This window comes from Streptomyces sp. NPDC019937 (assembly GCF_040631655.1).
GTDB lineage: Bacteria > Actinomycetota > Actinomycetes > Streptomycetales > Streptomycetaceae > Streptomyces.
Window position 1 is genome coordinate 112,963 of the sequence record NZ_JBEYAL010000021.1, and the last position, 51,302, is coordinate 164,264.

The following is a 51,302-nucleotide window of genomic DNA, read 5'->3' on the forward strand; positions in this document are numbered from 1 at the left end:
GCGGCCGTCCTTGAGGTCTTCCAGGTGCATCGCGATGCACTGGGTGTTCGGGTCCTCGCCGAACCAGGTCAGCAGATCGTCCTCGTCCACGTCCGACTTGTTGCCGAGCCCGACGATCGCCGAGACGCCGGTCTTCGTCGTCCGCGCGAAGCCCAGGATCGCCATCCCGATGCCACCGGACTGCGAGGTGAGCGCCACCGGGCCCTTGACGTCGTACGGGGTGCAGAACGTGGCGCACAGGTCCTGCCAGGTGGAGTAGTAGCCGTAGATGTTCGGCCCCAGCAGCCGCACGCCGTGCTCCTCGGCGATGGCCACGATCCGGTCCTGCAGCTCGTGCTCACCGGTCTCGGCGAAGCCGGACGGGATCAGCACCGCGTTCGGGATGCCCTTGCGGCCGACCTCCTCCAGCGCGGCCGGCACGAACTTCGCGGGGATCGCGAAGACCGCCACGTCCACCTCGCCCGGCACGTCCAGCACCGACGCGTACGCCTTGCGGCCCAGGATGTCGTCGGCCTTCGGATTGACCGGGTGGATCTCGCCGGGGAAGCCGCCGTCGATGAGGTTGCGCATCACCGAATTGCCGATCTTGCCCGGCTCGTTGGAGGCGCCCACCACCGTCACCGACCGCGGCCGCATCAGCCGCCCCATCGTGGCCAGGATCTCCTCGCGGGAGTAGCGGCGGCGGGCCGGTGGCCCGGCGTCGCCGATCAGCAGCCGTACATCGGCGGCGAGCACGCCGCTCCCGGTCGCGAACACCGGGTTGAGATCGACCTCGGTCAGTTCGGGAAAGTCCGTGACCAGGTTGGACACCCGGACGATCAGATCGGCGAGCGCGTCCCGGTCCACCGGCTCCCCGCCGCGCACCCCGCGCAGCACCTCGGCGGCCCGGATGCCGTCCAGCATCGACAGCGCGTCGTCCCGGCTCGCCGGGGCCAGCCGGAAGGTGATGTCCTTGAGCACCTCCACCAGCACCCCGCCGAGCCCGAACGCGACCACCTTCCCGAAGGTCGGATCGGTGACCGCGCCGACGATCACCTCCTGACCGCCGTCCGGGACCATCTGCTGCACCTGCACGCCCCGGATGCGGGCCGTCGGGTCGTACGCGCGGGCGTTCGTGACGATCGCGGTGTACGCGCCCCGCACCTCGGCCGCCGACGTCAGCCCCACCCGGACCCCGCCCGCGTCCGTCTTGTGGGAGATGTCCGGGGAGACGATCTTGAGGACGACGGGGAAGCCGATCCGGTCGGCGAGCGCCACCGCGTCGTCCGCGCACTCGGCCAGCCCCTCGGCCGGGGTCGGTATGCCGTACGCGTCGGTGATCCGCTTGCCCTCGGGCGCGGTCAGCGTGGAGCGCCCCTCGGCCCGTACGGCGTCCAGCACCGCGCGTACGGTCTGCGTGTCGTATGTGGTCACCGTCAGATCACCCCGTTCGTCTTGAGCAGCCGCATGTCCTCGTCGCCGAGCCCCAGCTCGCCGTATACGTCCGCGTTGTGCTCGCCCAGCAGGGGGGAGCGGTCGACCTGGACGGGGGAGTCGGAGAGCTTGAGCGGCGAGCCGACCGTGGTGAAGGTCCCGCGCTCCGGATGGTCGACGCGGACGACCATCTCGTTGGCCGCCAGCGACGCGTCCTCGACGATCTCCTTGGTGGACAGGATCGGCCCGCACGGGATGTTGTGGGCGTTCAGCTGCTCCAGCACCTCCCACTTGGGCAGCGTGCTGGACCACTCCTCGATCAGCTGGAACATCTTCGCCAGCTTCGGCAGCCGCGCCTCCGGAGTCGCCCACTCCGGGTCCTCGGCCAGCTCCGGGCGGCCGATCAACTGGGTGATCGGCTCCCAGCCGACCGGCTGCACGATCACGTACACGTAGTCGTTGGGGCCGCCGGGCGCGCACTTGACCGCCCAGCCCGGCTGTCCGCCGCCGCTCGCGTTGCCGCTGCGCGGCACCTCGTCGCCGAAGCTCTCGTTCGGGTACTCGGCGAGCGGTCCGTGGGTCAGCCGCTGCTGGTCGCGCAGCTTGACCCGGCACAGATTGAGCACCGCGTGCTGCATCGCCACGTTCACCCGCTGGCCGCGCCCGGTGCGGGTGCGCTGGTAGAGCGCGGCCAGGATGCCCGCCACACAGTGCACCCCGGTGCCCGAATCGCCGATCTGGGCGCCGGTCGCCAGCGGCGGCCCGTCCTCGAAGCCGGTCGTGGACATCGACCCGCCCATGGCCTGCGCGACCACCTCGTACGCCTTGAACTTGGTGTACGGGCCCTCGCCGAACCCCTTGATCGAGGCGTACACGATCCGCGGGTTGATCTCCTGGATGCGCTCCCAGGTGAAGCCCATCCGGTCCACCGCGCCCGGCCCGAAGTTCTCCACCATCACATCGCTGCGGCGGATCAGCTCGGTCAGGATCTCCTTGCCGCGCTCGGACTTGGTGTTGAGGGTGATGCTCCGCTTGTTGCAGTTGAGCATCGTGAAGTAGAGCGAGTCGACGTCCGGGATGTCGCGCAGCTGCTTGCGCGTGATGTCACCGGTCGGGGACTCCAGCTTGATGACGTCCGCGCCGAGCCAGGCCAGCAGCTGGGTGGCGGACGGACCGGACTGTACGTGCGTCATGTCGAGGACGCGGACGCCCTCCAGAGCCTTGGTCATGGTGGCGGGCCCCTTACTTGTACATGGTCTGGTTCATCGTTCCGGGGGCGTACGCGTCCGGGTCCACCCAGACGTTGATGAGCGACGGCTTGCCCGACTCGCGGGCGCGCCGCAACGCGGGCGCGATCCCGGCCGGGTCCCGTACCTCCTCGCCGTAGCCGCCGAGCATCCGCGCGAACTGGTCGTACGGAACGTCGCCGAGGGTGTTGCCGATCCGCTCCCGGGCGTCCCCGTACTTGGCCTTCTGGCCGTAACGGATCTGGTTCATCGAGGAGTTGTTGCCGACGATGCCGACGAACGGCAGATTGAAGCGGACCAGCGTCTCGAAGTCCCAGCCGGTCAGCGAGAACGCGCCGTCGCCGAAGAGCGCCACCACCTCCTTGTCGGGGCGCGCCTGCTTCGCCGCCATCACGAACGGCACCCCCACGCCGAGCGTCCCCAGCGGACCGGGGTCCATCCAGTGACCGGGCGTCCGGGGCTGCACGACCTGCCCGGAGAACGTGACGATGTCGCCGCCGTCGCCGATGTAGACCGAGTCCTCGGTCAGGAAGTCGTTGATCTCGCTGACCAGGCGGTACGGATGAATGGGGGAGGCGTCCGAGCGCAGCTGCGGCAGCCGCTTCTCGATGGCCGTCTGCTCGGCCGCGCGCAGCTCGTCCAGCCACTCCTTGCGCCGGCCCGCCCCGCCGTTGACGCGGCCGGACGCCGCCTGGGTGACGGCTGACAGAATCTGATGACTGTCACCCACTATCCCGAGATCAATATCCCGGTTCTTGCCGACCGTACGGTAATCCAGGTCGATCTGGACCACCGTCGCATCGGGGGACAGCCGCTTCCCGTACCCCATCCGGAAGTCGAAGGGCGTGCCGACGATCACAATCAGGTCGGCGCCTGCGAACGCGTACCGCCGGGACAGCTGGAAGTGGTGCGGATCCCCGGGCGGCAGCGTGCCGCGCCCCGCGCCGTTCATGTACGCGGGTACGTTGAGCGTCCGCACCAGCTCGATCGCGGCGTCGGTCGCCCGGCACGTCCACACCTGGCTGCCCAGCAGGATCGCCGGCTTCTCCGCGTGCACCAGCAGATCGGCCAGCTTCTCGACCGCCTCCGGATCACCCGCGTTGCGCGTCGACGCCCGATACGCGCCCGCCTTCGGCACCCGCGCCGTGCCGACCGGCACCTTGGCGTCCAGCACATCGCGCGGGATCTCCAGGAACGACGGCCCCGGCGCCCCGTGGAAGCACTCCCGGAACGCCATCGAGACCATGTCCGCGGCCCGCGCGGTGTCCGGCACGGTGGCCGCGAACTTCGTGATCGGCGCCATCATCTCGACGTGCGGAAGGTCCTGGAGGGACCCCATCTTGTGCTGCGTATGAGCCCCCTGCCCGCCGATCAGCAGCATGGGCGACTCGGCCCGGAAGGCATTGGCCACCCCGGTCACCGCGTCGGTGGTCCCCGGCCCGGCGGTGACCACCGCGCAGCCGGGCTTCCCGGTGATCCGGGCATAGCCGTCGGCGGCATGCGCGGCCACCTGCTCGTGGCGCACATCGATGACGTCGATGCCCTCGTCGACGCAGCCGTCGTAGATGTCGATGATGTGGCCGCCGCAGAGGGTGTAGATGACGTCAACGCCCTCCGCTTTGAGCGCCTTGGCGACCAAGTGCCCACCGGAGATGAGGTCCTGGCTGTCGTCGGGCATGGCGAATCGCGTCCCTTCGTAGGGGTCGGTGCGGTCTCGCGTTGGATTGCATACAGTCGACGTTATTCTGTATGAAGCCCGTTATCCCGCATCGGCGGATCGATGTCCAGGGGGCGTACGTCAATCGTTCGATCAAGTCCGCGCGCCCACCGCCGCGGCGACCCCGCCACCCTGTGTGACCCCCCCGTGCGCACGGCTCCGCCCGCCCCCGCGTCACCGCAGGTCGTCCCGGGCCCGGGCGCCACGCATACGGCGGTGAAACGCACTCCGAAACCTTGGTATCGTTGTCCATGTCGCCGCGGGCAACCGCGGGGCACACCTTGTCCGGGTGGCGGAATGGCAGACGCGCTAGCTTGAGGTGCTAGTGCCCTTTATCGGGCGTGGGGGTTCAAGTCCCCCCTCGGACACCAGCCAAGACCCCTGTCTATCAGGGGTTTTTCGCTTTTCTGGGCTGTGGCGTGACCAACCACGTGACCAACGGCCCAGCGAATCCCCAGGTCAGACCAGGGACGACAGGCCAAGTCGGCCCGCACCGGAGGCGGCCAGTCGGCGCGCTCCGTCCTTACGAGAGTGGCCGTACCGGGCCATGGTGTAGCCCGGCGAGTGATGCCGGACGTTGGCGGAGACCTCTACGGGGTTCTCCCCGGCCTCCAGATCGTTCGTGACCTTGCTGTGCCGCCAGTCGTGAATGCGGAAGTCCTCCGGCAGCCTTAAGCGACTGCGCAGGGTGCGCCAGCGTGCCGAGACCTTCTCGGGGTCCTGTGGTCCACCTGCCTCGCCCCGGTAGAGCTTGAAGCCGTCGCGGGCGAAGACAAGGTCATGGTCGACCCACCCGGCCCCGAGCCGTTCTCTCTCGGCGTCCTGGCGCTGCTTCTGCCACTTCAGGACGTTCATCACGGACTGGTCGACATAGATGACGGCGTTGTCGTCGCCGTCCTTGGTGAGCTTCCGCAGACGGTAGGTGTTGCCCTCCTCGATCACGACCCATCCCAGTTCGATGGCCCCTTCTTCCCAGCGGATGAGGGACCACTTCATGCCCAGAGCCTCACTGCGCCGGACACCCGTGGCCGCGTAGACGGTCCACAGTGGTGCGTCCCGAAGGCAGTGATGGGTCAGACCCCCGTCACAGGCCCGGTTGCCGCACGGCTCCCATACCGTCGCCAGGAACCGGCCGGTCTGGTCGTCGTCCAGCGTCGGGTACTTCTGTTCCTGGGCTCGTATCTGCCGGGCGGTGGGAGGGTGCGCGGTGGCTGCTGGGTTGGTGGGTATCAGCTTGGGCACCGCCGCCCCGAGAGCGCCGGACAGGATGTTGTGCACGTGCCGGACCGACTTCGCCCCCAAGGGCTCGCCCTTGTTGGTCGGGCAGGGGACGGATTCCAGGAGCCGGTACAGGTCGTCAAGGGTGTCGTCGGTGACCTCACACAGCTTGACACTGCCGATGTGCGGCTTGATGTGCAGGCGAACCTTCGTCTCGTACCCGGCCATGGTCGTTCCCTCCTTCCTGTGGTTCGCCAGCCACTTGTCCAGCCAGTCACCCAGCTTCATGTCCGACCGGGACGCGATCTTCCCGGCCTCGTGGTCGTTGTGCCACTGCCGCAGCGCCTTCTCTGCCTCGGTCTTGGTCTTGAACTCGCGGCCTATCCAGTAGCGCTCCTTCTTCCCGGTCGCCTTGTTGAAGTGGAGGGGCGTACGCACCCCCCACGTGTTGGGTCTGCCCTTGCGCGGGATCTCCACCGGAGTCCCCCCAAGTCCGTTACCGCGTTTCGCCACGTGTGTGGGTTGCCTCTCTAGTCGTTGCCCATGAGGTAGTCAGTGATCTTGTCGAGGTATTCGCCCGTGGTGATCTCCCTCCCCCTGGAGGTGAGTTGCCCTCCGGCCTTGCCGGGGACGGTGGTCAGCAGGTCCCGCTTCCGAGCCTCCTTCAAGTGGCCCCGGATCGTCTCGGGCCGCTTGTGGGTTAGTTCGGCCAGGTGTGCGGTGACGTTGGGCACGGCTTGAGCGACCGCCCGGACGTACGCCTCAGCCAGGAAGGCCAGGTAGGCGTCCGAGATGCCCTCAGCAGTCAGCAGCCACCGCAGAACCTCCCCTTCTGACTCCTGCGCTACGTCGTGTTCGGCGGCGGCCGGTCGGGCTGCCCGGAACTGCTCGCCCGCCTTCTTGAAGTCGATCTGCCGCAGCACCGTGGAAGCCACCCCGCCCTCCGTAGAGGCAGGGTCGGCGTTCGGGTGGGGAGTGATCAGTACGCGGGTAGGGCCGCTGGCCGGGTCGGCGTCAGCAGCCCACCGCATGAGTACGTGCCACGGACCTACGTTTTGAGTGATCTCGATACCTTCGCTCACACCCCCACCTTAGCACCCCGGGTCGTCACACCTAGGTTTGACAGAGAGGGTTGGTGGGCGTACTTCTGAGATCAGGCCGGACAGCAACGGGCGGGAGGTGCCGCCCACCGGCAGTAGAGGAGACGCGTTGACCAAGCTCATGACCGTGGATGACGTGGCGGCCTACCTGGGCAAGCCGCGTTCATGGGTGTATGGCAACTGGCGGCGAGAGCAGATCCCGTTCCGGAAGGTGGGTCAGGCGCTGCGCTGCCGTCCCGCCGATCTGGACCGCTGGCTGGACACCCAGGACGCCCAGTGAGCTACCACTTCGCGAAGGTCTACCGTCCGGCGCACTCGAACCCGGCTATTGGAAGCGCCGTACTGCACCTGGAAACCCGGATGTGGCTACTCGCCCTGGACCGGATGCAGCGCGGCGGGCATGCGCCGCTGAAGTCCGGGGAACTTCAGCTCATCCTGACCAACGACAAGGGGGAGGCGTACAGCCCGGGCCGCTACCGGCAGGCACGGCTGAACCTCACCAGGGCGGGGCTACTCGCGCCGTCAGCCTCGGCGCGCTGCCTACTCATCCCCAATGCGGTGGCGTCGATGGATGCTGCGTCAGGCGAGCGGGAAGAGTGCGCGACGCATGGCCATAACGTGCCTTGGGATGGTCGGCACAAGACGTGGCTGTTCACCACCCCGGAGCGGACACGGCGCTGGGAAGTCGAGTGCGACAACATCACCAGGGGCGGGCACCCCTTCCCTGCGGGGCAGTGGGCACGGGAGATTCGTTCGCACTCCGAGGGAAGCGTTAACGAAACGGAGCCCTCCGCCGTGTGATATCTAGGGCGAGTCCTACGCGTCTTCTTAAAAAGAGTTGATCTGAGCCGGGGCGGCCTGAGTCCCGGCTCTTCCCATGCACATCACAGAGGCCGCCGTATGAGGGCGGCCCTCTGAGGTGTTCTACATCTCTCTTGACACCTCGCTGCGCATTTGTGCGCGGAGTGACACATACATCATTAGTGAGAGTGTTCCTCACGGTCTCTCCACTACCCCCGGCCCCTTCCGGCCGGGGGTCTCTTTTTTGCCTGCCGCCGTGCACGTTCGCACGGGCTGATTGGAGCCGTCATGTTCGATCGTTACTTCTTCGCTGCTCGTCGTACTGCTCTGGGCCTCTCCGTCGAAGCCCTGGCTGACGAAATGCTCGTCGCCGCCTCCACCATTCGCCGCTGGGAGTCCGGGGAGACCTGCCCGAGCCTGCGCATGCTCGTTCTGGTTTCCCGTCACCTGTGCACTCCGCTTCTGTCACTGATCAGCGATGAGGACACCGAGAACCGGCGCAAGGCCCAGGCTGTGGCGGATCTTCTACATGAGCAGGCCCCGGAAGCCGCCTGACAGCGGCATTAGTTAGTTCCCGTATCTAGACGACAGGAGTCCCTATGACCACTTACGCCTATCAGCAGGCTGGCACGACCACATTCATTCCGGAAATCTGGGATGCCGAGCTTCTTACCCAGTTCGACCCGCTCCTTGTGTGGGCGTCGCCGATCGTGTCCAACAGGAAGTACGAGGGCAACATCAGCAAGGCGGGTGATGTCGTCCACATCAACTCCCTGATCCGCCCCTCTGTCGGTGACTACACCGTGGCGGACGGCATGACTGCCCAGCGGCCCGAAACGGTGGATCAGAAGCTCACCATCACCCAGGCCAAGTACCTTCAGCTTTTGATCGAGGACGCCGAACAGGTACAGGTGATCGGCGATCTCAACTCCCCGATCAATCAGCAGATGATCCGGGCCCTGGCCCGGGAAGCGGACACCTTCATGGGCGGGATCATCGCTGCCGGGGCAACGGCTGTCCCGAACATCTCCGCTCCGGCCGCCAGCGCCCCGCAGGCACTCTATGGCGGCATCCTTGACCTGATGCTGTCCCTGGACGACAACGACATCCCTGGGGGCCGCTACGCGGTCGTCTCGCCGCGCGTGAAGCGGCATCTGATCGAGCATCCGGCCATTTCGAACGCCTCCGCCTACGGTGAGGGCGGTGTCACGGCAAACGGCGTCGTGGCCCGCCTGGCAGGCTTCACGCTGCTGACGACAACTGCCATGCCTGCGGGGGTGGACATCGTCGCTGGTCACTCGGAGTTCGCCACCTACGCGAGCCAGTTCACCGGCTTCCGTCAGGGACAGTCGGAGAAGTACCGGGCCGACTACATCGACACTCTTCACCTGTACGGCGGGAAGATCGTTCGCTTCCCGGAGCTGGATACCCAGCTTCCGGACAGTTCCTTTGATGAGACCAAGCCCACGAAGGGAATCGTCAAGGCTGTCGTGGACTGGTCCTGATCGAGCAGGCTGCGGGGCCTTCATCCCCGCGGCCTTGTTCTTGTCACTCCTCGTGGATGGCCGGCGCGGCTGTTTGGACGCGCACGGTCACCGAAACCAACACCCCAAAACCACACAGGCGTCCATTTTTCTATTACCGGACAGAGGGGCCCGAAAGAGTGGCCCACCTCATCGGTTCAGGGGTGCAAAGCGGTTGATTCCGCCCCCTTCAGGCGTGGTTTTTGATGGCAGGACCGCCCACGGCTCCCGGTTTAGCCGATGCGTCGAAAACTTAGAAACACGTACACGGCCGGAAGACGGCACCCCCGGTGGGTCCTGCGAGAGCGAATTAAGATATTACCCCCGCTATTTAATTCACGAGCATAATCATTTAGTTATCTGTACGTTACCGTTCTGTGATAGAGGATGGGCAGGATTGTCTCGGCACCACAGCACCGAGCAAGACGGCCGTCAGAGCAACGCTCCGGCCGCTGCCTGAGACTTACTTCCCGCATCAACGAACGAAGGATGAAGCGTCATGCGTAAGACCGTTCTTATGCCCGTTGAAAAGGTTCTGTGCGACGCTCACATTGCGCGTGATGGGTCCGAGGAAGAGGCAAGGGACACGCTGACGCTGGGAAATCACACCTGGGACCTATGCCTTGAACACTCCATCACGTTCGGCCGCTACCTGATCGACGCACTTGGTGAGCCTGATGCGGAATCGACCGAGCCTGAACCGATGCCCATCGTTGAGCCTGCCCCGGCCCCGGGAGTGGAAGCGGTGCCGGACGTGGACCGCGTCAGTCAGGCGGAGCCTGCTGTCTCCGAGCATGAGGCTGTCCAGTCCGTGATGTTGGCTGGTGAGGTGCCGGGTTACGACTGGGATACCGCGCGTGATGCCATACGGAACCTGGGTTACGAGGTGGTAGGTCGCGCTGATGACTCAACGGTGTTGCTCATCCTGGGTGAGGGTGGGGAGCGCAACGGTACGAAGCTGAGAGACGCGTCCGAGCGTGGCATCCCGTGCGTGGACGTGCGAGAGCCCGGCCGCTTCAAGTCGGCTGTTCGAGCGGGTGAGTTGGTCGGTGGTGATCCGCTTCCCGAGCCTGCCAAGGTCGGACCCAAGGTCATGTCCGAGCGTGAGCGCAACCGTGCCGTACGAGCTTGGGCACGAGAGAACGGCTACGCCGTGCCCGCCAAGGGACGCATCCCCATGAACGTGCGCCATGCGTACGAGCTGACGCACCAGGACGCGCCGGAGGGAAAAGCAACAGCGGCCTGAGTGCCGCATCCCGCCCAGTGCCGACCGTTCCGACCGGTCGGCACCCCCGGCCCCAGGATCTGAGCGCGTGGAAGAACGCCCGTGGTTACGGAGCGGGCAGCAAGCCAAGCAAACGCGCCTACAGCGCCGGAAGCTGGGTGTCCTGGACGACACCTCACGGCAGGCGCCGGACGGGCGTGGTCACCACCGACTCCTTCACCGTGTACGCGGCCAAGTACGCGGCGGAGGTGGGTTCGGGTAAGGAGTCCCGGACGCGGGCGGCTGTCGTCCCGTCCGATGGTGGCGACGCCGTTCCTCTCTGTCTCCCGAACAGCAACAACCCTGATGCCCTGGTCAAGGATGACGGCCGTTGGCGGCACGTCAGACCGGCCCACAATCAACCAGCACGTGAGGAACTGAAAGCAGCATGAGCGCTCCCGTTCTCTACGGTCCGATTGGCCGCGCGGTTCGCAAGATCGCCCCGTTCCTCGAAGCTGACGCATTGGGGGTGTACGTCGCTGCTCTGTCGATGTGGTCAGCCGCTATCGGCGGCACGGTCAAGGTGTCCTCCCGTGGCAACGCCCGTCCCGTGCTTGTGTGGTCGGCCCTGGTGGCCGGAACGGGGCGCGGGAAGGGAACCGCGCTCCGGGCCGCTCTTCACGTCCTGGACAGGTCTTTGGGCCGCTTCCTTGCCACACACACCACGTCCGGGATCACCTCCGGGGCAAGCCTCGTTTCCTACCTTTGGGATCAGCAGGAAGCGACCACCGAAACTGAGCGGGGGCGCGACGTTCGCGCCCTGGTGGTGGAAGAGGAATGGACGGAGGTGTTGAAGCGGGTCAAGCGCGATCCGTCGTTCACCACGAAACTCCGAGCGGCGTGGGACGGTACGACGCTGCGCAACACCACCAAGGAAGAGGCGCAAGAAGTTCGCGATCCGGCCATGGTGCTCCACGCTCACATCACACCGTCTGACTGGGCCAAGTACATAGGCGAGTCCGATGCTGCCGGAGGCTCGTATAACCGCATCCTGCCGTTCCTTCTCGGGTCGGTTCCGATGCTGGATGACGACCGGCTGAGCTTGCCCAAGATGGATGGCGGAGAACTTGCTGACGCCTACGGCTGGGCTACCGCCCGGCCTCGCGTGATCACACTCAGGGAGGACGCACGGCCGTTGTGGCGCATCGTCCGGCGGTACGCCCGCATCCTGGGGGAGTCCCTGCCCGAGACTCAAGCGGTGTTCATCGAACGAACGGCGGAACAGACACTCAGGGTCGCGGCTGCACTCGCCGCTTCTGAGTGCTCAGAGGCCATCACGGAAGAGGCGTTGTCGGCCGCCTTCACTCTCGTGCGCCGATCCGTCCAAGACGCGGTCCGCATCACCAAGGGAGCCAACGCCCCGAAGGTGAAGCATCAGCCGCTTAGCCTTGCCGACAAGGTCCGGGCCCGCATCGAGCTGCATGGGGGTCGCGCCACTTCATCGCAGATCCTGCCCTACGTCGGAGCGACCGCAGCAGAGGTCAAGGCACTGCCCGGAATCGTCGTCACCCAAGACCGTTCCGGAGTCGGCCGACCGGCCACCGTTTTCACACTCCGCCATGACAGTTCTTCTCACGCTGCGGCTCAGCCGGCCAGCACGGAGCGTGAGGAGAACGGGGACGCGGGCGCGCCCGCAGTTGTCCCGATCGAGCGGCCCCGCCTCCGACTGGTCGCTGACGCCCCGCCGCCCCGGCCGGTGAAGCGGTCGGCCGCTCCCGCCCCGGCCCAGAGCAACCCGTTCCGCGACCTACTCTAATAAATAAATCAGGTGCACCAGTCGGAATGGTCGACTGGTGCACCTTTTTCGCATCTTAGATAAGGGCTAGCGAGATTCGCGCACTTGCATGAGAGACGCGGGGGTCACTACTCGCGCCCGTTCGTAAAGCTCCCGAGCCGTCTGGTTCTTGAGGTGAGGGCGAATGCGGGAATGCATAATCGAAATGCTTCGGTCGCATTGGCCTGATTGTACGTGCGGGTAGATATCCACGACTTTCGCCCATGTGGAGCATGCGGCTTCGAGGTGGCCAACTTCTAGTTGCCGTTCGGCAAGCATGGAAAGATAGCGGATCCGGTTCCGACGAAATGAGCTGTGCCGCAGCTTGTCGGATTCCTCCAGTGCCGCGATCGATCCGGGAACGTCACCCAATTCGTATCGCACCTGGCCAATGTGGTACGTGAGCGATGACGGATTATATGAGCCAAACGTTTTCGATCGAGATTCGGCCTTCTCCATGGCGACCTCTGCCTCTTTGAGGTACCTACGGGCGCTATCGCGCTCTCCGAGCTGTGCCGCAGCGTGCGCCTGTTGCCCGGCAAGGAAGGCCCGCATCCTCGGCCCTGCGTTAGGAGAAGCAGCGGCAGCGGAATTTGCTAGCTTCATAGCCTCTCGGCCGTGCCCGAGATCAACCGCTTGAACGCTCATTCCCCGCAGGGTGGTGCAGTAGGTGAGGTGATCTTCTGAGGCTCCGGCAAGTTCTAGGGCTTTCACGTAATACTGCTGCGCCGCACCGTGGATACCTTCGTCAACCGCCATGTACCCCGTTAGGTAGCACAGGTCGGACGCTGCGGACATCATCGCTTTACGGACCGCTTCCGAAGCGTCGGCCCGGAGATACGGAGCCACCGTGTTCACGAGGAATGCTGCGGCCATGGGGCGCGCATGTCGACCACCGAACTGATCATCAAGGTCTGAGATTCGTTCGGTCATAGCCACGACCGTCTGGACATCGGGCATTCCGATGCGCTGCACCTGCCCGGACTGGACAGCTTCCATGCGGCCCACAACGTCCGGCCAGTTGGGCACCGTTAACGCAACAGAGAAGAGACTCGCGCCAAGGACGCTGCGACGCGAGGGATCCATGTCGTGCCTCCCCAAGTCGATCAACGCCTCCACGGTACCCGGCTCTGCGTTCGACTTGTCGGCGGGCGGGGGGAACCCTGCCTCAGCGTGCGTGATCGGTCGGCCCAGTTTCCGGGCGAGCGCTTCCAAGATCAACGGTCGTGCAGCCTCTTTCGGCATGTGCCCGTGAAGCCACTGATGAGCGGATGGTTCCCGGTACTTCTGGGGTGTTCCACGTTCGGTGCCGATGCGGTTGACCTCTTGGACGAGCTGCCGCAGCGTCCATCCGGTCTCTCGGTACAGCCGCTCCAGGCCCTCGTTGGGCTCCCGCTGGCTCACGCTGCGCTCAACTCCTCAGCAAAGGCTGGCGCTTAAAGCTCTTAAATTCTGCCGCTCACGCCACGGTACCGCGATGCGTAGCGGAGCGGTTGCCTAGAGCGAGAAAGACCCCCGCGACCGTGCGACCGGCCCGGGGGCATGGTCAACGCTATTGAGGAGCGTCAACATGAGAGAGCGTATCGCCCGGTCCATGGAGCGGTGGCTACGCAAGTTATTCCCCGCTCCCGGGCGCCATCGGACAGTCGATGCCTCGAAGCCCACACCGGCCTCAGCCGCTGTGGCCGTACCCGTCCCGGCCTGCGTGGCTACCGGTGTCGAAGACTCACCCACGCTTCAGCTCCCGCGAATCCCGACCGCAGAGCGCTTCCCCATCGCATGGGACACCGACCCCGTGCCGTTGTACGTGCTCCGGTACGAGCAGCAGCGGCAGCAGCGAGCGCTGGGAGCCTCGCGGTGAGCGCGGACACGTCTCCCACGCAGCCGCAGGAGACGCAACAGGCCCCCAAGCACCCCGCTCCCAAGGACTTGGACGCGCGTGCCGAGGAGCTGAAGGAGAAGATCGACAAGCACCTTGGACGGGGGAAGCGAGCATGACCGACCAGGACTGCAAGGGATGCCGGAAGTACACGGCGTTGCGCGACGAAGCGAAGCAGGCAGGGAACTACCGGGCGGCGGCCGACTATGAGCTGTTGCGTCGCCGACACCCGTCCCACGAAGAGCCTGGTGTGGCTGTCCGATGGGGGTTGCCTGCATGATGCAGCCGACGTCGCACAACGGCCCCAAGCGTGGCCAGGAAGCCTACGACGCAGCGACGGGACGCATCGGCGTACTACAAGACGTCTGTCACGTCGATGTACTCGCTTTCGACCACCAGATGCCGGGACCGCTCGTCGCGTTCCTCCGCCCCCAGAAGGGCGGACAGGAATGGATGACTGACTCCAAGAACGTCCAGTTCCCCGAGGAAGCGCGACCGCACCCCGACTCCAGCGATGAGTTGCCCTGACGCATCCCAGGAATCCACCCGCCGGACGGTGTTGATTCCCGTCTGTTGGGTGGGGACGCCCCCGCCCCGACCGTTCGCAACAGGAAGGGCTAGCGGCCGGGGCGGGCCAACAAGTGGGCGTCGAGGCTGAAATCACCGCGCGCAACTCCGCCGTCAATGTGTCGGCCGCTGGCTGACCGGACGCATGAAGAAGCCCCGAGGCGCGTCCACCTCGGGGCCCGACTTCTCAATAACTTGGCGTTAAATTTTTGTCTTAACCTGAATCACGAAGTAGTAAAGCGTAACCATCGTACTGAGGAATAGTCCGGCGCCTGTAAATACCCCTGCTGCCATACATAGGCAGTCCCACCATGGATGATGGGTCACCCTAGCGCCAAGTAAGGTGATTGCTGCCGCCGCAATAGACGCCAGCGTAATTAAGAAGACCTTGGATAGTGCCTTCCATCTAATGTCGTCTGCGTACGGTTGCTGCATGGTCTCTCCTCAAATCGGTACGAAGCTTGATGGAAATCATTTGATTACTCCTTGTTACTCACTGTGAATGCTCGGAAGTCACGTGTGGCTTACCAGGCGGCACGTGACTTCGCACTTTGACTCGCTTGCGGCTGATACTTATGCGCCCACATGTCAGCGCTGATCACTTCTCTGCGCCCCGGCGCAATGCGCAGCTTTATGCGAATTAGGGGCCTCGCATGGCAACCTCTCAATGATCAAGAAACGGGACCACGCTCCCCAGCGCGAGCTAGGGGGCATCGAAGGTAGCGAATGCTCCCTCGCCTACTCAGAACGCTCTTCACCTCGCCCCGGTTCCCAACGTCACCCGTTTGGGTGACTACGCGCCGTCTACCTGCGACAACGAGGAGTGCCCATGCTGCTGGCGACACTTGATGACGTTTCAGTCAGACTCGGCCGCACCTTTGGAGTAGACGAGCTGGCACGGGTCCAGGCCACAGAGCGCGAGACGATGGCAGTACGCAAGGACCAACGGCGGGCCATCGTGGACGGTCCGCACCGTCCGGCTGGGGTGCTCGGCAAGCCCATCGAAGCCATGCTCAGTCCGGACCCCGCCGACCGGCCCACGAGTGCCGAAGCCTGTAAGGAACTGAGCAGCGGGCACTGAGCCCCCTTGCTTGCCCTCCCCATCTGATCCACCCCCGGGGCGGTGGGCGGGGCTTGCTGTTGTTCAGGCAGGGTTGGTCACGTGACCAACGCATGACCAACAGCGGCCAGGAACGGGCAGAAACAGCAGGTGAGCGGAGCCAACCCTCATAGGCTCCAAAGGGGGCCGAAGAGCACATCTTCACAGGTCAGCTAACTAATGAGCTGGTGCCCGAGTGGAGAGTTCAAGTCCCCCCTCGGACACCACACAGTTCCCCACGGTCGCTGGTCGACCGTGGGGATTCGTCGTTCACCGTGCTACCGGCTCCTTCGCTGCCGGCTACTTCACCACCGGCCCGTCCGGCGGCTTGAAGGGCGGCGGCTCAGGCGGGGCAGGCGGCGGGGCCGGCGGGGTCGGCGGCGGCGGAAGAGGACCCGGAGGGAACAGGGGAGGCGGCGTGGCGGCGGCTCCCAGGCAGGTGGGGGCGAAGTTGTCCACGATGTACGTCCACGCCTGCTTGGCCTCGGCGAGGGTGAAGTCGGGCTCGCCGCTCCGATAGGGGCTCCAGAACAGGGTGCGCCAAATGGCACCGTGGGCGGTCGGGGACTTCTCCTTCGCCGAGAACATGATCCGGTCCACGCCGTCGGTGTGGCAGAGGCCGACATAGTGGCCGAGCTCGTGGACCACCACGTACTTCCAGATGGAGTCGGGAAAGTTGTCGGTGAAGGTCACGCCCGAGGTGTCATCCAACGGGTTCTGCTCGCAGACCCTCGGTCCGAAGACACTGGTCAAGCCGTGCAGGTCGAACGCCGTGTACCGAAAGATGCCGACGACGACGGGATGGCAGAGTTCGAACCGTGCGGCGACCGGGTTATTGGGCATCAGGCTCTTGCGTGTGCGGCCGATCACCTCGGTGAGAAATTCGTCTTGTGCCTTTGTCGTGGTGTGGTCGGGGCGTGTGAGGGTGACGTCGCCGAGCTGGACGATGTGCTCCGGCTTGGTTATCGGCACGGTGGCTTTGTCGAAGCTGAACTTCAGCCATAGCTCGCGCCCCTTCTCCGCCGCCGTGGTGAGTTTGGTGTCCAGGTCGTCCTCGCTCATGGGGAAGACCAGAAAGGCCGGTCCGCGCTCACCGCGAGAGGTGATGTATTCCTCCAGCTCGTCCTCGGTGAGCGGGTTCTCGAACTTCCCGCCGCCGCCGCCTCCGGCGATCACATCCTCCTTTTTCTGGGTCGTGTAGCGCTTGCGGTAGAAGAAGGGCTGAGGGAAGGTGAAGCCGCACAGCTCGCCCAGATCAATTTGGCCCGACTCCTGGAGCGCTATCAGGTTGGGCACCTTGGGGTCGGTTTCCGAGGACGCCTGCGAGTCGATGACGGTGCGGTACGCGGTGCCGTGCAGCTGGAGGCGGAAAGGCCCGTGATCGAGGTTGATGGCCGCCTTGATCTGGTCGAGGGTTTCGCCCGAGTATTTCCGCTCCAGCAGTCCACGGACGTGGGCTCGTATCGCATTGTCGTTGGCCTCGTCGATGAAGTACGCGACGATTTCGCCGCCGAGGGCGATGCGGCCGAACCGCATGACACCCAGCGTGAGCCCGAGGCCGAAACGGACGAACCCATCCGTGACGCGGCGAAAGTCCGCGGTGAACGTCCCCCAGAAGATGTCCCAGCCGCCGCTGGCGAGATCCCTGCCGGAATCAACGGCGACCTGGACCACCTTGCAGACCAGCCGTGTCACCAACTTTCCCACCGTGACCAGGACGACCCTGACGACCTTCACCAACACGGTGACGAACCAGCAGACCCAGCCTCGCGGGTCGTACCACGGGTAGTCCTTGCACTTCTTCTCGTTGTGCGACTCCCACACCTCGACGGGCTTCGAGACTTTCTCCTCGACCCATTCCTGCACTTGGCTGCAGACGACGGCCATGGTGGTTCCTCCCTTGTCTCACACACCAGCCGGCCGGGCTGGGCAAGGGATCGTTAGAGTTCATGGCGCACGGACGGTCGGCCTCGACCGGCCGATGCGCAGCAACAGGGAGCGCAGCCGGTGGCGACTCCAGGCCAGGCCCAGCAGCTTGCCGACGGCGCCCCCCGCGACACCGGCGAGCAAGGCGAACCCCACCCACGGCCAGGACCAGCCCCCGACGGCGAGCTGGTGCCCCAGCACCACGCCCACCGTCACCACGAAGCCCGCCATCCCGGCAGGGCAGCCGCAGTCGTTGAACAGCCGCCGGATCGACGCGGCCGACCGGCGCTGCTCGTCGGCGTCGAGCCAGGGAACGAGCACGACGACCTCGTGGACGGATGGGCGGCCCAGCCAGGAGGCAAGCGCCGTGGCGTGCTCCAGGTCCTCCGGCCACTCCAGGTTCAGGCGCATGATGTGTGACTCACGGCCCTCAAAAAACAATCGGCTTACTCATAATTGACGCTATCTCCGTCACCCACTGATCGCATCCGGCAGGCCCGGCCGCTGTCAGGAACGCCTTGAGCTGAGGCGGCGCCGTCCGGCGGTCGCGGTGAGGGCCGCCGTGGCGGCCCCGGCGATTCCCGCGGCCGCGGCGGTGGCCCAGCGAGCCGTGGGGGAGGGCGGGGTGGGGCGTTCGGCCAGGCGTTCGGGGTGGTCGGTGGGGAGGGGGCCGTCCAGGGCCAGGGCCAGGGCCAGGGCTTCGGCCAGGTGGAGGGCCCGGCGGCCGGTGTCGCCCTGCTCGATCTGGGTGCGGCAGCTGAAGCCGTCCGCGAGGAGCAGGCTGCCGGGGGCGGCGGCGCGGACGGCGGGCAGGACGCCCTGTTCGGCGATGGCCATGGAGATCTCGTGGTGGCCGCGTTCGAAGCCGAAGTTTCCGGCGAGGCCGCAGCAGCCCTCGTCGAGGACGTCGGCGACGAGATGGGCGCGGCGCATCAGCTCGCGGTCGGGGTCGTCCTTCATGACGGCGTGCTGGTGGCAGTGGGTCTGGATGACGGCCTGCCGGGTGAGGGCGGGCGGCTGCCAGCCGTCGGGGGCGTGGTGGACGAGGTGTTCGGCGAAGGTGCGGAACTGGGCGGTCAGCCGCCGCATGTCCTGGTCGACGGGCATCAGTTCGGGGGCGTCGGCGCGGAACACGGCGGTGCAGGAGGGTTCGAGGCCGATGACGGGGGTGCCCGCTTCGATGTAGGGCCGCAGGGTCCGGAGCGTGCGGCGCAGCACCTTCTTCGCGGTGGCCAGCTGGCCGGTGGAGATCCAGGTCAGGCCGCAGCAGACCGGGGTGGTCGGTACGGCGACGCGGAAGCCCGCGTCTTCCAGGACGCGCACGGCCGAGGTGGCGACCGAGGGGTGGAAGTAGGTGCTGAAGGTGTCCGGCCAGAGCACCACGGTGCGTGGGTCGGCCGGGTCCGGCTCTCCGTCGGGGCCGGCGGGGCGGGCGCGCCACCACTGGAGGAAGGACTGCCGGGCGAACAGGGGCGCCGGGCGGGCGCCGTCCACTCCGGCCAGCCGTTTGCCGAGGCGGGCCAGGCCCGGCGCCTGGGTCGCCGCGTCGACCAGGGGCGGTGCGATACGGGACAGCCGGGCCCACAGCGGGAGCCAGCCCATGGAGTAGTGCGCGGCGGGGCGCGGGCGGCCCGCGTAGTGGTGGGCGAGGAATTCGGCCTTGTACGTCGCCATGTCGACACCGGTCGGGCAGTCCGACTTGCAGCCCTTGCACGCCAGGCACAGGTCGAGGGCGTCGCGGACCTCGGTGGAGCGCCAGCCGTCGGTGATGGCGGAGTCCGGGTGGCCGTCGAGCATTTCGAACAGCAGCCGCGCCCGGCCGCGCGTGGAGTGTTCCTCCTCCTGGGTGGCCCGGTACGACGGGCACATCACACCGCCGTGGTGGCCACGGCAGTTGCCGATGCCGACGCAGCGCATGACGGCGCGGGTGAAGGAGTGTTCGTCGTCGGGGTAGCCGAACTCGGTGGCGGGGGTGGACGGTCGCCACCCCGGGCCCAGTCGCAGCTGGCCGTCGACCGGGTTCGGGTCGGTGACCTTGCCGGGGTTCATCCGGTTGTCCGGGTCGAACAGCGCCTTGACCTCGCCGAACGCGGTCACCAGGCGCTCGCCGAACATGCGGGTCAGCAGCTCGCCCCGGGCCTGCCCGTCCCCGTGTTCGCCGGAGAGGGAGCCGCCGTAGGAGGTCACCAGGTCGGCGGCGCGTTCCAGGAAGCGGCGGAAGTCGGTCACGCCGTCGGCGGTCTTCAGCCCGAAGGGGATACGGGTGTGCACACAGCCCTGCCCGAAGTGCCCGTACAGGGAGGGGTGGTCGTAGCCGAACTCCCCGAACAGCTCCTTCAGATCGCGGAGGTAGTCGCCCAGGCGCTCGGGCGGGACGGCGGAGTCCTCCCAGCCCTCCCACGTCTCGCGGTCGTCCGGCGGGCGCGCGGTCACGCCGAGGCCCGCCTCCCGGGCCCTGAGCATGCGCTCCTCGCGCTGGGGGTTGTCGGAGAAGGCCACGGTGGTGTCCTTCTCGTCCCGCCCGACCGCGTGCAGCAGCGCGTACGCCTGCTCGTCGACGCCCTTCTCGCTGTCCCCGCTGAACTGCACCAACAGCCAGCTGTCCCCCTCGGGAAGGGAGTTGAGGGATTCGAGGTACGCGTGCTCCTCGCGCATCAGCTGGGCCATCCGCCCGTCCAGCGCCTCCAGCGCGCTGGGCGCGCAGTGTTCCAGCAGCCGGGGCACATCGTCGGCGGCGGCGCAGATGTCGTCGTAGCCGAGCACCAGCAGCGACTGGTACCGCGGTACGGGCACCAGGTCCACCTCCGCGCGCACCACCGTGACCAGCGTGCCCTCGCTGCCCACCAGGGCGCGGGCCAGGTCGAACCCGTTCTCCGGCAGCAGCGAGTCCAGGTTGTAGCCGGAGACGCGGCGCGGGATCTTCGGGTAGCCGCGCCGGATGTCCGCGAGGTATGCGGTGGCGATGCGGTCCAGCCCGTCGTAGATCTCGGCCCGGCGGCCGCCCTCCGCCGCGATCCGCGCCCGTTCGGCCTGGGACGTGGGCCCGACCCACATGCGGACGCCGTCGTAGGTGAGGATTTCCAGGCGGCGCACGTTGTCCACGGTCTTGCCGTACGCCTGGGCCGAGGCCCCGCACGAGTTGTTGCCGATCATGCCGCCCAGGGCGCAGTGGCTGTGCGTGGACGGCTTGGGGCCGAACTGCAGGTGGTGGTCGGCGAGTTGGCGGTTCAGCTCGTCCAGGACGATCCCGGGTTCCACCACACAGGTGCGCGCGTCGGGGTCGACCGAGACCAGGGCGTCGCAGTACTTGCTCCAGTCGATGACCACCGCGGTGTTCGTGGTCTGCCCGGCGAGGCTGGTGCCCCCGCCCCGCGACAGGACGGGCGCGCCGAGGCGGGCGCACACCCCCACGGCCCGCGCGCCGTCCTCCACGCTGCGGGGGACGACGACGCCGATGGGCACCTGGCGGTAATTGGACCCGTCGGTGGCGTACGCACCCCGGCTGCCCGCGTCGAACCGGACCTCGCCGTCCAGCTCGTCACGCAGCGCCTGCTCCAGCTCGTCGGCGTTCACCGATACCTGAGCCACGACACCCTCCTCGGTAGCGGTCGCGCGGCACGCAGCACTCGCAAGGGGTAGCCCACGGGCGGGGTGGGTAAACCTCGTGGCCATCCGTGCGGAGCCAGGGCGAGGACGACGAGGACGGCAAGCACGCCGGCCGGTGAACGAAGCCCGCTGACGACAGATCCTGACGACAGGCCCTGACGACAGGCCGCGCGGCCCGGGCCGATGGGGCCTCGGGCCGCGCGGGGCTGCGGGCGCACGTCGGCTCAGCTGCCGATGCGCTTCTTCAGCAGGTGTTTGCCCAGCTCGGCGCCCTTGCGGCCCTCTTCCCCGCGGTTGAGATGGTGGCGGCGTCGCACCCGCCGACGGCACAGCGCCGGGTGCCCCTGAACGCCGCGCTGATTCGTCACGATTCCCAGAATCGGGTGAGAACGCGGGCGCCACGGCCGGGGTCCTGCGTCATCCACCAGTGGCCGAGCCCGTCGAGCGCCGCGACCTCGGCACCGGCCCGGCGTGCGGCGCGGCGCCGCTGCTCGAGCGTTCCCACCGCGTGGTCCTCGGTGGCGAGCAACGCGAGTCCCGGCCGTTGCGACGCGCGTTCGAGGCCCCGGCCCAGCTCGGCCATCACCGGTTGCGCGGCCGAGGTGTAGAGCGCGACCACGGCCCGGCCCATCGCCTCGTCCTGGCCCCGGGCGACCTGTTCGGCCACCGCCTCGTTCATTCCCCGCGCGACGAGTGTCGCGACCCGTTCGCCGACGGGTGCGCCGAAGCGTGCGGCCACATCGGCTTCTCCGGCTCCCGGCGTCTGCCACCGCTGGGCCAGCTCATGCCAGACGTAGTCGGGTTCGAAGACCCCGACGGTGTCGCTGACCCAGGTGCGCACAAGGTCCGGGCGGCTCATCACCGCGTTCAGGACATGCCCGCCACCCCAGTCGTGTCCCACCAGGTCAACGGGGTCCGGGAAGCGGGTCAGCTCGCCGATCAGCCAGTCGCGGTAGTCGCCGACGGTCGCGCCGAACCCGGCCGGCAGGGGTGCGCCGAACCCGGGCGGGGACAGGCACACCACACCGGCCCGTGCGGTACCGACGCGCTCCAGTTCGGAGAGCAGCGGGTCCCAGACCGCCGCCGTTTCGGGGTTGCCGTGCACGAAGACGATGGTCATCAGGCCACTCCGGTCAGCGGTACGGTCGGCTGCGGGACCGGTTCGAACGCCGGCCCGTCCTCGGTAACCAGCGCGCGGCCGCCGTCTCTGTCCAGGGCGCGTTCGTCAATCTCGATCATCAGAAGCCTCCGGTCGGCCGACAGTCGGTCGCAGTCGGTCGACGCCGTGATCCTGGCCTACTTGTTGGTCGATTAACAAGTTTGTTGTACGTTTCCTTCCATGACCACCGCCACCCGCCCGCCGCCGTTGTTTTCCCGCCGGGCGGCTGAGCACTCGTCGCGCATGGATCACACGGAGGCTCCCGTTCTGGAGGCGCTGGCCCGGTATCACGAGCGGGGGTTCCTCCCCTTCACCCCGCCCGGGCACAAGCAGGGCCGGGGCACCGACCCGACCCCAGCCTGCGCACCGTCCGCGTCCCGGTCGAGGGAACCAGCGCCGACTAAGACGTCGTTCCCTTCGGTGCCTGTGGGATGTTGAGCCGTTTCATGACGGATTTGGTAGCGCTTCACCTCGGTTGGCGGCACCACCCGCCGGAACAGCGCCCACAGCTCATCCGGCACCAACCGCTGGCGCAAGGCCGAGCACTTCCTCGCGTTCGCCGGCATCGCCGCAGGTCTCATCGGCTACCGAAGACTCGCTGCATTCCGAGCACCACGAGCCAGCCGTGCGGACCGCCCGCGTCACCCTTCGGTGGCAGCCCGTGCGACCGCTTCCGCGAGAACGGTCGCAACCTCGTCGGGGTGGGACAGATGCGGTGAGTGCCCTGAGGGGACGCGCAGGCTGTGGGCGGCTTGCGCAGCCCACTGCTCCTGGACGGCGGGCGGAAGGGCCGGGTCCTCGGTGGCGACGACGTACGTCGCGGGAAGATCGCTCGGCGCGGCGGCCAGTTTCTCGGTGAAGGCGCGCATACCTTGCCAGTTGAGGCGCTTGACGGCCTCGGCGGCCACGACCGGGTCGACCCCGCTGAAGATGGACTCCTCCGCGTCTCCCGCCTTGACGGCCAGGCCGTCGGGAGAGTGGAGCCAGGTGGGCGGGAAGTCACCGCCCATCCACTCGATCATCGAGGTGCCGGGTTCCAGGGCGAAGGCGGCGATGTAGACGAGTTCGGTGACCTGGTCCGCTTCGGCGGCGGCCCAGGTGGCGGGGACACCGCCGTAGGAGTGGGCGGCGAGCACAACTGGTCCGTCGGCTGCCGCGACGGCGGCGCGGACCACCTCGACGTCCTCGGTCAGCCCCTGGGTGGCCGCGCTGTCGGGGTTGCTGCTGGGCAGTTGCACGGCGCGGGAGGCGATGCCGCGGGCGGTGAGCCGCTCGCGCAGCGGGTCGAAGATCCACGGAGTGTGCATCGCTCCGTGCACGAACACGACGGTGGGAGTCATCAGGTGCGTCCTCACGTTCGGGAAGGTCGGTCGGTCATGGCATCGCGGACGAGCTCGGTGTCCGCGAATTGTTCACAGCGGACGATCAGTCCGCCGCGCTCCGGGCAGCGCTTGACCAGCGCCTCGGTCAGGGACGGCCCGTCGGCCGCCCGGCCCAGCTCCTCCTCGAAGGCGGGCAGGTGTTCCCCCTCGCCCGTGACGGTCTTGTTCCTGCTGCCTGCTGGAAAGTCCAGGTCGAGGACGTTGAAGGACAGCGTGATCATGACGGCCTCGAGGGTTCGGGGATGAGACGAGGGTCAGGAGGTGCGGGAGGCGACGTGGACCGCAAGGCGGCGTTCCACGTCGTCGGGGGTGGCGTGACCGCGGGCCAGGACCGTTTTCGTGTGGCCGTCGACGGCGAGGAGGGTGGGGAAGGCGTTGACGCCGAGATCGGCGGCCTGGTGGAAGTCGGCCTCCGCCGCTGCTGGTGCCTCGGCTCCTTCGAAGGCGGCGACCACGGCATCGGCGTCCAGCCCGGCCTCCGCGGCGACCGTCCGATAGGTCGCAGCGTCAGAGAGGCTGAGACCATCGGCGTAGAAGGCGCGCTGCAGCGCGGTGGCCAGTTCCAGCGCACGGTCGGGAGCGGCCCGGCGCAGAGCGACCACTCCACGCGCGGCGGCCTCGGAGTCCATCACGAACGAGCCGTCGGCGATCAGCCGCGCGTACGCCGGGCCGAACTCGGCGCCGGTCAGCTCGGTGATCTTGGCATTCGCGCCCTCGACGTAACCGAACTCGCGGATCGGTACGCGGCGCGATCCGGTGAACAGGCCGCCGGATACGACCTCGACCGGCAGTTCGGGATGCCGGAAGGCGATTTCGCGCAGCGTGCCGGAGAACCCGTGCGACCAGCCGCAATAGGCGTCGAAGACATAGACAAGTTTCACCGGAAACCTCAACAGGCGTGATGGCCGCAGCGGCCCGCTGGCCGGAGCCCTCACCCATGTTGTGGACACGGTCGCTCACGGCGCCTTTCTGAACAGCTTCCACCCTTGTGCCTCGGATTTCCGCCCGCAAGGTAGAAGGGAGACCGGCCATGGTCAATCGAGGACAGGAACCGTCGATACCCCGCACTTCACCGGCCCCGCGCCTCACCGGCCATCCGGGGAACCAGGCGGCGGGGTCGGACGGAGCGACCCACGGAAGGCACCGGGGGTCGTGCCGGTGTGGCGGGTGAAGAACTTGCCGAAGTTGGTGGATTCCGGGAAGCCCAACCGACGGGCGATGGCCGCCACTGGCTCGTCGGTGTGCGCGAGCAGCCGCTGGGCCTCCAGGGCGACCCGGCCGTCGATGACGTGCTTGACGGGCTGCCCGGTCGCGGCCATACACGCACGGGTCAGGGTCTTCACCGTGTAGCCGAGACGTTCGGCGTAACCGGCGGCACGGCGAGTGGTGGCGTAGGAGCGTTCCAGCTCGGCGCGGAAGCGTGCGTAGACCTCCCCGCCGGCGCGCGGGTCATCCTGCTCGCCGTGGTACGGCAGCCGATCGATGTGCGCCAGGGCAGCGGCGAGGAGGTGCCGGAGCATATCCGGTGACACCGCCTCGTCGGGACGGTCGTACTCCGCCCGCATCTGGCCCATGAGTGCTGCCAGTACGGCGTAGTCGGCACTCGTGCCGAGCTGCCGGCACACGGGGCCGTACCACTCGTCGACCAGTCGGTCGACGCTGTCCAAGCGGGGCAGGAAGGAGGGGGTGAACAACACGTGCGTGCCGTTGGTCGTGCCCGGCCGAACGTAGCGCTGCACCTGCCCCGGGCGCACCCAGACCAGCGTCCCTGGGCGGCAGGGATAGGTCACGAAGTCGACCGCGTGTTCTCCGCTGCCCTCCGTGATCAGCGAGAGGGTGTGGAAATCGACCCGGTGCACCCCGTCGGGGTCCCTCCGGGCCCGCCGACGATGCAGCGTGGCCAGGTCGATGATCTCGAAACCGGGGACCCGCTCCACGGGCGGATTGAAGTCAAGGCGAACGATGGCGTCGCTCTGGGAAGGGTCGGCCTCGCCGAGCTCTGCTGGGGCCATCACGCTCTCCCGGATGTCCTCGATTCACCATGCCGGATCTCCAGCGTATCTCGCCCACCTGCGGCTTTGCCGTGAGACTTGAGGACATCGAGGCAGCGGCAGGCCGCCTCCACCACAAGGGGAACTTCCGATGTTCGGCACGGTCACGGTCCTCGACACCACGGGAGGGTCTCCACCAGCTCAGCCGTTGTAGTGGTGGCCGGCAGGCTGACAAGCCGAGACGCGATGCCCGCCTTCGCGCAACGCGCCCGCTTCATCCGTACGTACCTCACCGAAGCCGGATCTTCACCCACCAGCACCGTTGCCAGGCAAGGCGTCACACCGACACGCCGCGCAAGCTCTGCCGCCTTGCCTGATGTCTCCTCGACGATGCGTCGGGCATCCGCGCCGCACCCGGCGCCGACAGCCGATCGCTGATCCTGCGGTCAGGACCGGGCTGCTGGTGCCGCAGCGCGGGCCCGGTGCTCGCGGATCTCGTCATGGTGGTCGGCGGCCCAGCCGATCAGGGATGTCACGATCTCGTGGAGGCCGCGCCCCAACGGGGTGAGGGAGTACTCGACGCGCGGTGGAACCTCCGCGTATGCGGTGCGGGTGATCAGACCGTCCTCGTGGAGCTGGCGGAGCGTGAGGGTGAGCATCCGCTGGGAGATTCCGGGGACCTGGCGCTGCAGGTCGGTGTAGCGCAGCGGGCCGGCCTCCACCACCGCGATGAGCAGCAGGCTCCACTTGTCGCCGACGCGGTCGAGGACCTGCCGGATGAACTCCATGTGCTCGGCGGGGATGCGGGCACAGGGCCCCACCGCCGCCGCGCCGCCCGAACTGCCGGTGACCTCCATGACGCACATTCCTCTCCGGCACGAACAGCAATGTGCCTTTTGTATCGACTTCCATACTGGCCCATCATGGCGCTACGAACAAAACGTAGGAGTCAAGCGCAGGCATGGGAGGCGCGTCATGAAGATCGAGGTCTGGGCCGAGGTCACCTGCCCCTGGTGCGGACTGGGCAGCCACCGTCTGGACCGGGCTGTGGAGCGGTTCGAGCACGGCAATGAGGTGGAGGTCGTCCACCACTCGTTCCCGCTGAGCAGCTCCTTCCCCGTGGATGGGACGTTCAGCGTCCGTGACGCGCTGCTGCGCCGGCACGGCATGGGCGGCTCCCAGGCCGAGGCGTCCACGCGTCGGATCGAGGCGCTGGCCGAGGCCGAGGGACTCCGCCCCTACAGGGTGCTGGACAACCTGGTCGGCAACACCGACCTGGCGCACGAGTTCCTCGCCCACGCCTCGGCCGAGGGCAAGAACCGCGAAGCCTGGGACGCGATCTTCCGCGCCTACTTCGGCCAGGCCCGCCCCGTCTTCAGCATGGACGACCTGCTCGACCTGGGCCAGGAGATCGCGCTGGACCGCGAGGGCACCCGCCGGGCGCTCACCGAGCACCGCTACCAGCGGCAGGTCCGCGACGATGCCGCCCGCGCCCAGCGCCTGGGCGCCACCGGCGCGCCCTTCATCGTCGTCGACGGCACGTACGGCATCCCCGGGGCCCAGGACAGCGACGGCCTTCTCGACGTGCTGCGCACGGCCTGGAACGAGTCGCACCCGCTCACCCTCGGCACCGACGGCGACGCTCCGGTCTGCGGCCCCGACAGCTGCGCCGTACCGGCCCGCAGCTGATCTCCACCGGTCGCTCCCCGACCCACCCTTGATCGATTTGAAAGGCTGAATTCTGCATGTCCTACCTGTGCCGAGCACCCCCGAGCAGGCGAAGGCCCTGGCGGTCCAGGACGAGCTGATCGAGGAATTCCCCGGCGCCCCCCAAGCACGGCATGGACCACCTGGTGCCGGCGCTGGAAACCGCCCTGGGCCACCCGACCAACCTCGGCCTCGACCTGACGACGGTCCTGCCCGAACTGACCATGGCCCCGTACGTGCCGATGATGGCTCCGCTGCTTTCGATGCACGAGGCGTCCATGACCAAGGCGCACGACGAGGCCCGCCGCCTGGGTTCTGCCCTGGCCGGCCGGCCGCTTGATCCACCCCTGAACTGCCCGAAAGGCGTTTGATCACCATGAGTAACCTCCTGGTCCTCGGCGGCAACGGTCGCACCGGCGCCCACGTGCTGGAGTACGCGGCCCAGCGCGGCCACCACGTCCGCGCCCTCGTCCGCAACCCCGACAAGGTGCAGGCACCGGCCGGTGTCGAGCTGATTCAGGGCACCCCTGCGAACATCGAAGACATCCGCCGGGCCGCCGAAGGCACCGAGGGGGTGATCAGCGTGCTGGCCAACGCCCGCGCCTCCGACAACCCGTGGGCCAAGCCGGTCAGCCCGCCGATGTTCATGACCGACGCCGCCCGCCGCACGCTCACCGTCATGGGCGAACAGGGCATACCCCGCATCGTGCTGACGTCTACGCAGGGCGCGGGTGACGACTGGGCCCGGCTCAACCCGCTGGTCAAGGCGTTCATCAAGCTGTCGAACATCAAGGCAGGCTTCGAGGACCACACCGGCGTCGACCGGGTCGTCCGCGCCTCGTCCGGCATCGACTGGACCCTGGCCCGTGCCGTCGCCCTCACCGACAAGCCGATGAGCGGCCCTCCGCGCGCCGCCGTGGCCGGCACCGAGAAGCCGGGGACGCGGATCAACCGCGCCGATCTCGCCCGCTTCCTCCTCGACACGCTGGAGAAGGACACCTGGATCCGCAAGGCCCCCCTCGTCTGGAACACACGAGGATGACCCGCCCCGTGATCCACACCCACCTCATGCGCCACAGCTTTCCGACCTCAAGCGCGCCGTCCGTCGACGGCGACGCCGGAATGGAGTGACGTGACAACACATGACACGCCCCGCACCGACATCGCGTTCAACAAGCGCCTGCGCGTCGTGTTCGACGATCTTCAGAAGGCGTTCGGGGACGTGGCGCTCAGGCACGGCATCACGCACGAGGAGCTGGGCCAGGCCATCACCTACGTGCAGAAGCTGGTCGGGTCAGGGGACTTCCTGCTGGCGACGACCCTGCTCGTCGCCAATCGCCCGATCGAGGTCAGTTACGGCAGGGCCTACGCCCACCCCGAGAAGGACGGCGCCTCCACGTGGATGGCGACCGGGCCCGCCTACGTGCCCGGGGCACCCACTACTGGGGTGGTTCCGCCCGCACGTGGGACCTCGTCGTCGACCGCCTCCCGGGCCGCGACGTGCTCACGATCGACTTCCGAGGGTGGAGCCGGTCGAGCGGTCTGTCCGGCCCCTACACGCTCGGTCAGCTCGCCGACGACACGCTCGCCGTACTCGCCGACGCGGGCGTCACCGACCACGTCCTCGTCGGGCATTCGATGGGGGGGCAAGGTCGCGCAACTGGTCGCGGCAACCCGGCCCGCCGGCCTGCGCGGCATCGTCCTCGTCGGCTCCGGCCCGGCGAAGCCCGCCGCACAGATCACTCCCGAGTACCAGGAAGCCCTTTCCCACGCCTACGACTCCGACGAGTCCGTAGCCGGGGCACGGGACCACATCCTCACCGCGACCGAGCTGCCCGCGTCGATCAAGGCACAGGTCGCGACCGATTCGCGAGCCGGCGTCGACGCCGGCCGCACCGAGTGGCCGCTACGCGGTATCGCGGAGGACATCACCGAGCACACCCGCATGGTCAGCGTTCCCACCCTCGTCGTCGCCGGAGAGAACGACCAGGTCGAGCCCGTCGACGTGCTCCGCGACAACCTTGTGCCCTACCTCTCCCAGGCCGAGTTCACGGTGATACCGACCACCGGTCACCTGATCCCGCTGGAAGCTCCGGCCGACCTCGTCGACGCCATCACGGCCTTCACACCAGCGTCGACACCCCCTAGCTGGCACCGTTATCACCGTGCGTAGCCTGATCCGCCAGGCACGGACGACCCACCGGTGGAACGAACGCCCGAACCGTCGCCCATGAGCACACCTCATTGCGCGGCCCCTGAGTGAGCCGATGACGCCCTGACGGTTGGTTCGGCCGGGTCCCACGGTTAGCCTGTGCGCCTCGCCGTACCAGTGGCCGTGCTGGTCCACCGCTCCAAGGAAGACCTCGTGACGAATCCCCAGGACCCGCAGGACCCTCAGGACGCGCCCGGCGGTACCGGCTCGGTGGCGCCGCCGCCTCCCGGCTGCCCCGCCCGCGGCGGCCCTTCACCGTTGTACGGGCCGCGATTTCTGCGCAATCCGACCGAGAGCTACCAGCGGATGAGGCACGACCACGGGCAGGTCGCCCCGGTTCTGCTCGAGGCCGACATCCCCGCCTGGCTCGTCCTCGGCTACCGCGAGACGCGGCAGATCCTCGGTGACACCCAGACCTACGGCCGTGACCCCCGCCGCTGGAACCGCTGGGACGAGGTTCCGTCCGACTGGCCCCTCATGCCCTGGGTGGCCTACAGCCCCATGCTCCATTTCACGGAGGGGGACGAGCACCGGCGGCGCTCGGCGGCCGTCAGCGAAGCTCTCTCCATCATCGATCACTTCGAGTTGCGTGCGCACTGCGAGCGCTTCGCCGACAGTCTGATCGACCAGTTCGCCGGCAGCGGCAAGGCGGACCTGGTGTTCGACTACGTCTACTCGGTGCCCGCCCTCGCCATCGGCATGATGTTCGGCGTGCCCGAGGACCAGCTCGACGACCTGGCGCGGGCCCTGACGGCAAGCCTTGACTCCAACGAGGACCCCATCCCGGCCCAGCAGCGGGCCGCCGGGATAGTGGCGCGGCTGGTGACGGCCAAGCGTGATGCGCCGGGCCTGGACGTCACCTCGCGGTTCATCCAGAACTCCCCGGACCTCACCGACGAGCAGTTGGTCGGAGACATCATGGTGGCGATGGTCGCGGGTTTTCCCGCCACGTCGTACTGGATCGGCACCACCGTCCGGCTGATGCTCACCGACACCCGGTTCGCCGTGACCCTCGCGGGCGGCCGAAGGAGTATCGGCGAGGCCATGACCGAGGTGCTGTGGGCGGAGTCCCCCGTCCCGAACATCATCGGGCGCTTCGCCACTCGGGACACCATGCTCGGAGGCCAGCGCATCCGCGCCGGTGACCTCCTCGTCCTCAGCCTCGCCGCCGCGAACACGGACCCGCTGCTGTGGGCCGACACCACGGCGGGGTTCGCCGGGAACAACGCGTATCTGTCCTTCACCGGCGGCGACTACGGATGCCCGGCGGGCGCGCCCGACCTGGCCAAGACCATCGCGGAGACGGCGATCGAGGTGCTGCTCGACCGGGTTCCGGATCTGACCCTGGCGGTCGAGCCCGAGGAGCTCGAGTGGGTCGACTCCCTGTGGTGCCGAGCCCCGTCCAGCCTTCCCGTCACCTTCACCCCCACGCACCTCAACGCGGGCTAGCGGGAGTCCAGTTCGGCCCACATGGTCGTGCCGATGGGCCTGCGCACCATCCGTGTCCTGGCCGAGGGGTCCAGCGCCGACTGACGCGCAGGGGGCGAGATCCGTTTGACTAGCATCGGCGCATGCCCTTACGTCGTAGCCATGACAAGCTCGCGGATCTGCCGCGCGATCCGCGAGCCGACACGTACCCGATGCCGCCCGTTCCCTACGGCTGGTACGCCGTGCTCCGCAGCGGCGAGCTGCGGCCGGGCAGGCTCGTCAGCCTGCACTACTTCGGGCGTGCCCTCATCGCCTTCCGCGGAGCGGACGGTCAGGCGGGCGTGCGTGACGCCCACTGCCCGCACTACGGCGCGCATCTGGGCGTCGGCGGGAAGGTCGTCGGGGGCACCGTGGAGTGCCCGTTCCACGGGTGGCGGTTCGGGACGGACGGCCGGTGCACCCACGCCCCGTTCGCGGCCCGCACCCCCAAGGTGGCCATCGGCGGATTCCCGGTCCGCGAGCACAGCGGGCTGATCTTCGTCTACCACGGCCCGACCGCGCCCTCGTGGGAGGTGCCGGACATCCCGGAGACGCATGCCGGGGACTTCGCCTCGCCGATCGACGACGTGTGCCGCGCGCGCATCCACATCCAGGAGATGCGCGAGAACATCGTGGACGAGTCCCACTTCCACTTCATCCACGGCCAGAGCGAACCCCCGGTCCAGGACCTGCGGCCGGACGGCCCCTTCGCGGAGGTCCGCGGCCGGATCCACCGGCGCGTGCTCGGCCGGGACATCAACAACACCTTCGATGTGTCCATGTACGGACCGGGCGTCATGGTGGTGCGCGTCCTCGGGCCCGTCCTCTCGGTCACCGCCGTCGCCCTCACCACCCCCATCGACGACCGTACGAGCGAGATGCGGATGCTGTACTACATCCGCAAGCCGACTCGACTGCCGTTCCTGGCACCGCTGCTCAAGCTGGTCTTCCGGGCGGAAGCCCTGGGCGAGGTGCGCGAGGAGGTCCGGATCTGGGATCACAAGATCCACCAGCCGCGCCCCGTCCTGCTCCCGCACGAGAAGGGCATCAGGGCGCTGCGCCGCTGGTACGCCCAGTTCTATCCGTCCGACGCCTGACGGGAGTCGAGTTCCGCCCACACGGTCTTGCCCACGGGGTGGCGCGGCCGTGTGCCCCAGCGGTCGGCGAGCGCGGCCACCAGCAGCAGGCCGCGACCTGACTCGCTGTCCGGCCCCGGGGCCGGACCGAGGACGGGCAGCTTCTCGCCACGGGTGTCGGCCACCTCGACGCGGAGGGTGCCGTGGGCTTCGTCCAGGGTCAGGGCGAGCCGGAAGTCCCGGCCCTGGACGCGCCCGTGGATCGCCGCGTTGGCGGCCAGCTCGGCGACGATGCGCTCGGCGCGTTCGGTGACGGCGGGTGACACCGGCCAGCTGCGGAGCTGTCCCACGGCGAGCAACCGGGCGAGGCGGGCCCCACGCCGCGTGGAGGACAAGCGTTGGGCAAAGGTGCGGGTCGTGGCGGGGAGTTGGGGTGTGCTTGCGTTCATGCGGACAACGGTTGCGGGTGCGCGCGGCGACTCGCCAGCGACGCGCGGCGTACGGAGGGTCAGCGTACGGGCACTTTCGGTGGACAGTACGGTGTCGGGTCCGTCACCCTGAGTGAGTCGAGCGCGGGGGCCCTCGCACAACGTACGCACCTGGAGGTGGCCGCGTATGACGATTGATGACGCCTGTGTGGCGGGAGATGGCGACTGGGGACGGGAGCCCGACCCTTCGGACAGTCTGCGGACGTTCGGCGCCGTACTCCAGGCCCTGCGGGAACACGCGGGTCTGAGCCGGGCCGAGTTCGGGGAGCTGGTCCGGTTCTCGAAGCACACCGTGGAGTCGGTGGAGCTGGGACGGCGGATGCCGGAGGAGGCGTTCGTGGAGCGGTCCGAGGAGGTGTTGGGCAACACGGGCGCCTTGCGGAGGTCGGCCAGGTTCCTGTCGCGGGGCGAACCGGGGTTCGCGGCGTGGTTCCGCCGGTGGGCGGGGCTTGAGCGGAAGGCGGTGAGCCTGTGCACGTATGAGTGCCGGTTGGTTCCGGGGTTGTTGCAGCCCGAGGGGTACATGCGGGCCCTCTGCGACGAGGACATCCCGCCGCTGGCAGACGAAGAGCTGGAGGCGAGGGTCACCGCTCGCATGGCACGACAGCGGCTGCTCTATGAGAGGCCGAACACCACGTTTGACTTCGTCGTCGAGGAATCCGTCTTCATGCGCCGCCTCGGCGGAGTCGAGGTGACCCGCGAACTGCTCGACCACATCCTTGAGCTCGTCTCCCTGCGCAACGTGACGCTTCAGATCATGCCTGCGAACACCGAACAGCACGCGTGCGTTGCGGGGGCTGTGCGGCTGTTGGAGACCCCGGATGGACGGCGCTTCGCCTATTCCGAGGGCCAGCAGAACGGCCGCCTGATTGCCGACCCGAAAGAGGTGTGCCACATCCAGATGCGCTATGCGAGACTGCGCTCGCAGGCCCTCTCCCCGAAGGACTCCACGGGCCTGCTGAAGCGGATGCGAGGAACCTTATGAGCATGCCTGAACTCGACTGGTTCAAGTCCAGCTACAGCAGTGCCCAGGGCGACGACTGCGTGGAGGTAGCCGTGTCCGAGGAGGCCGTTCACGTGCGGGACTCCAAGGACACGACCCGTCCCCACCTCGCCGTCACCCCCGACGGCTGGGCGCGCTTCGTGCGGTTCGCCGCGGGCGGCTGAGCCAACGCGGAGGGGCTCAGCCCGGCCGCATCAGCAACCGGCAGGCGGGGTCGCCGTTGCGCAGGCACGCGGTCGCGCAGTTGCGGGTGAGTTCGACGCCCAGCCCCTCCGACCAGCCCGCGTGGATGTCCGTGCACGGGCAGTCGTAGCCGTCCAGCGAACCGGCCATCCGGACCATCGCCACGGCGAAGTTCTGCCGCATGGTCAGTTCGATCTCGCCGTCCGGGAGCACCGCCGTGCCGCCGTCGCGCAGTTCGCTCGGGAACATCCACTCGGAGCACGCCTCGTACCGGCAGCGCAGTTCTTCGAGGTCGGCGGCCGGTTTTCCGCCGTGCAGGCGGGCGATGCGCTTGCCCGCCTGCACGGCCACGTAGCGCAGCGCCTCGGCGTTGATCTCGTTGGCCGCCGCGTGTCCGAACCGCTTCGCCACGCCCTGGTACCAGCGGGCGTCGTGCAGCCACCACTGGCGGTACACATCCATCGGCCGGGGGCCGGTGGTCATCGGGCCTGCCCGTCCAGCTCGCCGCCCGCCAGGCGGGCCCGGAAGCGTTCGCGCATCTCCCGTTTCAGCACCTTGCCGGTGGCGCCCTTCACCACGTCGTTGGCGTCCATCCGGAGCGCCCCGGTGAGCGGCGGGAAGCCCTCGGCGGTGAGCACGCCATTGACCCTGGCGGTCCAGTCCGTGTCGTCCGTGGCCGCCGCGTCCGGGCGCACCTGGAGCAGGACGTACGCGTCGGCCGTTCCGTCGCCGTCCCAGTCGGCACGCACGCCCTCGGGGGCGACGGCCACCACCGTGCAGTCGTCGAGGCCGGGCAGCTCGCGCAGCAGCAGCTCCTCGGTGCGGGTGCTGAACACCAGGCCCGCGGCGGTGCGGACGGCGTCGGGGACGCGGTCGAGGTGGTAGAAGTTGCCGTCCTCGTCGCGGTAGGCGAGGTCGCCGGTGAGCCAGTAGCCGCCGAGCCGCAGCCGGTGGAACGTCAGCGAGTCGTTCCAGTAGCCGGGGGTGAGAGTGGGGGAGCGGACACCGAGGCGGCCCACCTCGCCGGGTGGCAGCGGGCGGCCGTCTTCGGAGAGCACCGCGGCCTCGGCGAAGCTCATCGGTTTGCCCACGCAGCGGGAGTAGGACGAGCGGCCGGGCTTGTGTCCGTTGTGGAAGAGCGAGTAGCCGGTTTCGGAGGAGCCGAGCCCGTCGGTGAAGACGGAGCCTTGGACCCGGCAGCGCTTGAGGTCAGGGCCGATCGTGTCATGGCTGCCCTGCGCGATGAGCGCCTTGATGTGGGTTTCGTGTGCCGCGTCGCCGGTGTTGTACCAGGCCTCGACGTCGGCCAGATCGCGTACGGCGAGGTCCTGGGCCGCCATCTCCCCGTACGTCCCGGCGAACGCGAACACCGTGGTGGGGCGGAACGATTCCATCGCGTCCAGGACGTCCACGCCGCGCTGGCTGGACAGCAGCAGGACGGGCGAGCGCAGCAGGAAGCCGAACAGCATGACCGAGATGGACGCGTTGTGCGAACCGGGCATCGCGACCAGCAGCCTGCCCATCGCGGAGCCGACCGACAGCTTCAGCCGGTGCAACTGCGCGTACAGCAGCGTCTCGTGGGTGTGCGGGACGGCCTTGGGCATGCCGGTGGTGCCGGAGGAGTGGGAAATGATGATCGGGTCGGTGGCGTGGTGGGCGTACGGGTACGACGCCGGGAGCGGGCCGCGGGCCGTGTCCGCGCGGATGTCGGCCGCGGTGGCGCAGAAGGCGAGGCCCAGTTCGTCCTGGTGGGGAGCCAGGACGGGGCGGTGGGCCTGATCGGTGAGGGCGCCCACCGCGCCCTGGCGGCGCACGTACTCGCGGGCGATCTCGGGGCGGAGGTTGCCGTTGACGAAGGAGGGGATCGCGCCGAGGGAGGTGAGCGCGAGGAAGTTGATGGCGAACTCCGTGCTGGAGTACGTCTGGATCGCCACCGGATCGCGGGGCCGCACGCCGTGCGCGTGGTACCAGCGTGCGTAGATCTCGACAGCCTCGTGCAGTTCGCCCAGGGTCAGCACCTCGGGGTGGGTGCCGTCCGGGGCCTGCCAGGTGGTGTCGGTCCACAGCGCCTGTTCGCCGAGCGGTCTGCCGTACGCCTTCAGCCGGTGGATCACGTTCCCGGCACCCAAAGCGGCGTCCTGGCTGATCCGCGCGCGTTCTTCCTTGGTGATCATGGGCGGTCGGTTCCTTGGATTCGGGCGGCCAGCTCGACCAGGCCGCGGAGGGTGCCGTACTCGGTGGACGGGGTGCCGCACGGGGGACGGGGGTGCGGGTGCGGGTCGTCGCGGTCGATCACGAGGGCCACGGCCCGGTCTTCGGCGGGCGGGCCGATGGTGCGCAGCTCGCGGTAGGCGGCCGTGGTGCGCCCGGTGCCGGCCAGCTCGACACCGATGAGCACGACCCGGTGCAACTCCTCATCACAGAGGAGGAGTTCGGCAGTGGACAGCAGCTCCCCGGCCAGGTCCGCCACGGTGGACAGGCACAGCAGGGGCCCGGTGATGGCGAAGTCCCGGCTGAGCTGGCCGAGGATGGCGTTGGCGGTGCTCTGCATGAACAGCAGCGGGTTGTGCACCTGCCCGGCGACGAGCCGACGGCTGCCGAGGTCGAGGGTGGTGGCATCGCCCATGGTGCTGGCCAGGACCATCGCGGTCCGGGAGCCGTCGCCGGGGTGGGCGGTCAGGCATCGCTCGACGGCCTGGTGCACGAGCGGGTTGAAGGCGGACTCCACGAAACCGGCGACGGGCGGCGCGGCCGGACCGGCCATCGCGGCGATCACGCGCGCTCCACGATCAGCGCGGTGTTGGCACCGCCGAACGCGGCGTTGACGGTGAGCGCCCGCCGGATGTCGGCCTTGTGGGGCCGGTTCGGTACGTAGTCGAGGTCGCAGGCCGGATCCGGTTCGGTGAACCCGGCGGTGGGCGGCAGGACCCCGTCCCGCAGCGCGAGCAGGGTGATGACGAGTTCCACCACTCCGGATGCCTCCAGCAGATGTCCCGTCGTGCTCTTCGTGGAACTGACCGGCACGTGGGGCGCGTCCGCGCCGAAGAGCGTGCGCAGCCCGCGCGTCTCGGCGGGGTCGTTGGACTTGGTCGCGGTGCCGTGCGCGTTCACATAGTCGACGCGCGGCCCGCCCGCCCGCCGCAGGGCCCGCCGTGCGGCGGTGACCAGCCCGGTGCCCTCGGGGTGCGGGCGCGCGATGTGATGGGCGTCGGAGGCGGCACCCCAGCCGGTCACCGCGCCGAGCACACGCGCGCCCCTGCGCCGGGCGTTCCCGGCCGATTCGAGGACGACGGCGGCGGCCCCGTCGCCGAGCAGCAGCCCGCTGCGGTCGGCGCAGAACGGCCGTACCGCCCCGTCGCGGGAGAGGGCGAACCCCGACCCGAACTTGGCCAGGTTCTCCTCCTCCACGAGGTACGCCCCGGCGCAGATCACGACGTCGGCCCGGCCGGAGGCGATGAGCTGACACCCGTGCGCGGTGGCGCTGGCCGAGGCGACGCAGGCGTTGGTGAACGCCAGCCGGGTGCCGCGCACCCCGAGCGCGTCCCCGAGCGCCGCGGCCTGCCACCCGGGCACGGTCTCGACGGCGCGGTCGGCCACGGGGGCGGGGTCGGCCTCGACGGCGCGGTCGGGGGCGCCGGGTGCGGTGCGCCAGAAGTCGGTCAGGGCGGTGAAGTCGCCCGCGGTGCCCACCAGGACCGCCGCCTCCGCGTCCCTCGGCAGTCCCGCCATCGCCACCGCCGCCCCGGCCACGTCGGCCAGCACCTCGCGCAGCGGGACGGCCCCGCCCCACGTCGCGGCCAGATCCGTACGGTATGGGCCGGTGTCGAAGCGGGTGATCGGGGCGAACGCGGGGTTCCCGTCGAACACGCCCTCCCGCAGCGCGTCGGCCCCGGTGCCGAAGGCCGTCCGTACCCCGAAGCCGGTCAGCAGCACCTCATGGGTCATGGGCGGTCCACCAGGTGGTGATCGTTGAGGTAGGCGGTGATGCGCCGTACCGAGGTGAACTCGGCGAGGAACGCCTCGGCCGGTTCGATCTCCAGCCCGTAGCGCAGCTCCAGTTGGTGCAGGAACCACACCAGGCCCAGTGAGTCCAGCGCCAGGTCGGCGTCGTCGTCCAGATCGGGCGGCAGGGCTGCGAAGATCTTGGGGTCGGACAGCAGCTCCCGCACCACGTCGGTGGTGATAGCCGCGGTCATGCGGTGGCGCCCCGCTTGATCACGTCGTCCACCAGGTCGCCGAGGTTCATCGCGCCGACCGGTTCGAAATCGGTGTCCGGGAACTTCACGCCGAACCGGCGCTCGATCCGCAGGACCAGCTCGATCAGGCTCAGCGAGTCGATGTCGATGCCGCCGGTGCCCAGGGGGCTGTCGTCGGTGATCTCGTCCGTGTCGAGCGGGTGGTTCATGTCCTCGCTGATCGTGCTGAGCACGAACTGACGGATCTCCTTCTCCAATGCCGTCTCCATGGTGCGCAACCTTTCTTTCGGCAGCGGTGATGTGAGGTCAGTGGCCGGGGGAGCGGGCGAGCAGGGCCTCGCGGCGGCGGATGAGCTTGCCGTTGGAGGTGCGGGGCAGGTCCGGGAGGACCTGGATGACGCGCGGCACCTTGTAGTCGGCCAGCCGGTCCCGGCACCAGCGCAGCAGCTCCCCGGCCGAGGGGCCGTCCGGTGCGGTGGACACGTACGCCTCGGTGGTACCGGCGTGCACGACCACGGCCCCGCTGACCCCGGGGTGGTGGCGCAGCACGTCCTCCACCTCGGTCAGATCGACCTTGAGGCCGCCGATGACCACCAACGAGTCACCGCGGCCCAGCAGCCGCACGGCTCCGGTGGGGTCCAGCTCGGCCCGGTCGCGGGTGTGCAGCCAGCCGTCGGCGTAGCGGCCGCCGCCGGAGGCGTGCAGATACGGGGAGCCGTCCGGCAGCCAGACGTCCAGCTCGCCCTCGTGGACGCGTAGGAGCACACCGGGGGCGGCGCGTCCGACGGTGGGGCGGGAGGCGCCGCTGACCTCCATCGCGATGACGCCCGTCTCGGTGGTTCCGTACGATTCGCCGACTCCGATGCCGAAGCGGTCGGCGAACCGCGCCGCCGTTTCCGGGGGCATGATCTCGCCGCCGGACACGGCGGCGCGCAAGGCGGGGAGTGGGGGCAACTCCCTTGCGGTGGCCAGCAGTTCGTAGTGGAACGGGGTGCCGAATATCGCGTGCACATCGTGGCGCCCGGCCGCTGTGAGGATGTCCTTGGCGGACACCCGGCGGGCGAACACGGCCGCGGCGCCCGCGACCAGGGAGTGCAGCACCCCGGCGATCAGCCCGAAGCTGTGCGCGGTGGAACTGAGCAGCAGCACCCGCTCGCCCAGGGTGGGCATGCCCTCGATCCGGGTGAACCGCTCGATCTCGGTGGCCAGGGAGGCCGGGGTCCGCCCGATCACCTTGGGCAGCCCGGTGGAGCCCGAGCTGAACTGCACCAGCCGGTGGCCGGTCGCCGCGGCCCGGCCGTCCGGGCAGCGGGAGGTGACCACCTCGTAGCGGGGTTCGAACCGCAGCGGTGCGCGCCCCGCCGTACCCGCGGCGACCAGGAACTGCGGATGGCACAGCGCGCGCAACGCGTCCACTTCGGACTGTTTGAGCCGGTGGTCGACGAGCATCACCTGGGCGCCCAGCCGCCACAGCGCGAGCAGCACCTCGATCTGGGTGAAGCTCGGCGGTATCCGCAGCATGACCGTGGTGCCCTCGCCGATGCCGTACCCGGCGAACACGTCCGCCTCGGCGGCCGCGGCGGCGCGTACCTCGGCGCGGGTCACCGGGTGGTCGCCGTGGGCGAGGCAGGGCAGTTCGCCGGGGTGGGCGTCGAACAGCGTCTCGACGAGCGTCCGCATGCCGATGTCGCCGCCGTGGATGCCGCTCATCACTGTTCCCGGCAGAACTCGCCGATGGGGAAGCCCACATGGCGCTGGTCCGTGGCCAGATAGCCGAGCAGTTCGTCGCCGGGCCGCAGCTCGGTGACGTTGTGGACCTTTGCGCCGGGCCCGAGCACCCGTACGTGCCAGTCGTCCTGGACGGTCAGGCTCACCTCGACGCCCTCGGGGGAGCGCGCGGTGATGGTCAGCAGCGGCCGGGACTCCAGCTTGGCACGGCCGATGAGGACCGGCCGGGTGCGCCCCTCGGCGTTGACGGCGAGGGTGGTGCGGCCCGCGCGCAGCTCGCTCAGGTAGTTGGTGCGGTTGTCCGGACCGAGGACGTAGGAGTGCAGGGCGCCCGCGTTGACCCGGAAGGGGCGGGTCGGCATGTACGGCAGCGGATGGGTCTCGCTGCAGCACAGGATGAAGCCGGTCGAGTACGAGCCGACGAGGATGCCCTCGTCCTCGGCGAAGTGGCTGCAGGTGTCCACGCACACCCGGTCGCCGAGGCCGTGGTGCTCGATGCCCTCGACGGTCAGCGTGGTCAGGTCCAGCGGTTCCGTACCGGCTTCCAGCAGCCGGGCCAGCGCGAACACCTCGCCCGCGGTCGAGGGTGCCAGCAGGACGCCGTCCGAACCGCGTTCCAGCACGTCGAGGACGGTGGCGGCCTCTTCCAGGTCCGCGCAGACGGTGATCAGCTCGCCCTCGGAGCGGTCCGCGGCGGCGAGCACGATCTCCAGCGGGATCTTCGTCGGGTCGGCGAAGCGGACCACGGTGAACGGCAGCGTGACGGCGGCGGCGCACGCCAGCCGCAGCGACGGTTCGTCGTGGACGTCGACCCAGCCCGCGACGACCCGGTCCGCGGTGTCGGAGTCGAGGCCGTACAGCTGCTTCTCGTCGGTCACCGGTGTGGTGGTGACGCCGGTGATGGTCGGGGGCAGGGCCTTGAGGACGGCTTCGTCGTCGCAGAGCACACCCCGCGTCCGGGTGTGGACGGCGGCGTCCACGACGGCCTCCAGCTGGTCCTGCGGCACGGTTCTGAGGTCGATCCAGGCGAACTTCATGCGGCACCTGTCGCAATCGTCGGGGGATGGGGGGCCGTTCCGGTGTCGATGCCGTCGACCGCGTGGACGACGGCCGCGAGCCGCTTCACCAGCGAGGCGGGGGAGGGGGAGGAGAAGATCCGGCGGCCGACCGCGAGGCCACGGCAGCCGGCGAGCATCAGCGACGTCCCGTGGCCGATCAGGTCCGTACCGTCGGGCGGGCCGCCCGCGGCGAGGACCGGCAGCGGGCAGCTGTCCACCACCTCGGCCATCCGGTCCAGCGGCAGCGCGACCGACGTCTTCACCAGGTCGGCGCCGAGGTCCGCGGCGATGTTGACGGCGTGGGCGAGCAGCGCCGGGTCGTGCGGATCGGCGATCCGGGGGCCCCGCGGGTAGATCATCGCGAGCAGCGGCATGTTCCACGTGTCGCACGAGGCCGCCACGGTCCCCAGGTCGGTGAGTTGCCGGTGTTCGGTGTCCGAGCCGAGGTTCACGTGCACGCTCACCGCGTCCGCGCCCAGCCGCACCGCCTCTTCCACCTCGCCGACGAGCACCTTCGCGTCGGCGTCGGCCTGGTACACGGTTCCGGCGCTCAGGTGCACCACCAGCGCGCAGTGGCGCAGGATGCCCGGGGCGATCGCGCGCGCCCGGCCCTTGTGGACGACCACCGCGTCCGCGCCGCCGTCCACCAGCGCGCTCAGCAGCCCGTTCCAGCGGGCCTGGGGCACCACCGGCCCGTCGGACACGCTGTGGTCGAGCGGGACGAAGAGGTATCTGCCGTCCCCCACCGCGGACAGCCTCCGCATCCGGAGTGACTTACCCAAATCGGTCATGTGCCGGGAACACCTCTTCCAACGGGTGGACGGTGCTTCGGGGGTTCTTGGGGGTGCTGCGGGATTGCCGGGCCAGAATGGCACGCCCGTACGAGGGCGAGCCGATAGCGAATCTCCATCACTCCGCGGTTATGCGGCTCTGAGAAACCTCTGAGACTGCTGTGGCAGGCTGCCCGACGGCTCTGCGCAAGAACCGGACCCGGAACAGCGTTTTCGAGGAGGCCGGCTTGACCGCCTTGACCCACCCGGTACACATCGCGATCGCCTGTCACGGCGGACGCGGGCACACCGCACGGCTGGGGGAGGCCGTACGCACCGGAGCGAGCCGGGCCCCGGACACCAAGGTCACCCTCATCCGGGTCGACCGGATCACCGACGAGGACTGGGGTGTGCTCGACGACGCCCACGCGATCGTCTTCGGCGCGCCCACGTACATGGGCACCGCCTCCGCCGCGTTCCACACCTTCGCCGAGGCCGGCGCCCGGCGCTGGCTCGCCCGCCGCTGGCAGGACAAGGTGGCGGCGGGCTTCACCAACTCCGGCTCCATGGCCGGGGACAAGGCGGGCACCCTCGGCTACTTCGCCACCCTCGCCGCCCAGCACGGCATGCTCTGGGTCAGCCTCGGCCTGGCCCCCGGCTGGAACTCCAGCCGCGGCAGCGCATCCGACCCCAACCGGCTCGGCTTCTTCCAGGGCGCGGGCGCACAGTCCCCGGTGGACGACCGGTCGGGCACCGTGCACCCGTCCGACCTCGCCACCGCCGAACACCTCGGCCGGCGCGTCGCGGAGGTCACCCGGACCGTCGTCGCGGGGAGAGAAGCGCTGACGCCGTGAGGCAGTGGTGGGCCGTGGCCGTGGCGGTCCTGGCGCAGACGCTGGTCCTGCTGGACAACACGGTCCTCAACGTGGCGATGGAAACCCTCGCCGACCCGGTACGCGGCCTCGGCGCCGACTCCGCGGAGCTGGCCTGGGCCAACGCCTCGTACTCGCTGGTGTTCGCCGCGGGCAGCTTCGCCGGTGGCGCCCTCGCCGACCGCTACGGGCCGCGCCGCACCCTGACCGCCGGGCTGCTGCTCCTGGCCGCCGCCTCCGCGCTGGCCGCGTTCGCGCCCGGCGCCACCGAACTCGTCGTCACCCGGGGGTTCATGGGCGCGGGCGGGGCGCTCATCACCCCGGCCACCCTCGCCATCGTCACCCGTGGCACCGCGCCCGCCCACCGCACCCGCGCCATCGCGGTGTGGGCCTCCGCGGGCGGCGCGGCCGTCGCGGCCGGGCCCGTGGTGGGCGGTGCGCTGCTCGCCCAGTTCTGGTGGGGGTCGGTGTTCCTCGTCAACCTGCCGGTGGTGGCCGTATGCCTGGCCGGGGTGGCGCTGCTGGTGCCAGAGCTGCGCTACGCCGAGCGCCGGGTGCTCGACCCGGCGGCGCTGCTGCTCTCCGTACTGGGGCTTGGCCTGGTGGTGTACGGCGTCATCCAGGGCGGCCGGCCGTCCGGCTGGGCGAGCCCGGCCGCGCTGCTGCCGCTGGTGGCCGGGCTCGCGCTGCTGGCGGTGTTCGTACGGGCGCAGAGCGGCCGGGAGGCGCCGGGGTTCGACGTGCGGCTGTTCACCGAGCCGCGCTTCGCGGGCGGCAGCGTGACCCTGCTGCTGCTCTTCTTCGGCCTGGCCGGGCAGCTCTTCTACTGCGCCTTCTATCTGCAGGGGGTGCACGGCCTGTCGGCGCCGGCCGCCGGAGTGGTGATGGCCGCCGCGGCGGGGGGCATCGTCCTCGGCAACCAGATCTCCCCGGGGCTGGCCCGGTGGCTCACCGTGCGGTGGTGCGCGGTCGCCGGGATCCTCCTTTCCAGCGCCACCTTCGGCGCGTACGTGTTCTTCGGCGCGGACACCCCGGTGGCCTCGATCGCCGTGGTGCTGTTCGTCCAGGGCGCCGGTATCGGGCTGGTGGTGGCGCCGATGACGGCGGAGATGATGGCCGTCCTGCCCGCGCGGTACACCGGCGCGGGCGCGGCCATCAGCGCCGCCACCCGGCCCGTGGGCAGCACCCTCGGGGTCGCGGTGCTCGGCTCGGTGCTCGCCACGTCCTATCGCGGCGGGATCCGGCCCGCGCTCGACGGGCTGGCCCCCGGCCCCCGGGGCCGGGCGCTGGACTCCGCGGAGGCCACCCGGGCGGTGGCCGCGACGCTGAACCGGCCCGAACTCCGCGCCGCCGCCGACCGGGCCTATCTGCACGCCCTCCACGTCACCGCCACGTGGACGGCGCTGCTGTCCCTGGCCGGTGCCGTACTCGTCATCGGCTATTTCCGGCCACGACCATCACCGACGGAGGCAGGAAGTGGATATGGGTCTGCGCCACCTGCGGATCGTGCTCACCGTGGCTGAATCCGGCAGTATCAGCCGCGCTGCCGCCACGCTGAACATCGCGCAATCCGGGCTCTCCACCCAACTCCGGCGTATCGAGCAGGAGTTGGGCGGGCCGCTCTTCCGCCGCCGTCCGCAGGGCGTCGTGCCGACCGAGCTGGGCGTCCATGTGGTGGGCCGGGCCCGGGAGTTGCTGGACGCGTTCGGCGATCTGATCGCCACGGCCCGTACGCTCGCCCGGCCCGCCGAACCACCGCGGGCCGTCGCGCTGGGCGGCGTGGACAACCCCTGGGTGCCGCTGATCGCCGCGCTCATCCGGGAGCGGCTGCCGCACCACGAACAGCTGACGTATCTGGAGCCCTCCTCCCAGGCCGTGCTGGAGCTGCTGCGCATGGAGAAGATCGCGCTCGCGGTCATCAGCGAGTTCCCGGACGTCGGCCCGCCCGCGGTCCGCGAGTTCACCGTACGAGACCTCGGCACCGAACCCGTGCTGATCGGCCTGGCCCCCGGCCACCGGCTGGCCCACCGGCAGCTGATCCCCCTGGAGGAGCTGGCCGAGGAGATCTGGGTCGCGCCCGGAGACCGGTCGGACGGCCTGGGCCTCAGCCTGCGGATCGCCTGCGAGCGGGCCGGGTTCACCCCGCGGTTCCGCTACTTCGGCGCCGACCAGACCACCGCGGCGGCCATCGTCGGCGTCGGGAACGCGGTCGGCGTTTTCGCCGCCCCGGGCGACCGCTGCCCGGGCATCGCCCTGAAACGGCTGGCCAACGGGCGGCTGTGGCGCCGGACCCGGCTGGTGTGGCCGGCGGGTTCGCCACTGGCGGAGCTGGCCGAGGACATCGACGCGGGCGCGCTCGACTGGTGCCGCCCGCGCGTCTCATGACCGCCGGACGGCGAGGTGTCCGGGCGTGCGGTCAGCGCCCGTGGCCGCCCGGCTGCCGGGCCACGACGGACAGGCACGCGGCGATCGACCGCTGCCGTGGGATCGCGTCGCCGGTCGCATCGTCCATCGTGCCGCCCGCCGGCGCCGCCGGAAGCTCGACGGTGAACAGCGCGCCGTGTCCCGGGCGTCCACCGGCGGTGATCCGTCCCCGATGGCTTTCGACCACTTCCCGGGCCAGCGCCAGACCGAGCCCGAACCGCCTGCCCCGCCCGGCCGTCCCCCGGGCGAACCGCTCGAAGAGGCGATCGGCCGCCTCCGGCGCGATCCCCACCCCGGTGTCGCGTACGGACAGCGACACGACCCCGGGGCGCGGGGCGTCCACGGACACCACGACCTCCCCGCCGGGCGGGGTGTGCCCCATCGCGTTGTCGACCAGCGCGGCGATCACCCGTCGCAGCGCGGGGGCGGTGCCCATCACCACGTGCCGCCCCGGCCCCTGCCGCATCCGCACGGTCAGCCCCATCGACTGGGCCCGGGCGTCCTCGGCGGCCACCGCCTCCTCGGCGAGCGCGGCGAGGTCGACCGGATCGTACGACCCCGGCGACTGGGACAGCCGCGCGGACAGCAGCAGGTCGTCGATGACGTCACCGAGCTGCCGGGTCCCGGTCACCAGGCGCTGGAGGTCGGCGGTCAGCGCTTGCGGGCGCTCCGAACCGGAGCGCCGGGCCAGCAGCTGGGCGCGGGTGTGCAACTGGGTCAGGGGGGTGCGCAGTTCGTGGCTGGCGTCCGCGACGAACCGCCGCTGCCGGTCCAGCGCCTCGGACAGCGGCGTCATCGCCCGCCGCGCGAGCCTGCCGCTCGCCACGGCGACGAGCAGCAGACCGATCGACTCGGCCGTCGCGAAGGCGAGCAGCAGGTGCTTTCGGTCCGCCCGCTGGAACCGTTCGCCGTACGCCGCCTGCACGACCTCGTGGCCGCGCCGCGCGGTGCGCACCGTGTACTGCTCGCCACCGCGCTCCACCCGCTCCAGCACCCAGGGAGCGCCCGCCCGGACCGCCTTCAGGCTGGACGTCACGGGGAGGCCGTCCGGGATGCCGCGGGTGCTGCGGAGCACTCCGTCCCGCTCCACGGTGATCCACATGCAGACCGGCGGGCTGTCGACGGTGTTGTGCCGGATGCCCCACTGCGTCTCGCGCTCGGCGTCGGCGCGCTGGGCGAACAGCACGACGGAGTACACGATGGCCACGACCAGCAGCATGATCACCGACATCACCAGCGAGATGCGCAGGGTGATCGACCACTGGGCGGAGGCGAGCCGCCGCTGCTCGGGGCCGGGGGCCGGGCGGCGCGGGAGGCGGACCGGAAGGGAGATCACAGCGAGCCCATCTGGTAGCCGCGCCCCCGCACGGTGCGGACGACGTCACGGCCCAGTTTCCGCCGCAGGTAGTAGACATAGGTGTCGACGATGGACTCCGCCGAGGTGTCGGGGAACACGCGCTCGCGCAGGTGCGAGCGGTCGTGCACCCGCTTGGGGCCGTCGGCGAGCGCGTGCAGCAGACCGAACTCGCGCAGGGACAGCTCGATCCGGCTGCCGTCGGCGAGGCGGACCTCGTGGCGCCGCAGGTCCAGCTGCCCGTCCCCGTCGCCGAGCGGCAGGACTTCGGCGTCCGCGAGGTCGCGCCGGTGCAACGCCCGCACCCTGGCCAGCAGTTCATCCACTTCGAACGGCTTGACCAGGTAGTCGTCCGCGCCGGAGTCGAGGCCGGTGACCCGATCCCCCAGCTCGCCCAGCGCGGTCAGCACCAGGACCCGGGTGGTGACACCGACCCGCCGTAATCGTTTCACCAGGTCCAGGCCGTCGATACCGGGCAGCATCCGGTCGATGACCATCACCTGATGCCGCCGGCCGAGGCCGAGATGGAGCCCCCGGTGGCCGTCGTACGCCACCTCGACGTCATAGCCCTCTGAGACGAACAATTCGGCCAGCATGTCTGCGGTCTCCCGGTCGTCCTCGACCAGTAACAGCCGTGTCTGATCCGCAGTCGACCGTTGTGTATCGGCTGGGTAGATCATTCGCTCATCTTGGCAGCCCGGCTCCGGGGGCGGTGCGTACTATCTCGGCCGACCGCTCGGCGCCGGCGGGGTAGGGGGGTGTCGTGTGGATCATGCCGGGCTCCCGACGCCCGGCACGGCACCTCGCGGCCCCGCGCTCGTCGCACGCAGCGCCGCTGCGCTCTCCTCACGCGGGTTGCGAGCTACCACCAGACGCCGCTCGCTGATCCGGCCTGATCCACACGACACCCCCTAGGCGACCGGGAGGCGGTCGTACGTCGTGAAGGTGTAGTACGCGGTGTACGTGACCACGCTTTCACCGGAGGCGGCGGGCAGGGCGAAACGGTGGTTGAGCGCCCGGCCGAGGGGACCGCAGCCGGTGGCCGCGGGCGTGGTGAAGGTGTCGTCGTGCGCGGGGAAGCGGACCAGCGGCGGGTCCTGGGACAGCCAGGTGCTCGGCGCGTCCTTGGTGAGGCGGAGCTTCACCGGTTGCCCGTCCGTGCCGATGGAGCACGCCCGGTCGAGGAGCGGGGAGGCCAGCCGGAACGTCAGATCGACGGCGCCGCTGGTGAGGAAGTCGGCGTACCCCCCGTACTCGGCCCGGACGGACAGCCCCGGCGAGCCCGGCACCGGTGTCGGCTCGGCGCGTACGGAGCCGAAGACCTGGCCGAACGTGCCGTCGGGCAGCGGGCCCTCGGCGTGGACGAGCGTGATGGGCTTGATGTCGGGGAGGTCGATCCCGCCGAGCTTGATCCGCCCGTACGCGGCCGACACCTCGCAGCGCCACTTCGCGCGGTCGGCGCCCGCGGGCAGGTCCTTGGGGCAGTCGGCGTAGGCGGGGGCGAGCGACTCCGGGGTGGGGACCGGCACGGTGGCGGCGCCGGGCCGGACCGAGGCGCCGGGCTGGGCGAAGGCCGGGGCTTGGACGGCGGCGGTCACAGTGAGGGCGGCGGCCGCGGCCCCGACTCCGGTCGCGAGGCGGCCACGGCGGAGTGCGGTCACGATTCTCTTCATGCCCTCGACCCTGGCCGCTCCCGGCCGCCCCAGCCCATGCGGAAGTTCCCTGACGGGCCCCGGAGAACACCCTGACGCGATGTCAGGGGCAGGCATCTGGAGCCGGACTCCGAGGGTGAGCGGCCGGCCGGTCAGCCGGTCGGTTCCGCGTCGCGGGCCAGGAGGGCGGCCTGGACGCGGTTGGTGACCTCCAACGCGGCCAGGATGCGGCTGACGTGAGCCTTGACGGTGCTCTCCCGCATGGCGAGGCGGGTGGCGATGTCCGCGTTGGTGTCGCCTCGGGCGAGCAGGGTCAGCACCTCCCGCTCCCGGGGAGTGAGCCGGTCCAGCCGGGCCCGGGCGGCGGTGGCCTTCGGCCGGGTGGTGGCGTGGTAGCGGTCGATGAGGCGGCGGGCCGCCGTGGGGTGGAGCATGGCCGAACCGGCGGCCACCAAGTGGACGGCGCGCAGGATCTCGGCCGGGTCGGTGTCCTTGAGCAGAAAGCCGTCCGCCCCGGCGGCGAGGGCGTTGTAGACGTATTCGTCGAGGTCGAAGGTGGTCAGGGTGATCACCCTCGGGGGGTGGGGCAGGGCCCGCAGCCGGGTGGTGGCGGTGATGCCGTCCATGCGGGGCATGCGTACGTCGACGAGGGCGACGTCGACGCGGTGTGCGGTGGCCTGCTCGACGGCCTGGAGACCGTCGGCGGCCTGGGCGACGACCTCGATGTCCTGGTCGCCTTCGAGGAGGTCGGCCAGGCCGAGGCGGACCAGGGCGTCATCGTCGACGATCATGGCGCGGATCATGTGCGGGTGCCGTTCTGCTCGGTGCCGTTCTGTCCGTGGTCGATCTGTTCAGGGTCGTTCTGCCCGGGGTCGTTGTTCTCGGCGCCCATCGGGTGGGTGCCGGTCGGGTGGGGGATGCGGGCGGCCAGCCGCCAGGTCCCCGACCCGGCGGGCCCGGCGTCCAGGTGGCCGCCGAGGGCGGTGACCCGTTCGCGCAGACCGACGAGCCCGTAGCCGGAGTCGACGGCGCTGCCCGTGCCGGGCGTACCGGGTGCGTTGGTGACCTCGACCAGCGTGGCGGGCGGCCGGTAGCCGACGCGTACGGCCACCTCGGCGCCGTCGGCGTGCTTGCGGGCGTTGGTCAGCGCCTCCTGGACGATGCGGTACACGGCCAGCCGGTGGGTGGTGGGAGCCCGCTCGGGTGGGCCGTCGGCCGTCAGCTCGACGCGCTGCCCGGCGGCGCGGGCCTCGTCGGCCAGCTCCGTCACGTCCCGCACCGCGGGTGCGAGCGCGTCATGCGCCGGAGCGGAGTCGGGGTCGCGCAGGGCGCCGAGTACGTCGCGCAGGTCGGCCAGCGCCTCGGCGGACGCCGTGCGCAGCAGGCCCAGACGCGTCGCCACCGGCACGGGCAGCGTGTCGCCCTTGGTGGCCAGGACGCCGGTGTGCAGGGCGATCAGGCTCAGCCGGTGGGCCAGCACGTCGTGCATCTCCGCGGCGATGCGGGACCGCTCCGCGGCCCGGGCCGCCTCTTCGCGCAGCCGCGACTCCACCCGCAGATGGTCGACCCGGGCGGCCAGCGCGGCGACCAGACGCCGCCGGTTGCCCAGCCACAGGCCACCGACCACGACCAGCAGCAGGAACACGACGGAGCCGTACTGCTGCGGCGTCCACAGCGACGTCGCGGGCCGGGTGACCAGGTTGGCGCCCAGCGCGGTGGCGATACACGCCAGCGCCACCCGGGCCCGGCGGTGCGCGGCCAGGTCGAACAACGCGACGAGCAGCAGCGGCAGCACGGGCCACCCCCACCACGACGTGGCCGCGGTGATCAGGAGCGGGGCGACCTGCCAGGGAAACCGGCGCACGAGCAGCGCCACCGCGCACAGCAGGGCGGCCACGGGCGCGGGGGCCAGATAGCCGCCCTCGCTGACCGACGCGCCGTTCTGCACGGCGATCGAGCCCAGCGCCACCACCAGCACGGCCCGTCCGTACACGGCCCGTCCCGGGCCCTCTCGCCAGCTCACCGGGCAATCGTAGGCACGCCGCCGCGCCCGCCCGTCCGACCTTCTGCTACGCCGACCCCCTACTTTCGTAGGAAGCGGCCGTCGCACAACGACGGATCCGGTCCGGTGCGCGGATTTCTAGCGTCGTTCACCATGAACGACTGGACCACCTCCCACGACCGTGTCCTGGCGCAGCGCCGCGCCGAGGGCTGGATGTTCCTCATCGAGGCGGCCCGCGACATGCGGACCACCGGCGCGGTCGCCCCCAGCGGCAAGGCCCTCGCCCGCGCCCTGACCGAGCCCCTGCGGGCCGGGGCTCCCCGCCCGCTGGCCGTCCTGGAAGCGGGCGCCGGAACCGGCGCGGTCACCCGCACCCTGATACCCCTGCTGTCCCGGAGCAGCCGCCTGGACATCGTCGAGGCCAATCCGCGGTTCGCCGCGCGCCTGCGCCACCTCGTCGCCGCCCACCCCCACCTGGCCGGCCCGCCCCGGCAGGTGGCCGTGCACCAGACGTACGTCGAGCACCTGGACACCGGCCGACGCTACGACGTGATCGTCTCCGGGCTTCCGCTGACCAACTTCACCCCCGCGCAGGTCGACCGCATCATGGCCCGGTACCTGGAGATGCTGCACCCCGGCGGCATCCTGACCTACTTCGCCTACGTCGGCACCCGCGGGGCCCGTGCCCTGACCGCGTCACGGGCCGAGGCCCGCCGGCACGCCGAGGTGCACGAGGTCATGGCCGGCTACCAGCGCGGGTACGCCACCGGCCGCTGGACGGTGTGGGCCAATCTGCCCCCGGCCCACGTCTGGCACCTGCGACGCCCCCTCGACGCCCCTCGCGACCAGGAGCTTCCCCGGGACATGGCCCGTCGGTGAACGCGCTGTCCGGCCTCCTCGGCCACCTTCCGACCGGCGCGGCCTACCCGGTGGTGGCCCTGGCCGTGCTGGCCGAGTCGATCCTGCTGATCGGCGCCTTCGTCCCCACGTTCACGCTGCTGCTGACCGCCGGAGCGCTGGCCCGCGCGGGCCACATCAGCCTCCTCGCCGTCATGGCGACCGCGGCCGGGGCCGTCGTCGCGGGCGACTTCCTCGCCCACCGCACCGGCGCGCTCCTGGGCGGCCGGCTGCGGACAGGCCGCATCGGGCGAAGAGTCCCCGACACGGCCTGGCGGCGCGCCGAGGCGCTGATGGCCCGCCACGGCGGCCGGGCCGTCTTCCTGGCCCGCTTCCTGCCCGTGGTCCGCACCCTCGCCCCGCACTTCGCGGGCGCCACCCACCTGCCCTACCACCGCATCGCTCCCTACAGCGCCACCGCCGCCTGCCTGTGGGCCCTCGCCGAAGCGGGCGCCGGATACGCCGCAGCCACCGTGGCGGCCGGTCCCGGGCTGCGGGCCCCCCCGGGCCGGCTGGAGGGACCGGCCCCCCCGCCCGGCCCCGCCCC

Annotated in this window: 51 protein-coding genes, 1 tRNA gene and 3 pseudogenes (1 of these 55 running past the window's edge); 23 read left to right on the forward strand and 32 right to left on the reverse strand. The window is 69.7% G+C overall.

What is annotated here, in order from left to right; translation table 11 throughout:
- The 3 genes in view from ABZ562_RS22010 to ABZ562_RS22020 are tightly spaced (at most 13 nt apart) and all read right to left on the reverse strand, a layout consistent with a single transcriptional unit that may run on beyond the window.
- Positions 1-1,413: the 5' portion of an acetate--CoA ligase family protein gene (locus tag ABZ562_RS22010; RefSeq protein WP_361482214.1), read on the reverse strand. The gene continues 726 nt to the left of window position 1, outside the view; only the first 1,413 of its 2,139 coding nucleotides appear in the window; it begins with the start codon at positions 1,411-1,413; the stop codon falls past the left edge of the window.
- Between the two features lie 2 nt (positions 1,414-1,415).
- Positions 1,416-2,642 (reverse strand): formyl-CoA transferase, encoded by a 1,227-nt coding sequence (gene frc / locus ABZ562_RS22015; RefSeq protein ID WP_361482217.1) that lies wholly within the window; start codon positions 2,640-2,642, stop codon positions 1,416-1,418.
- Between the two features lie 13 nt (positions 2,643-2,655).
- On the reverse strand, positions 2,656-4,338 hold the full coding sequence (locus tag ABZ562_RS22020; protein ID WP_361482220.1) for a thiamine pyrophosphate-binding protein: 1,683 nt from the start codon (positions 4,336-4,338) through the stop codon (positions 2,656-2,658).
- 322 nt (positions 4,339-4,660) lie between these two features.
- On the opposite strand from ABZ562_RS22020, the gene ABZ562_RS22025 reads away from it, so the two are divergent.
- Positions 4,661-4,748, forward strand: a tRNA-Leu gene (locus ABZ562_RS22025).
- An 88-nt stretch (positions 4,749-4,836) separates the two neighbouring features.
- On the opposite strand, the gene ABZ562_RS22030 is transcribed toward ABZ562_RS22025, so the two are convergent.
- Positions 4,837-6,033, reverse strand: coding sequence for a tyrosine-type recombinase/integrase (locus tag ABZ562_RS22030; protein ID WP_361482223.1), 1,197 nt, complete (start codon positions 6,031-6,033; stop codon positions 4,837-4,839).
- A 92-nt stretch (positions 6,034-6,125) separates the two neighbouring features.
- On the reverse strand, positions 6,126-6,530 hold the full coding sequence (locus tag ABZ562_RS22035) for a hypothetical protein (RefSeq protein WP_361482226.1): 405 nt from the start codon (positions 6,528-6,530) through the stop codon (positions 6,126-6,128).
- 274 nt (positions 6,531-6,804) lie between these two features.
- Here ABZ562_RS22035 and ABZ562_RS22040 point away from each other — a divergent pair, with 274 nt between their 5' ends.
- The 6 genes from ABZ562_RS22040 to ABZ562_RS22065 all read left to right on the forward strand — a co-directional run bounded on the left by ABZ562_RS22040 (position 6,805) and on the right by ABZ562_RS22065 (position 12,039).
- On the forward strand, positions 6,805-6,975 hold the full coding sequence (locus ABZ562_RS22040; RefSeq protein ID WP_361482229.1) for a helix-turn-helix domain-containing protein: 171 nt from the start codon (positions 6,805-6,807) through the stop codon (positions 6,973-6,975).
- Complete coding sequence (locus ABZ562_RS22045; protein WP_361482232.1) at positions 6,972-7,496, forward strand: hypothetical protein; 525 nt, start codon at positions 6,972-6,974, stop codon at positions 7,494-7,496. The genes ABZ562_RS22040 and ABZ562_RS22045 overlap by 4 nt, the downstream gene beginning before the upstream one ends.
- Before the next feature lie 288 nt (positions 7,497-7,784).
- Complete coding sequence (locus tag ABZ562_RS22050) at positions 7,785-8,051, forward strand: helix-turn-helix transcriptional regulator (protein WP_361482235.1); 267 nt, start codon at positions 7,785-7,787, stop codon at positions 8,049-8,051.
- A gap of 44 nt (positions 8,052-8,095) precedes the next feature.
- Entirely contained in the window at positions 8,096-9,001 is a 906-nt protein-coding gene (locus ABZ562_RS22055) for a hypothetical protein (protein ID WP_361482238.1), read from the forward strand.
- 517 nt (positions 9,002-9,518) lie between these two features.
- On the forward strand, positions 9,519-10,265 hold the full coding sequence (locus tag ABZ562_RS22060; protein ID WP_361482241.1) for a histone-like nucleoid-structuring protein Lsr2: 747 nt from the start codon (positions 9,519-9,521) through the stop codon (positions 10,263-10,265).
- A 406-nt stretch (positions 10,266-10,671) separates the two neighbouring features.
- On the forward strand, positions 10,672-12,039 hold the full coding sequence (locus tag ABZ562_RS22065) for a DUF3987 domain-containing protein (RefSeq protein WP_361482244.1): 1,368 nt from the start codon (positions 10,672-10,674) through the stop codon (positions 12,037-12,039).
- A 66-nt stretch (positions 12,040-12,105) separates the two neighbouring features.
- Here ABZ562_RS22065 and ABZ562_RS22070 read toward each other — a convergent pair whose 3' ends face one another.
- Positions 12,106-13,461 carry a tetratricopeptide repeat protein gene (locus ABZ562_RS22070; RefSeq protein WP_361482247.1) on the reverse strand — a complete coding sequence of 452 codons (1,356 nt, stop codon included), beginning with the start codon at positions 13,459-13,461 and terminating at the stop codon, positions 12,106-12,108.
- Positions 13,462-14,212: 751 nt separating this feature from the next.
- On the opposite strand from ABZ562_RS22070, the gene ABZ562_RS22075 reads away from it, so the two are divergent.
- A complete protein-coding gene (locus ABZ562_RS22075; protein WP_361482250.1) occupies positions 14,213-14,464 on the forward strand; it encodes a hypothetical protein in 252 nt (83 codons plus the stop codon).
- An 868-nt stretch (positions 14,465-15,332) separates the two neighbouring features.
- Positions 15,333-15,584, forward strand: coding sequence for a hypothetical protein (locus tag ABZ562_RS22080; protein ID WP_361482253.1), 252 nt, complete (start codon positions 15,333-15,335; stop codon positions 15,582-15,584).
- A 318-nt stretch (positions 15,585-15,902) separates the two neighbouring features.
- On the opposite strand, the gene ABZ562_RS22085 is transcribed toward ABZ562_RS22080, so the two are convergent.
- The 5 genes from ABZ562_RS22085 to ABZ562_RS22105 all read right to left on the reverse strand — a co-directional run bounded on the left by ABZ562_RS22085 (position 15,903) and on the right by ABZ562_RS22105 (position 22,254).
- Entirely contained in the window at positions 15,903-17,489 is a 1,587-nt protein-coding gene (locus ABZ562_RS22085) for a hypothetical protein (protein WP_361482256.1), read from the reverse strand.
- Between the two features lie 60 nt (positions 17,490-17,549).
- A complete protein-coding gene (locus ABZ562_RS22090) occupies positions 17,550-17,939 on the reverse strand; it encodes a hypothetical protein (RefSeq protein ID WP_361482259.1) in 390 nt (129 codons plus the stop codon).
- 96 nt (positions 17,940-18,035) lie between these two features.
- Positions 18,036-21,116 (reverse strand): FAD-linked oxidase C-terminal domain-containing protein, encoded by a 3,081-nt coding sequence (locus tag ABZ562_RS22095; protein ID WP_361482262.1) that lies wholly within the window; start codon positions 21,114-21,116, stop codon positions 18,036-18,038.
- Between the two features lie 242 nt (positions 21,117-21,358).
- A complete protein-coding gene (locus ABZ562_RS22100; RefSeq protein ID WP_361482265.1) occupies positions 21,359-21,502 on the reverse strand; it encodes a hypothetical protein in 144 nt (47 codons plus the stop codon).
- Positions 21,499-22,254: an alpha/beta fold hydrolase gene (locus ABZ562_RS22105; RefSeq protein WP_361482268.1), complete on the reverse strand. Its 756-nt coding sequence runs from the start codon at positions 22,252-22,254 to the stop codon at positions 21,499-21,501. The genes ABZ562_RS22100 and ABZ562_RS22105 overlap by 4 nt, the downstream gene beginning before the upstream one ends.
- 282 nt (positions 22,255-22,536) lie before the next feature.
- Here ABZ562_RS22105 and ABZ562_RS22110 point away from each other — a divergent pair.
- Positions 22,537-22,644: pseudogene (locus ABZ562_RS22110) on the forward strand (amino acid decarboxylase); the annotation flags it as partial.
- Between the two features lie 290 nt (positions 22,645-22,934).
- Here ABZ562_RS22110 and ABZ562_RS22115 read toward each other — a convergent pair.
- The 6 genes and pseudogenes from ABZ562_RS22115 to ABZ562_RS22140 form a co-directional block, all read right to left on the reverse strand.
- Positions 22,935-23,633 (reverse strand): alpha/beta hydrolase, encoded by a 699-nt coding sequence (locus ABZ562_RS22115; RefSeq protein WP_361482271.1) that lies wholly within the window; start codon positions 23,631-23,633, stop codon positions 22,935-22,937.
- An 11-nt stretch (positions 23,634-23,644) separates the two neighbouring features.
- On the reverse strand, positions 23,645-23,896 hold the full coding sequence (locus tag ABZ562_RS22120; RefSeq protein ID WP_361482274.1) for a hypothetical protein: 252 nt from the start codon (positions 23,894-23,896) through the stop codon (positions 23,645-23,647).
- Between the two features lie 33 nt (positions 23,897-23,929).
- On the reverse strand, positions 23,930-24,556 hold the full coding sequence (locus ABZ562_RS22125) for a DsbA family protein (RefSeq protein ID WP_361482277.1): 627 nt from the start codon (positions 24,554-24,556) through the stop codon (positions 23,930-23,932).
- 204 nt (positions 24,557-24,760) lie between these two features.
- Positions 24,761-25,687 carry a helix-turn-helix transcriptional regulator gene (locus ABZ562_RS22130; RefSeq protein WP_361482280.1) on the reverse strand — a complete coding sequence of 309 codons (927 nt, stop codon included), beginning with the start codon at positions 25,685-25,687 and terminating at the stop codon, positions 24,761-24,763.
- A 164-nt stretch (positions 25,688-25,851) separates the two neighbouring features.
- A pseudogene (locus ABZ562_RS22135) lies at positions 25,852-26,058 on the reverse strand (tetrahydrofolate dehydrogenase/cyclohydrolase catalytic domain-containing protein); the annotation flags it as partial.
- 54 nt (positions 26,059-26,112) lie between these two features.
- Positions 26,113-26,523, reverse strand: coding sequence for a helix-turn-helix domain-containing protein (locus tag ABZ562_RS22140; RefSeq protein WP_360564559.1), 411 nt, complete (start codon positions 26,521-26,523; stop codon positions 26,113-26,115).
- Between the two features lie 118 nt (positions 26,524-26,641).
- Here ABZ562_RS22140 and ABZ562_RS22145 point away from each other — a divergent pair, with 118 nt between their 5' ends.
- From ABZ562_RS22145 to ABZ562_RS22170, 6 genes and pseudogenes are all read left to right on the forward strand, one after another.
- Complete coding sequence (locus ABZ562_RS22145; RefSeq protein ID WP_361482283.1) at positions 26,642-27,355, forward strand: DsbA family oxidoreductase; 714 nt, start codon at positions 26,642-26,644, stop codon at positions 27,353-27,355.
- Between the two features lie 152 nt (positions 27,356-27,507).
- Positions 27,508-27,744, forward strand: coding sequence for a hypothetical protein (locus ABZ562_RS22150; protein ID WP_361482286.1), 237 nt, complete (start codon positions 27,508-27,510; stop codon positions 27,742-27,744).
- A 5-nt stretch (positions 27,745-27,749) separates the two neighbouring features.
- On the forward strand, positions 27,750-28,415 hold the full coding sequence (locus tag ABZ562_RS22155; RefSeq protein ID WP_361482289.1) for an NAD(P)H-binding protein: 666 nt from the start codon (positions 27,750-27,752) through the stop codon (positions 28,413-28,415).
- A gap of 356 nt (positions 28,416-28,771) precedes the next feature.
- Positions 28,772-29,546, forward strand: a pseudogene (locus ABZ562_RS22160) (alpha/beta hydrolase).
- Between the two features lie 192 nt (positions 29,547-29,738).
- Positions 29,739-31,034, forward strand: a complete 1,296-nt coding sequence (locus ABZ562_RS22165; RefSeq protein ID WP_361482292.1) for a cytochrome P450 — start codon at positions 29,739-29,741, stop codon at positions 31,032-31,034.
- Positions 31,035-31,156: 122 nt separating this feature from the next.
- Positions 31,157-32,149: a Rieske 2Fe-2S domain-containing protein gene (locus tag ABZ562_RS22170; protein ID WP_361482295.1), complete on the forward strand. Its 993-nt coding sequence runs from the start codon at positions 31,157-31,159 to the stop codon at positions 32,147-32,149.
- Here ABZ562_RS22170 and ABZ562_RS22175 read toward each other — a convergent pair.
- Positions 32,131-32,577, reverse strand: coding sequence for an ATP-binding protein (locus ABZ562_RS22175; protein WP_361482298.1), 447 nt, complete (start codon positions 32,575-32,577; stop codon positions 32,131-32,133). The genes ABZ562_RS22170 and ABZ562_RS22175 overlap by 19 nt on opposite strands.
- Before the next feature lie 166 nt (positions 32,578-32,743).
- On the opposite strand from ABZ562_RS22175, the gene ABZ562_RS22180 reads away from it, so the two are divergent.
- Both ABZ562_RS22180 and ABZ562_RS22185 read left to right on the forward strand, forming a co-directional pair.
- The gene (locus tag ABZ562_RS22180; RefSeq protein WP_361482301.1) at positions 32,744-33,601 is read left to right on the forward strand and encodes a helix-turn-helix transcriptional regulator; all 858 of its coding nucleotides are present in this window, start codon (positions 32,744-32,746) and stop codon (positions 33,599-33,601) included.
- The gene (locus ABZ562_RS22185) at positions 33,598-33,783 is read left to right on the forward strand and encodes a DUF397 domain-containing protein (RefSeq protein WP_361482304.1); all 186 of its coding nucleotides are present in this window, start codon (positions 33,598-33,600) and stop codon (positions 33,781-33,783) included. The genes ABZ562_RS22180 and ABZ562_RS22185 overlap by 4 nt, the downstream gene beginning before the upstream one ends.
- Before the next feature lie 16 nt (positions 33,784-33,799).
- Here the strand turns inward: ABZ562_RS22185 and ABZ562_RS22190 are convergent, their stop codons facing one another.
- From ABZ562_RS22190 to ABZ562_RS22230, 9 genes are read right to left on the reverse strand one after another with little or no spacing between them, the layout of a single operon-like run.
- Entirely contained in the window at positions 33,800-34,285 is a 486-nt protein-coding gene (locus tag ABZ562_RS22190) for a hypothetical protein (protein ID WP_361482307.1), read from the reverse strand.
- A complete protein-coding gene (locus ABZ562_RS22195; RefSeq protein WP_361482309.1) occupies positions 34,282-35,976 on the reverse strand; it encodes a class I adenylate-forming enzyme family protein in 1,695 nt (564 codons plus the stop codon). Before ABZ562_RS22195 ends, ABZ562_RS22190 begins: the two co-directional genes overlap by 4 nt.
- On the reverse strand, positions 35,973-36,578 hold the full coding sequence (locus tag ABZ562_RS22200) for a hypothetical protein (RefSeq protein WP_361482312.1): 606 nt from the start codon (positions 36,576-36,578) through the stop codon (positions 35,973-35,975). Before ABZ562_RS22200 ends, ABZ562_RS22195 begins: the two co-directional genes overlap by 4 nt.
- Entirely contained in the window at positions 36,575-37,747 is a 1,173-nt protein-coding gene (locus tag ABZ562_RS22205; RefSeq protein ID WP_361482315.1) for a beta-ketoacyl-[acyl-carrier-protein] synthase family protein, read from the reverse strand. Before ABZ562_RS22205 ends, ABZ562_RS22200 begins: the two co-directional genes overlap by 4 nt.
- Positions 37,744-37,998 carry a phosphopantetheine-binding protein gene (locus tag ABZ562_RS22210; RefSeq protein ID WP_361482318.1) on the reverse strand — a complete coding sequence of 85 codons (255 nt, stop codon included), beginning with the start codon at positions 37,996-37,998 and terminating at the stop codon, positions 37,744-37,746. The genes ABZ562_RS22205 and ABZ562_RS22210 overlap by 4 nt, the downstream gene beginning before the upstream one ends.
- Positions 37,995-38,267, reverse strand: coding sequence for an acyl carrier protein (locus ABZ562_RS22215; protein ID WP_361482321.1), 273 nt, complete (start codon positions 38,265-38,267; stop codon positions 37,995-37,997). The genes ABZ562_RS22210 and ABZ562_RS22215 overlap by 4 nt, the downstream gene beginning before the upstream one ends.
- A gap of 37 nt (positions 38,268-38,304) precedes the next feature.
- The gene (locus ABZ562_RS22220) at positions 38,305-39,708 is read right to left on the reverse strand and encodes a fatty acid--CoA ligase family protein (protein ID WP_361482325.1); all 1,404 of its coding nucleotides are present in this window, start codon (positions 39,706-39,708) and stop codon (positions 38,305-38,307) included.
- Positions 39,708-40,763, reverse strand: coding sequence for a 3-dehydroquinate synthase II (locus tag ABZ562_RS22225; RefSeq protein WP_361482328.1), 1,056 nt, complete (start codon positions 40,761-40,763; stop codon positions 39,708-39,710). Before ABZ562_RS22225 ends, ABZ562_RS22220 begins: the two co-directional genes overlap by 1 nt.
- Positions 40,760-41,575 (reverse strand): 2-amino-3,7-dideoxy-D-threo-hept-6-ulosonate synthase, encoded by an 816-nt coding sequence (locus ABZ562_RS22230; RefSeq protein WP_361482331.1) that lies wholly within the window; start codon positions 41,573-41,575, stop codon positions 40,760-40,762. The genes ABZ562_RS22225 and ABZ562_RS22230 overlap by 4 nt, the downstream gene beginning before the upstream one ends.
- A gap of 236 nt (positions 41,576-41,811) precedes the next feature.
- On the opposite strand from ABZ562_RS22230, the gene ABZ562_RS22235 reads away from it, so the two are divergent.
- From ABZ562_RS22235 to ABZ562_RS22245, 3 genes are read left to right on the forward strand one after another with little or no spacing between them, the layout of a single operon-like run.
- The gene (locus tag ABZ562_RS22235; RefSeq protein ID WP_361482376.1) at positions 41,812-42,408 is read left to right on the forward strand and encodes a flavodoxin family protein; all 597 of its coding nucleotides are present in this window, start codon (positions 41,812-41,814) and stop codon (positions 42,406-42,408) included.
- Positions 42,405-43,949: an MFS transporter gene (locus ABZ562_RS22240; RefSeq protein ID WP_361482334.1), complete on the forward strand. Its 1,545-nt coding sequence runs from the start codon at positions 42,405-42,407 to the stop codon at positions 43,947-43,949. Before ABZ562_RS22235 ends, ABZ562_RS22240 begins: the two co-directional genes overlap by 4 nt.
- Entirely contained in the window at positions 43,909-44,811 is a 903-nt protein-coding gene (locus ABZ562_RS22245; RefSeq protein ID WP_361482337.1) for a LysR family transcriptional regulator, read from the forward strand. Before ABZ562_RS22240 ends, ABZ562_RS22245 begins: the two co-directional genes overlap by 41 nt.
- A 31-nt stretch (positions 44,812-44,842) precedes the next feature.
- Here ABZ562_RS22245 and ABZ562_RS22250 read toward each other — a convergent pair whose 3' ends face one another.
- The 5 genes from ABZ562_RS22250 to ABZ562_RS22270 all read right to left on the reverse strand — a co-directional run bounded on the left by ABZ562_RS22250 (position 44,843) and on the right by ABZ562_RS22270 (position 49,879).
- Entirely contained in the window at positions 44,843-46,186 is a 1,344-nt protein-coding gene (locus ABZ562_RS22250; protein ID WP_361482340.1) for a HAMP domain-containing sensor histidine kinase, read from the reverse strand.
- Positions 46,183-46,884 carry a response regulator transcription factor gene (locus ABZ562_RS22255; protein WP_361482343.1) on the reverse strand — a complete coding sequence of 234 codons (702 nt, stop codon included), beginning with the start codon at positions 46,882-46,884 and terminating at the stop codon, positions 46,183-46,185. The genes ABZ562_RS22250 and ABZ562_RS22255 overlap by 4 nt, the downstream gene beginning before the upstream one ends.
- A gap of 231 nt (positions 46,885-47,115) precedes the next feature.
- Positions 47,116-47,877 carry a hypothetical protein gene (locus ABZ562_RS22260; RefSeq protein WP_361482346.1) on the reverse strand — a complete coding sequence of 254 codons (762 nt, stop codon included), beginning with the start codon at positions 47,875-47,877 and terminating at the stop codon, positions 47,116-47,118.
- Between the two features lie 131 nt (positions 47,878-48,008).
- Positions 48,009-48,659, reverse strand: coding sequence for a response regulator transcription factor (locus tag ABZ562_RS22265; RefSeq protein WP_361482349.1), 651 nt, complete (start codon positions 48,657-48,659; stop codon positions 48,009-48,011).
- The gene (locus ABZ562_RS22270; protein WP_361482352.1) at positions 48,656-49,879 is read right to left on the reverse strand and encodes a histidine kinase; all 1,224 of its coding nucleotides are present in this window, start codon (positions 49,877-49,879) and stop codon (positions 48,656-48,658) included. Before ABZ562_RS22270 ends, ABZ562_RS22265 begins: the two co-directional genes overlap by 4 nt.
- 132 nt (positions 49,880-50,011) lie before the next feature.
- Between ABZ562_RS22270 and ABZ562_RS22275 the strand changes: the two genes are divergently transcribed.
- Together ABZ562_RS22275 and ABZ562_RS22280 are read left to right on the forward strand one after the other, a co-directional pair.
- Entirely contained in the window at positions 50,012-50,737 is a 726-nt protein-coding gene (locus tag ABZ562_RS22275) for a methyltransferase domain-containing protein (RefSeq protein ID WP_361482355.1), read from the forward strand.
- Positions 50,734-51,302, forward strand: a 569-nt coding sequence (locus ABZ562_RS22280; RefSeq protein ID WP_361482358.1) for a VTT domain-containing protein, incomplete at its 3' end; no start/stop codon positions are given. The genes ABZ562_RS22275 and ABZ562_RS22280, both read left to right, overlap by 4 nt.

Bases quoted from the DNA above. Each gene is read 5' to 3' on its own strand.
- frc (WP_361482217.1), bottom strand. From the start codon at position 2,642: ATGACCAAGGCTCTGGAGGGCGTCCGCGTCCTCGACATGACGCACGTA.
- ABZ562_RS22020 (WP_361482220.1), bottom strand. From the start codon at position 4,338: ATGCCCGACGACAGCCAGGACCTCATCTCCGGTGGGCACTTGGTCGCC.
- ABZ562_RS22050 (WP_361482235.1), top strand. From the start codon at position 7,785: ATGTTCGATCGTTACTTCTTCGCTGCTCGTCGTACTGCTCTGGGCCTC.
- ABZ562_RS22055 (WP_361482238.1), top strand. From the start codon at position 8,096: ATGACCACTTACGCCTATCAGCAGGCTGGCACGACCACATTCATTCCG.
- ABZ562_RS22060 (WP_361482241.1), top strand. From the start codon at position 9,519: ATGCGTAAGACCGTTCTTATGCCCGTTGAAAAGGTTCTGTGCGACGCT.
- ABZ562_RS22065 (WP_361482244.1), top strand. From the start codon at position 10,672: ATGAGCGCTCCCGTTCTCTACGGTCCGATTGGCCGCGCGGTTCGCAAG.
- ABZ562_RS22075 (WP_361482250.1), top strand. From the start codon at position 14,213: ATGATGCAGCCGACGTCGCACAACGGCCCCAAGCGTGGCCAGGAAGCC.
- ABZ562_RS22080 (WP_361482253.1), top strand. From the start codon at position 15,333: ATGCTGCTGGCGACACTTGATGACGTTTCAGTCAGACTCGGCCGCACC.
- ABZ562_RS22085 (WP_361482256.1), bottom strand. From the start codon at position 17,489: ATGGCCGTCGTCTGCAGCCAAGTGCAGGAATGGGTCGAGGAGAAAGTC.
- ABZ562_RS22090 (WP_361482259.1), bottom strand. From the start codon at position 17,939: ATGCGCCTGAACCTGGAGTGGCCGGAGGACCTGGAGCACGCCACGGCG.
- ABZ562_RS22105 (WP_361482268.1), bottom strand. From the start codon at position 22,254: ATGACCATCGTCTTCGTGCACGGCAACCCCGAAACGGCGGCGGTCTGG.
- ABZ562_RS22115 (WP_361482271.1), bottom strand. From the start codon at position 23,633: ATGACTCCCACCGTCGTGTTCGTGCACGGAGCGATGCACACTCCGTGG.
- ABZ562_RS22120 (WP_361482274.1), bottom strand. From the start codon at position 23,896: ATGATCACGCTGTCCTTCAACGTCCTCGACCTGGACTTTCCAGCAGGC.
- ABZ562_RS22130 (WP_361482280.1), bottom strand. From the start codon at position 25,687: ATGGCCCCAGCAGAGCTCGGCGAGGCCGACCCTTCCCAGAGCGACGCC.
- ABZ562_RS22140 (WP_360564559.1), bottom strand. From the start codon at position 26,523: ATGGAGGTCACCGGCAGTTCGGGCGGCGCGGCGGCGGTGGGGCCCTGT.
- ABZ562_RS22145 (WP_361482283.1), top strand. From the start codon at position 26,642: ATGAAGATCGAGGTCTGGGCCGAGGTCACCTGCCCCTGGTGCGGACTG.
- ABZ562_RS22150 (WP_361482286.1), top strand. From the start codon at position 27,508: ATGGACCACCTGGTGCCGGCGCTGGAAACCGCCCTGGGCCACCCGACC.
- ABZ562_RS22155 (WP_361482289.1), top strand. From the start codon at position 27,750: ATGAGTAACCTCCTGGTCCTCGGCGGCAACGGTCGCACCGGCGCCCAC.
- ABZ562_RS22170 (WP_361482295.1), top strand. From the start codon at position 31,157: ATGCCCTTACGTCGTAGCCATGACAAGCTCGCGGATCTGCCGCGCGAT.
- ABZ562_RS22175 (WP_361482298.1), bottom strand. From the start codon at position 32,577: ATGAACGCAAGCACACCCCAACTCCCCGCCACGACCCGCACCTTTGCC.
- ABZ562_RS22180 (WP_361482301.1), top strand. From the start codon at position 32,744: ATGACGATTGATGACGCCTGTGTGGCGGGAGATGGCGACTGGGGACGG.
- ABZ562_RS22185 (WP_361482304.1), top strand. From the start codon at position 33,598: ATGAGCATGCCTGAACTCGACTGGTTCAAGTCCAGCTACAGCAGTGCC.
- ABZ562_RS22190 (WP_361482307.1), bottom strand. From the start codon at position 34,285: ATGACCACCGGCCCCCGGCCGATGGATGTGTACCGCCAGTGGTGGCTG.
- ABZ562_RS22195 (WP_361482309.1), bottom strand. From the start codon at position 35,976: ATGATCACCAAGGAAGAACGCGCGCGGATCAGCCAGGACGCCGCTTTG.
- ABZ562_RS22205 (WP_361482315.1), bottom strand. From the start codon at position 37,747: ATGACCCATGAGGTGCTGCTGACCGGCTTCGGGGTACGGACGGCCTTC.
- ABZ562_RS22210 (WP_361482318.1), bottom strand. From the start codon at position 37,998: ATGACCGCGGCTATCACCACCGACGTGGTGCGGGAGCTGCTGTCCGAC.
- ABZ562_RS22215 (WP_361482321.1), bottom strand. From the start codon at position 38,267: ATGGAGACGGCATTGGAGAAGGAGATCCGTCAGTTCGTGCTCAGCACG.
- ABZ562_RS22220 (WP_361482325.1), bottom strand. From the start codon at position 39,708: ATGAGCGGCATCCACGGCGGCGACATCGGCATGCGGACGCTCGTCGAG.
- ABZ562_RS22225 (WP_361482328.1), bottom strand. From the start codon at position 40,763: ATGAAGTTCGCCTGGATCGACCTCAGAACCGTGCCGCAGGACCAGCTG.
- ABZ562_RS22230 (WP_361482331.1), bottom strand. From the start codon at position 41,575: ATGACCGATTTGGGTAAGTCACTCCGGATGCGGAGGCTGTCCGCGGTG.
- ABZ562_RS22245 (WP_361482337.1), top strand. From the start codon at position 43,909: ATGGGTCTGCGCCACCTGCGGATCGTGCTCACCGTGGCTGAATCCGGC.
- ABZ562_RS22255 (WP_361482343.1), bottom strand. From the start codon at position 46,884: ATGATCTACCCAGCCGATACACAACGGTCGACTGCGGATCAGACACGG.
- ABZ562_RS22260 (WP_361482346.1), bottom strand. From the start codon at position 47,877: ATGAAGAGAATCGTGACCGCACTCCGCCGTGGCCGCCTCGCGACCGGA.
- ABZ562_RS22265 (WP_361482349.1), bottom strand. From the start codon at position 48,659: ATGATCCGCGCCATGATCGTCGACGATGACGCCCTGGTCCGCCTCGGC.
- ABZ562_RS22275 (WP_361482355.1), top strand. From the start codon at position 50,012: ATGAACGACTGGACCACCTCCCACGACCGTGTCCTGGCGCAGCGCCGC.